General features: G+C 73.4%; 45 protein-coding genes and 2 riboswitches (1 of these 47 running past the window's edge). Of the genes, 9 read left to right on the top strand and 36 right to left on the bottom strand.

Features of this window, described 5'->3' with window-relative positions; translation table 11 throughout:
• Positions 1 to 165: 165 nt before the first annotated feature.
• From AC24HA_RS06635 to AC24HA_RS06570, 14 genes are all read right to left on the bottom strand, one after another.
• Positions 166 to 1,476 carry an ABC transporter permease gene (locus tag AC24HA_RS06635; protein ID WP_425708235.1) on the bottom strand — a complete coding sequence of 437 codons (1,311 nt, stop codon included), beginning with the start codon at positions 1,474 to 1,476 and terminating at the stop codon, positions 166 to 168.
• A complete protein-coding gene (locus AC24HA_RS06630) occupies positions 1,473 to 2,930 on the bottom strand; it encodes an ABC transporter permease (RefSeq protein ID WP_425708236.1) in 1,458 nt (485 codons plus the stop codon). The genes AC24HA_RS06635 and AC24HA_RS06630 overlap by 4 nt, the downstream gene beginning before the upstream one ends.
• A complete protein-coding gene (locus tag AC24HA_RS06625; RefSeq protein ID WP_425708237.1) occupies positions 2,927 to 4,495 on the bottom strand; it encodes an ABC transporter ATP-binding protein in 1,569 nt (522 codons plus the stop codon). The genes AC24HA_RS06630 and AC24HA_RS06625 overlap by 4 nt, the downstream gene beginning before the upstream one ends.
• A gap of 181 nt (positions 4,496 to 4,676) precedes the next feature.
• Positions 4,677 to 5,891 (bottom strand): BMP family lipoprotein, encoded by a 1,215-nt coding sequence (locus AC24HA_RS06620; protein WP_425708238.1) that lies wholly within the window; start codon positions 5,889 to 5,891, stop codon positions 4,677 to 4,679.
• A 200-nt stretch (positions 5,892 to 6,091) separates the two neighbouring features.
• A complete protein-coding gene (locus AC24HA_RS06615) occupies positions 6,092 to 7,375 on the bottom strand; it encodes an amidohydrolase (RefSeq protein ID WP_425708239.1) in 1,284 nt (427 codons plus the stop codon).
• An 82-nt stretch (positions 7,376 to 7,457) separates the two neighbouring features.
• On the bottom strand, positions 7,458 to 8,576 hold the full coding sequence (locus tag AC24HA_RS06610) for a mannose-1-phosphate guanylyltransferase (RefSeq protein ID WP_425708240.1): 1,119 nt from the start codon (positions 8,574 to 8,576) through the stop codon (positions 7,458 to 7,460).
• Positions 8,573 to 9,814, bottom strand: a complete 1,242-nt coding sequence (locus tag AC24HA_RS06605) for a YihY/virulence factor BrkB family protein (protein WP_425708241.1) — start codon at positions 9,812 to 9,814, stop codon at positions 8,573 to 8,575. The genes AC24HA_RS06610 and AC24HA_RS06605 overlap by 4 nt, the downstream gene beginning before the upstream one ends.
• Positions 9,815 to 9,865: 51 nt before the next feature.
• The gene (locus tag AC24HA_RS06600; protein WP_425708242.1) at positions 9,866 to 10,681 is read right to left on the bottom strand and encodes an exodeoxyribonuclease III; all 816 of its coding nucleotides are present in this window, start codon (positions 10,679 to 10,681) and stop codon (positions 9,866 to 9,868) included.
• 43 nt (positions 10,682 to 10,724) lie between these two features.
• Entirely contained in the window at positions 10,725 to 12,797 is a 2,073-nt protein-coding gene (locus tag AC24HA_RS06595) for a xanthine dehydrogenase family protein molybdopterin-binding subunit (protein ID WP_425708243.1), read from the bottom strand.
• Complete coding sequence (locus tag AC24HA_RS06590) at positions 12,790 to 13,803, bottom strand: FAD binding domain-containing protein (RefSeq protein ID WP_425708244.1); 1,014 nt, start codon at positions 13,801 to 13,803, stop codon at positions 12,790 to 12,792. Before AC24HA_RS06590 ends, AC24HA_RS06595 begins: the two co-directional genes overlap by 8 nt.
• The gene (locus tag AC24HA_RS06585; protein ID WP_425708245.1) at positions 13,800 to 14,312 is read right to left on the bottom strand and encodes a 2Fe-2S iron-sulfur cluster-binding protein; all 513 of its coding nucleotides are present in this window, start codon (positions 14,310 to 14,312) and stop codon (positions 13,800 to 13,802) included. The genes AC24HA_RS06590 and AC24HA_RS06585 overlap by 4 nt, the downstream gene beginning before the upstream one ends.
• A 113-nt stretch (positions 14,313 to 14,425) precedes the next feature.
• Positions 14,426 to 15,310 carry a bifunctional 5,10-methylenetetrahydrofolate dehydrogenase/5,10-methenyltetrahydrofolate cyclohydrolase gene (locus tag AC24HA_RS06580; RefSeq protein ID WP_425708246.1) on the bottom strand — a complete coding sequence of 295 codons (885 nt, stop codon included), beginning with the start codon at positions 15,308 to 15,310 and terminating at the stop codon, positions 14,426 to 14,428.
• On the bottom strand, positions 15,307 to 16,608 hold the full coding sequence (gene glyA / locus AC24HA_RS06575; protein WP_425708247.1) for a serine hydroxymethyltransferase: 1,302 nt from the start codon (positions 16,606 to 16,608) through the stop codon (positions 15,307 to 15,309). The genes AC24HA_RS06580 and glyA overlap by 4 nt, the downstream gene beginning before the upstream one ends.
• A 49-nt stretch (positions 16,609 to 16,657) precedes the next feature.
• Positions 16,658 to 16,758: riboswitch (ZMP/ZTP riboswitch) on the bottom strand.
• A gap of 101 nt (positions 16,759 to 16,859) precedes the next feature.
• Positions 16,860 to 17,366 (bottom strand): GNAT family N-acetyltransferase, encoded by a 507-nt coding sequence (locus tag AC24HA_RS06570; protein ID WP_425708248.1) that lies wholly within the window; start codon positions 17,364 to 17,366, stop codon positions 16,860 to 16,862.
• An 89-nt stretch (positions 17,367 to 17,455) separates the two neighbouring features.
• Between AC24HA_RS06570 and purU the strand changes: the two genes are divergently transcribed.
• Entirely contained in the window at positions 17,456 to 18,328 is an 873-nt protein-coding gene (gene purU, locus AC24HA_RS06565) for a formyltetrahydrofolate deformylase (RefSeq protein ID WP_463648288.1), read from the top strand.
• A gap of 166 nt (positions 18,329 to 18,494) precedes the next feature.
• On the opposite strand, the gene AC24HA_RS06560 is transcribed toward purU, so the two are convergent.
• The 5 genes from AC24HA_RS06560 to AC24HA_RS06540 form a co-directional block, all read right to left on the bottom strand.
• Complete coding sequence (locus AC24HA_RS06560) at positions 18,495 to 23,579, bottom strand: ExeM/NucH family extracellular endonuclease (RefSeq protein ID WP_425708250.1); 5,085 nt, start codon at positions 23,577 to 23,579, stop codon at positions 18,495 to 18,497.
• A 252-nt stretch (positions 23,580 to 23,831) separates the two neighbouring features.
• Positions 23,832 to 24,926: a CE1 family esterase gene (locus AC24HA_RS06555; protein WP_425708251.1), complete on the bottom strand. Its 1,095-nt coding sequence runs from the start codon at positions 24,924 to 24,926 to the stop codon at positions 23,832 to 23,834.
• A gap of 267 nt (positions 24,927 to 25,193) precedes the next feature.
• Positions 25,194 to 26,183, bottom strand: coding sequence for a malate dehydrogenase (locus tag AC24HA_RS06550; RefSeq protein WP_425708252.1), 990 nt, complete (start codon positions 26,181 to 26,183; stop codon positions 25,194 to 25,196).
• Between the two features lie 96 nt (positions 26,184 to 26,279).
• A complete protein-coding gene (locus AC24HA_RS06545) occupies positions 26,280 to 27,671 on the bottom strand; it encodes a hemolysin family protein (RefSeq protein WP_425708253.1) in 1,392 nt (463 codons plus the stop codon).
• A gap of 93 nt (positions 27,672 to 27,764) precedes the next feature.
• Positions 27,765 to 28,031, bottom strand: a complete 267-nt coding sequence (locus AC24HA_RS06540) for a hypothetical protein (RefSeq protein ID WP_425708254.1) — start codon at positions 28,029 to 28,031, stop codon at positions 27,765 to 27,767.
• Positions 28,032 to 28,053: 22 nt separating this feature from the next.
• Here AC24HA_RS06540 and AC24HA_RS06535 point away from each other — a divergent pair, with 22 nt between their 5' ends.
• Complete coding sequence (locus tag AC24HA_RS06535) at positions 28,054 to 29,484, top strand: FAD-dependent oxidoreductase (protein ID WP_425708255.1); 1,431 nt, start codon at positions 28,054 to 28,056, stop codon at positions 29,482 to 29,484.
• A 23-nt stretch (positions 29,485 to 29,507) separates the two neighbouring features.
• Here AC24HA_RS06535 and purH read toward each other — a convergent pair whose 3' ends face one another.
• Entirely contained in the window at positions 29,508 to 31,268 is a 1,761-nt protein-coding gene (purH, locus tag AC24HA_RS06530; RefSeq protein ID WP_487563590.1) for a bifunctional phosphoribosylaminoimidazolecarboxamide formyltransferase/IMP cyclohydrolase, read from the bottom strand.
• 45 nt (positions 31,269 to 31,313) lie between these two features.
• A riboswitch (ZMP/ZTP riboswitch) is annotated at positions 31,314 to 31,402 on the bottom strand.
• A gap of 37 nt (positions 31,403 to 31,439) precedes the next feature.
• Positions 31,440 to 32,051, bottom strand: a complete 612-nt coding sequence (purN, locus tag AC24HA_RS06525; protein WP_425708256.1) for a phosphoribosylglycinamide formyltransferase — start codon at positions 32,049 to 32,051, stop codon at positions 31,440 to 31,442.
• 40 nt (positions 32,052 to 32,091) lie between these two features.
• On the opposite strand from purN, the gene AC24HA_RS06520 reads away from it, so the two are divergent.
• Together AC24HA_RS06520 and AC24HA_RS06515 are read left to right on the top strand one after the other, a co-directional pair.
• Positions 32,092 to 32,652, top strand: coding sequence for a hypothetical protein (locus AC24HA_RS06520; protein WP_425708257.1), 561 nt, complete (start codon positions 32,092 to 32,094; stop codon positions 32,650 to 32,652).
• A 101-nt stretch (positions 32,653 to 32,753) separates the two neighbouring features.
• The gene (locus AC24HA_RS06515; protein ID WP_425708258.1) at positions 32,754 to 33,932 is read left to right on the top strand and encodes a cystathionine gamma-synthase; all 1,179 of its coding nucleotides are present in this window, start codon (positions 32,754 to 32,756) and stop codon (positions 33,930 to 33,932) included.
• 60 nt (positions 33,933 to 33,992) lie between these two features.
• Here AC24HA_RS06515 and AC24HA_RS06510 read toward each other — a convergent pair whose 3' ends face one another.
• The 9 genes from AC24HA_RS06510 to AC24HA_RS06470 form a co-directional block, all read right to left on the bottom strand.
• Positions 33,993 to 35,630 carry a cell division protein PerM gene (locus tag AC24HA_RS06510; RefSeq protein ID WP_425708259.1) on the bottom strand — a complete coding sequence of 546 codons (1,638 nt, stop codon included), beginning with the start codon at positions 35,628 to 35,630 and terminating at the stop codon, positions 33,993 to 33,995.
• Between the two features lie 209 nt (positions 35,631 to 35,839).
• Entirely contained in the window at positions 35,840 to 36,766 is a 927-nt protein-coding gene (gene sucD / locus AC24HA_RS06505; RefSeq protein ID WP_425708260.1) for a succinate--CoA ligase subunit alpha, read from the bottom strand.
• A gap of 18 nt (positions 36,767 to 36,784) precedes the next feature.
• Positions 36,785 to 37,951, bottom strand: coding sequence for an ADP-forming succinate--CoA ligase subunit beta (sucC, locus tag AC24HA_RS06500; protein ID WP_425708261.1), 1,167 nt, complete (start codon positions 37,949 to 37,951; stop codon positions 36,785 to 36,787).
• Between the two features lie 183 nt (positions 37,952 to 38,134).
• Positions 38,135 to 40,222, bottom strand: a complete 2,088-nt coding sequence (locus AC24HA_RS06495) for an acyltransferase family protein (RefSeq protein WP_425708262.1) — start codon at positions 40,220 to 40,222, stop codon at positions 38,135 to 38,137.
• A gap of 260 nt (positions 40,223 to 40,482) precedes the next feature.
• A complete protein-coding gene (locus AC24HA_RS06490) occupies positions 40,483 to 43,197 on the bottom strand; it encodes a UvrD-helicase domain-containing protein (protein WP_425708263.1) in 2,715 nt (904 codons plus the stop codon).
• A 107-nt stretch (positions 43,198 to 43,304) separates the two neighbouring features.
• On the bottom strand, positions 43,305 to 43,826 hold the full coding sequence (locus tag AC24HA_RS06485) for an NYN domain-containing protein (RefSeq protein ID WP_425708264.1): 522 nt from the start codon (positions 43,824 to 43,826) through the stop codon (positions 43,305 to 43,307).
• 136 nt (positions 43,827 to 43,962) lie between these two features.
• Positions 43,963 to 44,553, bottom strand: coding sequence for a hypothetical protein (locus AC24HA_RS06480; protein ID WP_425708265.1), 591 nt, complete (start codon positions 44,551 to 44,553; stop codon positions 43,963 to 43,965).
• 32 nt (positions 44,554 to 44,585) lie between these two features.
• Positions 44,586 to 45,212, bottom strand: a complete 627-nt coding sequence (locus tag AC24HA_RS06475) for a hypothetical protein (RefSeq protein ID WP_425708266.1) — start codon at positions 45,210 to 45,212, stop codon at positions 44,586 to 44,588.
• 289 nt (positions 45,213 to 45,501) lie between these two features.
• Positions 45,502 to 46,278 carry a DUF4352 domain-containing protein gene (locus tag AC24HA_RS06470; protein WP_425708267.1) on the bottom strand — a complete coding sequence of 259 codons (777 nt, stop codon included), beginning with the start codon at positions 46,276 to 46,278 and terminating at the stop codon, positions 45,502 to 45,504.
• A gap of 160 nt (positions 46,279 to 46,438) precedes the next feature.
• On the opposite strand from AC24HA_RS06470, the gene AC24HA_RS06465 reads away from it, so the two are divergent.
• Together AC24HA_RS06465 and AC24HA_RS06460 are read left to right on the top strand one after the other, a co-directional pair.
• Positions 46,439 to 47,974 carry a sensor histidine kinase gene (locus tag AC24HA_RS06465; RefSeq protein ID WP_425708268.1) on the top strand — a complete coding sequence of 512 codons (1,536 nt, stop codon included), beginning with the start codon at positions 46,439 to 46,441 and terminating at the stop codon, positions 47,972 to 47,974.
• Between the two features lie 9 nt (positions 47,975 to 47,983).
• The gene (locus tag AC24HA_RS06460; protein WP_425708269.1) at positions 47,984 to 48,643 is read left to right on the top strand and encodes a response regulator; all 660 of its coding nucleotides are present in this window, start codon (positions 47,984 to 47,986) and stop codon (positions 48,641 to 48,643) included.
• 15 nt (positions 48,644 to 48,658) lie between these two features.
• Here the strand turns inward: AC24HA_RS06460 and AC24HA_RS06455 are convergent, their stop codons facing one another.
• The 5 genes from AC24HA_RS06455 to AC24HA_RS06435 all read right to left on the bottom strand — a co-directional run bounded on the left by AC24HA_RS06455 (position 48,659) and on the right by AC24HA_RS06435 (position 52,624).
• Complete coding sequence (locus AC24HA_RS06455; protein WP_425708270.1) at positions 48,659 to 49,486, bottom strand: hypothetical protein; 828 nt, start codon at positions 49,484 to 49,486, stop codon at positions 48,659 to 48,661.
• The gene (locus tag AC24HA_RS06450) at positions 49,483 to 49,956 is read right to left on the bottom strand and encodes a DUF456 domain-containing protein (protein ID WP_425708271.1); all 474 of its coding nucleotides are present in this window, start codon (positions 49,954 to 49,956) and stop codon (positions 49,483 to 49,485) included. Before AC24HA_RS06450 ends, AC24HA_RS06455 begins: the two co-directional genes overlap by 4 nt.
• A gap of 128 nt (positions 49,957 to 50,084) precedes the next feature.
• Complete coding sequence (locus tag AC24HA_RS06445) at positions 50,085 to 50,432, bottom strand: hypothetical protein (protein WP_425708272.1); 348 nt, start codon at positions 50,430 to 50,432, stop codon at positions 50,085 to 50,087.
• A gap of 117 nt (positions 50,433 to 50,549) precedes the next feature.
• Positions 50,550 to 52,154 (bottom strand): glutamine-hydrolyzing GMP synthase, encoded by a 1,605-nt coding sequence (guaA, locus tag AC24HA_RS06440; protein WP_425708273.1) that lies wholly within the window; start codon positions 52,152 to 52,154, stop codon positions 50,550 to 50,552.
• Positions 52,151 to 52,624, bottom strand: a complete 474-nt coding sequence (locus AC24HA_RS06435) for a DUF3817 domain-containing protein (RefSeq protein ID WP_425708274.1) — start codon at positions 52,622 to 52,624, stop codon at positions 52,151 to 52,153. The genes guaA and AC24HA_RS06435 overlap by 4 nt, the downstream gene beginning before the upstream one ends.
• A 106-nt stretch (positions 52,625 to 52,730) precedes the next feature.
• Between AC24HA_RS06435 and AC24HA_RS06430 the strand changes: the two genes are divergently transcribed.
• Together AC24HA_RS06430 and AC24HA_RS06425 are read left to right on the top strand one after the other, a co-directional pair.
• Positions 52,731 to 54,587: an ABC transporter transmembrane domain-containing protein gene (locus AC24HA_RS06430; RefSeq protein WP_425708275.1), complete on the top strand. Its 1,857-nt coding sequence runs from the start codon at positions 52,731 to 52,733 to the stop codon at positions 54,585 to 54,587.
• A complete protein-coding gene (locus AC24HA_RS06425; RefSeq protein WP_425708276.1) occupies positions 54,584 to 56,317 on the top strand; it encodes an ABC transporter ATP-binding protein in 1,734 nt (577 codons plus the stop codon). Before AC24HA_RS06430 ends, AC24HA_RS06425 begins: the two co-directional genes overlap by 4 nt.
• 14 nt (positions 56,318 to 56,331) lie before the next feature.
• Here AC24HA_RS06425 and AC24HA_RS06420 read toward each other — a convergent pair whose 3' ends face one another.
• Complete coding sequence (locus AC24HA_RS06420) at positions 56,332 to 57,534, bottom strand: SURF1 family protein (RefSeq protein WP_425708277.1); 1,203 nt, start codon at positions 57,532 to 57,534, stop codon at positions 56,332 to 56,334.
• Between the two features lie 136 nt (positions 57,535 to 57,670).
• Between AC24HA_RS06420 and pta the strand changes: the two genes are divergently transcribed.
• A protein-coding gene (gene pta, locus AC24HA_RS06415) for a phosphate acetyltransferase (RefSeq protein ID WP_425708278.1) crosses the window boundary here: on the top strand, position 57,671 shows a 1-nt sliver of it. 2,072 nt of this gene lie beyond the right edge of the window; only 1 of the gene's 2,073 nt is visible here; its start codon straddles the right edge of the window (only 1 of its three bases is visible, at position 57,671); its stop codon lies beyond the right edge, outside the window.

Raw genomic sequence — 57,671 nt, 5'->3', positions numbered from 1 at the left:
GCGGGCGAGCGCCGTCAGGCGCTGCCACACGTCCGGACCGGGCGCGTCCGCGCCGAGCACGTCCGCGTCGCCCGCGTCCGCACCGCCCGTGTCCGGGCCGGCCGTACCCGAGCCGTTCGGATGGGGACGGGACATCGGTCTCCTCCTTCGTCGTCGGGCGGGGCGTCAGTCCTTGATGTAGGGGGTGTTGATCGACGCGGGCGCTCGCGACCGTCCGACGAGCCCCGCGACGGCGACGATCGTCACGGCGTAGGGGAGCATGAGCAGGATCTCCGACGGTACGGGCGAGTTGATCGACGACAGGACGTTGCCGACGTTGCGCGCGAACCCGAACAGCAGGGCGGCCGCCACCGCGCCCACCGGGTTCCACCTGCCGAGGATCATGGCCGCCAGCGCGATGTACCCCTGTCCGGCGGACATGTCCTTGCCGAACGCGAGGCCGGAGCCCACGGTGAGGAACGCCCCGCCCAGCCCGGCGACGGCGCCGCCGAGGACCACCGAGCGCACGCGGGTGCGGACGACGTCGATGCCGACCGTGTCCGCCGCCTTGGGGTGCTCGCCCACCGACCGGAGCCGCAGGCCCCAGCGGGAGCGGAAGAGGTAGATCTGCAGCAGGACGACGCCGGCGAACATGAGGTAGACGAGGATCGACTGGTTGAACAGCACCGGGCCGACGATCGGCAGGTCCGACAGCAACGGGATCGGGAGGTCCGGCAGTCGGAGCCGCTGGTTGAGGTCGGCACCGTCGCCCGAGAGCACGGTCGAGAAGAGGAAGCCCGTCAGGCCGAGGACGAGCACGTTGAGCACGACGCCGACGATGATCTGGTCGACGTGGTACTTCACCGTGAACAGCGCGAGCAGGCCGCCGACGAGCGCGCCGGCGACCGGTGCCGCGAGCATCCCGACGTAGGCCGAGGCCGTCATGGACGCGACGATCGCCGCGAGGAAGGCACCGAACAGCAGCTGCCCCTCGATCGCGATGTTGATGATTCCGGACCGTTCGCACAGGATGCCCGACATCGCGCCGAACACGAGCGGCACCGACAGGGCCAGCCCGCCCGCGATGAGCGACGTGACCGGGATGATCGTCGGCCGTCCGGCCCCCACCCAGGTGAGGAAGGCGACGACGAGCGCGATGACGCTGACCACGTGCAGCCACACCGTGATGTGCCTGCGCGACCAGGCGAGGAACGTGACGGCGCCGAGGATCGCGACGACGAGCAGGCCCAGGATCAGGACGGTGGTGAATCCCGGGAGCTCGGCGTTGGGGACCTGCACGATGTCGCTGCGCAGCGAGAACTGGAAGGTCGTGGCTCCCTCCGGTGTGCGGGGCAGGAACCAGCCGAGCACGATCAGGGCGAGGAGTGCGTGGATGATCGGCCAGCGCCAGCTCCGCGCGGCGAGCTCGGTACGGACCTGCTGCTGGACCGGGCCGGCGCCGGGCGTGGCGAGCGGATCGGCGACGGCGGCGCTCATGAGTCCTCCCGGGTGCTCGTGTTCGTGCTCGTGCTCGTGGTGGTGCTCGAGCCGGTGGTGGCGCCGCCGGTACCGGTGCCACGTCCCGTGCCGACGGCGCCGGCCGGGGCGAGGTCGTCGCCCTCGGTCGTGCTCGACCGCTGGGCCGAGGCCGCGGCCGGCTTCTTCCGCCGCGCGGGGTCGGGCAGCCGGAAGATCCAGCGCACGAGCGGCGGGGCGGCGATGAAGAGCACGATGACGGACTGCAGGACGAGGATGAACTCGATCGGCATGGAGGCGGGCGCTCCCTCCAGCGGCGTCGTGTTGGTCGTCGACATCAGCGTGCCGCCGGACCTGAGCGCGCCGAACAGGAGGCCGGCGAAGAAGGTCCCCCACGGGCGCGACCGGCCCAGCAGGGCGACCGTGATCGCGTCGAACCCGTACGTGCCGGCGACCCCGAGGGAGAGGTACTGCTCGGTGCCGAGCACGGGCGCGGTACCGGCCAGCCCGCACAGAGCGCCGGAGACGGCCATCGCGACGAAGATGGCCTTGGGGACGGAGATCCCGGCCGTGCGCGCGGCCTCCGGGTTCGCCCCGACGGCACGCAGCTCGAAGCCCCAGGTGGACCGCTCGAGGAACCACCAGGTGAACATCGCGGCGAGGATCGCCAGGAGGAATCCGGCGTGGAGGCGGAAGTCGGCCCCGAGGAGCAGCGGGTAGGTGGCGTCGGGGTCGACCCGGAAGGAGGTCTGGCCGTTGGGCCGCTCGCCGCCGAAGACCGTGGTCTTGAGGACGTAGAGGATGAGGAACCCGGCGATCGAGTTGAGCATGATCGTCACGATCACCTCGTTCGCCCCGGTCCTTGCCTTGAGGAGGCCGGCGATCGATGCCCAGGCCGCTCCGCCGAGTGCGCCGCCGAGGACCGCGATCAGCAGGTGCACGAGGAAGGGCAGCTCCCAGCTGAACCCGATGTAGGTCGCCACGATGGCGCCGAGGATGATCTGCCCCTGGCCGCCGATGTTGAACAGGCCAGCCCGGAAGCCGATGGCGAGGCCGAGCCCGGCCAGGATCAGCGGCACCGCGTTGACGAGGGTGTTGGACAGGGGTTGCAGGGCGCCGGTGAGCGTGTCGGCCCGGAAGTCCCAGATGGATCCGCGGAACATGGCCTGGTAGGCGCCGTAGACCGCGTCGATCGACGCGTAGATCGTGTCCCACGGCCGCGCGAAGAAGTAGGTCGACGTCTCGGCCACCCGCGGCGAGGACACGATGACGAGCAGCGAGCCCACGACCAGGGCGACGACGATGGCCAGCAGCGTGACGAGCCAGCCCTTGGTCGAGATGTCACGCACCGTGCCCGGCCAGTCACGGCGCCGTCCGGCCGTGGTGGCTTCCGGCTCGCCGGGGTCGGGCACCGGGGCGGTGGGCGCGGGCGGGTCGCCGGGCGTGCGTCCCGCGGCGTCGTTCGACTCGCTCACGAGGCCTCCTCCTGGTCCGCGGCACCGAGTGTCGTGTGGTGCGTGGCAGCCTGCGCGGCCGCCTCGTCGGCGGGCACGCCCGCCATCATCAGGCCGAGCGTGTCGCGATCGGTGTCGCCCGGCACGACGCCCACCACTCGGCCGCGATACATGACCGCGATGCGGTCGGCGAGGGCGACGACCTCGTCGAGCTCGGTGGAGACGATGAGGACGGGCGTGCCGGCGTCGCGCTCGGCGACGATCCGCTGGTGCATGAACTCGATCGATCCGACGTCGACCCCGCGCGTGGGCTGCGAGGCGACGAAGAGGCGCAGGGACTTCGACATCTCCCGTGCCATGACGACCTTCTGCTGGTTGCCGCCCGACAGGGTGGAGATCGGGTCGTCGACCGACGTCAGCCGCACGTCGAACTCCTCCGTGCGCTCCTGCGCGTTCCGGGCGATCTCGCGGGGCTTCATCGAGGGTCCGGACGCGTACGGCCTGGTGTCGTAGAGATCGAGGATGAAGTTCTCGGCGATGGTGAACGAGGAGATGATGCCGTCCTGCGAGCGGTCCTCGGGGACGAACCCGAGGCCGCTGTGCAGGCGCTGCTTGACGCGCTGCCTGGTGACGTCCTTCCCGCCGAGGGTCAGCCGGCCGCGGACGGGCCTGGTCAGCCCGAGGATCATCTCGGTCAGCTCGGTCTGGCCGTTGCCCTGCACTCCCGCGACGACGAGGATCTCGCCGGTGCGCACGTCGAGGGACACGTCGTCGAGGACGACCCGGTTGCGGTCGTCGAGCACCGTGACGTTCTCGACGGCGAACCCCTCCTCGCCCGGGCTGGCCGGTTCCTTGGCGACCTGCATCTCGACCGGCCGGCCGACCATGAGCGAGGCGAGCTCGGCCTCGGGAGTGCTCGGGTCGACGGTGTCGACGACCTTGCCGCGGTGGAGCACGGTGATCGTGTCGGCGACCGCACGGACCTCGCGCAGCTTGTGGGTGATGAAGACGATCGAGGTGCCGGAGGCCTTGAGCTCCCGCATGATCTCGATGAGCTCGTCGGTCTCCTGCGGCGTGAGCACGGCGGTGGGCTCGTCGAGGATGAGGACCGAGGCCTTGCGGGACAGCGCCTTGACGATCTCGACGCGCTGCTGGGTGCCGACCGGGAGGTCGCCGATGCGCGCGTCCGGGTCGAGGTCGAAACCGAACCTGGCGGAGATCTCGCGGACCGACGCGGCGGCGTCGCGCTTCTTGATCAGGCCGGACGGGCCGGTCGTCTCCTGGCCGAGGATGACCGACTCGGCCACCGTGAACACGGGGACGAGCATGAAGTGCTGGTGGACCATCCCGATACCGGCGGCGACGGCGTCGCCCGGGCCGTCGAGCTCGACGGGCTCGTCGTCGATGAGGATCTGCCCGCCGTCGGGCCGGTAGAGGCCGTACAGGACGTTCATGAGCGTCGACTTGCCGGCGCCGTTCTCGCCCAGGAGGGCGTGGATCTCGCCGGGCTGGACGACGAGGTCGACGGAATCGTTGGCGACGAGCGGTCCGAAGACCTTGGTGATGCCGCGCAGCTCGAGCTTCACGGGACTTGAGCTCCTTCGCTCGGTCGGTTGGTCCGACGGTCGTGCGGGTGGTGGGCGACGGTGGGCGGACCCGGCCGTGACGGGCAGACTATCGCCGCCCGGTGGACGCTACGGCGGCCCGGCCGTGAGGGCCGGGCCGCCGCGCACCTGGCGACCGGTCAGCGCCGCCGCCTCTCGGTCGTTACTGGGGGCTGGAGACCGACTCGACGACGAGCTCGCCCGAGATGATCTGCTCCTCGATCTCGGCGAGCCTGTCGACGAGCTCGCTCGGCACGTCGGCCTCGAAGTCGTGGAACGGGGCGATGGAGACACCACCGTTCTCGAGCGTGCCGACGTAGGGCTCGTTGTCGAACTCGTCGTTCACGTAGTCCCCGACCGTGTCCTGGACGGACTGGCCGATCTCCTTGAGGACCGAGGTGAGGATGATCGACCCGTAGTCCGTGGACTCGTACCAGTCGGAGTCGACCCCGACGATCATGACGTCGCCCGCCGCCTCGGCCGCCGCGGCGGCGCCCAGGCCCACGGGGCCGGCGACCGGCATGATGACGTCCGCGCCCTGGGCGATGAACTGGTCGGCGAGGGTCTGACCCTGCCCCTGGTCCTCGAAGTCACCCGTGAAGGAGCCCTGCTGGGCCTCTTCGTCCCAGCCGAGGACGGCGACCTCGGTGCCGTTGTCCTCGTTGTAGGCGTCGACGCCCATGGCGAAGCCGTCCATGAAGATCGTCACCGAGGGCAGCTGGATGCCGCCGAAGGTGGCGACGACGCCGGTCTCGGACATGCCGGCCGACGCGTAGCCGGCCAGGTACGCGGCCTGCACCGTGTCGAAGATGAGCGGACGCCCGTTCTCGAGCTCGACCGGCTCGAAGTCGTCCGTCTCGAACGCGGAGTCGATGAGAGCGAAGCTGACGTCCGGGTTCTCGTTCGCGGCCTGCTCGATCGCGTTCTCCAGGAGGAACCCGACGCCGAAGACGAGGTTGCAGCCCTGCGAGATGAGCGAGTTGACGTTGGTCGTGTAGTCGGCGTCGGTCTGGGACTCGACGAGGATGGTCTGGACGCCGAACTCCTCGACCGCGGCCTCCAGGCCCTCGGCGCCGGACTGGTTGAAGGACTGGTCGTCGTAGCCGCCCTGGTCGGAGACCATGCAGGCAGTGGTGTCGGCGCCGTCGCCGGAACCGCCGCCCGGGGCGGCCTCGCTGCCGCTCTCCGAGCCTGCCTCCGAGCCTGCCTCCGAGCCGGCCTCCGAGCCGGCCTCGCCGGTGTCCTCGCCGGTGTCTCCGCCGGTGTCGGCAGGAGCTTCGCTGTCCGCGTCGGTCTCCTCGTCGGGGGCCTCGCCGCAGGCGGCGAGCACGAGGGCGGCGGCAAGGGTGATGCCGCTGAGTGTGAGGGTCTTCTTCACGGGGTCTCCGATCCATCCGGCGACGGCTCCGATTGCCGTCGCCCCGGGGTGAGTGCGGCTCACACTAGTGGCCCGAAGGACCGTTCCCGACCACTTGATGCGCATCCGTGACCGGCCCGGATGTCGCGTCGGTCACCGCTCCGTCGCCCCGTCGTCACGAGGCGTTCACCTGCTGGATCGCGGGTCCGGCAGGTGGGACGTCAGGGGGTCGGCGCCGGGACGTCCGACTCGGTGAGCGCGACCCCGGCGAGCACCTTCGCGCCCGCGGCGATCGCCCGCTCGTCGAACTCGGCGTCGCCCCGGTGCAGGTCGTACGTGGTACCGCCGGGCGTCCGGGTGCCGAGCCGGGCGAGCGCGCCGGGGACCCGCCGCAGGTACCACGCGAAGTCCTCCCCGCCGAGGGACTGCTCGGTCAGCTCGGTGGCGGACTCCCCGAGGACGGCCTTGGCCGCGCGGTCCAGCGCACGGGTGGCGCGCTCGTCGTTGACGACCGGCGGGATGCCCTGCAGCACCTCGACGTCGACCTCGACGCCGAACGGCTCGAGCATGGCGCGCACCGCCGGCTCGACGAGAGCTCCGGCCTCCTGCCACGCGTCGGCGTCCAGGCAGCGCAGGGTGCCGCGCAGCACGCCGGTGGACGGCATGGCGTTGGGCGCGCTCCCGGCCTGCACGGACCCGAAGGTGAGGTCCACGCCGATGCGCGGGTCGAGGCGGCGGCGGAGCACGGCGGGCAGGCCGGTGACCACCGTGGCGAGGGCGTTGACGACGTCACCGGTCAGGTGCGGCCGGGACGTGTGCCCGCCGTCGGCGCGGACGTGGACGGTCACGGCGTCGGACGCGGCCGTGATGGCGCCGATGCGGGTGCCAAGCCGGCCGACGTCGAGCTTGGGGTCGCAGTGCAGCGCGAAGATGCCGCCGACCCCCTCGAGCACGCCGTGCTCGACGAGCGTGCGCGCGCCGGAGGGCTGGGCCTCCTCGGCGGGCTGGAAGATCGCTCGCACGCCGCGCGGGAGCCTCCCTCTCGCGTCGAGCTCCGCGAGGGCGAGGGTGGCCCCGAGCAGGGCCGTGGTGTGGATGTCGTGCCCGCAGGCGTGGGCCACCCCCCGGCGCTTCGACGCGAACGACAGCCGGGTCGTCTCGGGGACGGGCAGGGCGTCCATGTCGGCCCGCAGCGCCAAGCGTCCGCCCGGGACGTGCCGGCCGCCGGAGCGGCGCGAGCGGTCGGCCGGGGTGCTCGCCCCCTCCGGCGGGGCGGGTCGCTCCCGCCGCGGGTCGGGCCCGAGGTCGACGACGACCCCGGTGCCGGCCACCCGCCGCGGGCTCAGCCCGGCGCCGGTGAGCACCTCGGTGACGAACGCGGCGGTCTCGTGCTCGGTGTAGGCGGTCTCGGGGTGGGCGTGGATCCGGCGTCGCCACGCGACGAGGTCGGCGGTGCGTGCGTCGATCGAGGCGACGACGGCGGACAGCAGGTCGGGAGCGGGCACCGGCCCACGGTACTCGGGCCCATGACCGGCGCCCGCGCTCAGCCGAGGTGACCCGGTCCGCGCACCGGCCCGGCGCCCGCGCTCAGCCGAGGTGACCCAGCCCGCGCCCGTCGAGCGACTCGACGATGCCCTTGACGTCCTGGGCCCGCTCCCTGGTCGTCACCAGGAGGGCGTCACCCGTGTCGACGACGACGACGCCCGGCACGCCGAGCAGTGCGACGGTCCGGCCGGCGGCGTGGACGAACGCTCCGTCGGAGTCCTCGGCGACGACCCGGGTGCCCGTCCCGACGGCCACGCCCCGGTCGTCGGGGACGAGCACGGAGGCCAGGGCGTCGGCGTCGCCCACGTCGGTCCAGCCCAGGTCCGCGGGGACGACGGCGACGCGTCCCGCCGCCGCGAGCGGCTCGGCGAGCGCGTGGTCGATCGCGATGCGGGTGAGGGTCGGCCAGGTCTCGTCGAGCACGGCGTCGCGCTCGGGGGTGTCCCATGCACGGCCGATCGCGCCGAGGCCGATCGCGAGCTCCGGGTGCAGCTCGGCGAGCGCGTCGGTCAGGGCGCCGACGCGGGCGACGAACATGCCGGCGTTCCACAGGTGCGCGCCGCCGGCGAGGTAGCGGGCGGCCGTCGCGGCGTCGGGCTTCTCGACGAAGCTGCCCACCCGGCGGGCGTCGGGGGCCCGCCCCTCCCCCAGCGGCGCGCCGACGGCGATGTACCCGAACCCGGTGGCGGCGTGGTCGGGGGTCAGCCCGATCGTCACGAGGGAGACGTCGTCGCGCCCGGCGGCCGCCGCCGCCTGGGCGAGGGCGGACGCGAACGCCGCGTCGTCGGAGACGATGTGGTCGGCCGCGAAGGAGCCGACGAGCGCGCCCGGCCCGTGCCGCTCCCCGATGATCGCCGCGGCGAGCCCGATCGCGGCCATCGAGTCCCTGGGGCTCGGCTCGGCGAGGACGTCGACGCCGTCGCCGACCTGCTCGGCCACGGCGACCTCGTGGGCGACACCCGTGACGACCGTGACCGTCTCCGCGAGCGGCGCGAGCCTGTCGACGGTCGCCTGCAGGAGCGTGCGACCCGACCCGGTGAGATCGAGCAGGAACTTCGGACGGTCGCGACGGGAGAGCGGCCACAGGCGGGTGCCCGCACCGCCGGCGGGGACGACGGCGTGGATCGGAGGTGACCGGTCGCCACCGGGCTCGGCGGTCATCGCTCCGACCGCGGCCCGTACCTGCGGTAGGTCCGGCGGGTGTCGGCGTCGAGCTCGGCGCGGGCCCGCTCGGCCTTCTCCTCGAGGCGGCGCACGCGACGCTCGCGCAGGGAGCCGAGGACACCGCCGGGGTTGGTCCCCATCTCCTCCGCGAGGCGCTCCTCGCGCTCGCGCGCGGCGACGGCGTCGGGGTGCAGCGAGGGGTCGACGTCGATGACCCCGGTGATCTGCTGGTGCGGCCACTCCTTGGTCTCCGGGACCGACTCGGTGATGTAGTTCGGCCGCTCGGTGAAGTGGACCTCCTCCGGCTCCTCGGCGCGCTGCGGCAGCGGGGGGTTCGCGATGAACGCGCTGACGTAGAGCATGAGGCGGGCGAGGAGATTGACCCAGAGCAGGAGCGTGGCGATGGCCGCGAAACCGGCGAGCAGCGGGTTGTCGACGGCGCCGACCGCGGTGGTGCCGAGCGCTCGCAGGACGCCCGAGCCGACCGCGCCGATCGCGGCGCCGAGCAGCAGGTCCTTACGGGGTGCTCGCACGGACGCGGTGAACGAGATGAGCATGATGAACACGGCCGCGTCGACGACGAACGAGGCCGCGAGCGTGCCGATGCGCAGGAGCCACTGCCCGGTGGAGCCCTCGACCCCGATGGCCGACAGGAGCGTCTCGCCGATCGTGTTGACGGCGATCGAGGCGATCGCGGTGGCCAGGACGGCGAGCGCGAGGACGAAGAACCCGGCGATCGGACGCGCGAGGCGACCGACGAGGAAGTTCTCCGGCGGTGCGTTGATGCCGAACATCGCCTGGATGCACAGGCGGAGGTTGCTCATCACGGAGCTCGCGGTCCACAGCAGCACGAGGAACGCGATGATCGACGCGGGGTTGAGCGCCGTCGAGACGACGAGCTGGTCGGGGCTGATGAGCCCCCCGTTGGACCCGTCGTCGATGATGCCCGGCAGGGCGTCGTTGACGGCGTCGATGACGGTCTGCTGCAGCTCGGCGTTCCCGCCCATGATCCGGGAGAAGATCGTCCACCCGATGGCGAGGGCCGCGAAGATCGAGAACAGCGCGGAGTAGGCGATACCGCCCGCGAGCATCGCGCCGCGCGCGGTGCCGTAGCGCTGGTTGGCGCGCCACAGCCTGCTCTGCTGGATCCACCCCCAGGCCGCCAGCGCGCGGTCCTTCATGGTGCGTGGCTCGTCGGCGGTCGATGCCGCCCGTTCGTCCGTCGTCTCGCTCACACCGAGCAGGCTAACGACACCGGCGCTGTTCGGCGCCCTGTGACGTGCAGGTCAGCGGTAGGTGACCACGAGCGGGGCGTGGTCGGACCAGCGGGTGTCCCAGCTCGGTGCCCGGTCGACGCGCGCGGACTCGGCCCGCCCGGCGAGGCCGGGGGTGACGAGCTGGTAGTCGATGCGCCAGCCGGCGTCGTTGTCGAACGCCTTGCCACGGTTCGACCACCACGTGTACGGGCCCTGGACGTCGCCGGAGAGCTCGCGGTGGACGTCGACGAGGCCGAGCTCGTCGATCCACGTGGTGACGTAGGCGATCTCGTCGTCCAGGACGCCGGAGGTCTTGTTGTGGTTGCCCTTCCAGTTCTTGATGTCCTGCTCGCTGCGGACGATGTTGAGGTCGCCGGCCAGCAGGACCTCGCGCTCGCCGGAGCTGTGCTGCTCGGTGAGCTCGGACAGTCGGGCGGTCGTGCGTCGCAGGTGGGCGTACTTGTTGTCCATCTTCTGCTGGTCGGTGACCGTCCCGGAGTGGATGTAGGCCGAGACCAGCGTGAGCGGGACCTCCAGGCCGGGGGCGACGACGTCGGCCTCGACCCACCGTCCGGTGTCGACCGGCGCCTCCTGCTCCGTGCCGAGCCCGATGCGGACGGCCGAGACGTCGAGCGTCGTGGCGATGGCGACTCCGGCTCGGCCCTTGAGGTCGCTGGCCTGCTGGACGATCGTCCATCCCTCGCCGAGGAGGTCGGCGAGGATCGTCTCGTCGGCGCGGACCTCCTGGAGGAGGACGACGTCGGGGGCGGCCTCCTCCAGCCATTCCCCCATGCCCTTGCGGTAGGCGGCCCGGACTCCGTTGACGTTGACGGTCGCGATCCTCATGGGGCCAGGGTGCCACGCCCGGCTCACGGTGGCAGCGGCGGGCTCAGGCGGACAGGAAGGCGTCCCCGAACAGCGGCAGGTCGCGTACCCGCACACCGGTGGCGTGGTAGGCGGCGTTGGCGATCGCGGCCGGGGCGCCGACGATGCCGATCTCGCCGATCCCCCGCGCTCCCAACGGCCCCGCGGCGGGGTCCTCCTCGTCCAGCCAGCTCACGTCGATCTCGGGGATGTCGGCGTTCACCGGCACGTGGTACTCGGCGAGGTCGTGGTTGACGACGTGGCCGAACCGCGGGTCGAGCTCGCTCTTCTCGTGCAGCGCCATGCCCACGCCCATCGTCATGCCGCCGACGAGCTGCGAGCGGGCCGTGCGCGGGTTGACGATCCGGCCGGCGGAGAAGACGCCGAGCATGCGGTCGAGCCGGATCTCGCCGGTGGACTCGTTGATGCGTACCTGGGCGAAGTGCGCCCCGAACGAGTTGAGCGACATCTCCTTCGACGCCGGGTTGGGACCCGCCTCCCCCTCCGACTCGGCCCCGGGGGCGGGGTCGGCGCCGTGCTCGCGGCGGAAGCTCTCCGCGGCGCTCAGCACGGCGGCGCTCCAGCTGGACAGGCCGCTGGAGCCGCCCGCGACCGTGGCGTTCGGCAGGTCCGTGTCGCCGATCCGCAGCTCGATCTGCTCCAGCGGCACGCCCAGCGCGTCCGCGGCGACCTGGCTCAGCGCGGTCCAGGTGCCGGTTCCGAGGTCGGCCGCGCCGATCTCGACCCGGTAGCCGGCGGCGGTGCGGCGGATCCTCGCGGCCGAGCCGGGCTGACGGAAGGAGGGGTAGAGCGCCGACGCGACGCCGGTGCCGATCAGCCAGTCGTTCTCGCGCCGCGAGCGCGGCGCCGGGTCACGGTCGGCCCAGCCGAACCTGGCCGCTCCCTCGTGCAGGCAGTCGATCAGCCGGCGCCGGTTGAAGGGCAGGCCGTTGGTCGGGTTGACGTCCGGCTCGTTGCGCTCGCGCAGGACGATCGGGTCCACGCCGCAACGGACGGCGAGCTCGTCCAGCGCGATCTCGAGCCCCACCATGCCGGGGGCCTCGCCCGGGGCGCGCATCCACGACGGCACGGGGACGTCGAGCGGCACCACGCGCTGGGTGATCCTCCGGTTCGGTCCGGCGTACATCATGCGCGCCGGCTTGGACGCCAGCTCCGTGAACTCCTTGGTGCGCGAGGACATCGCGACCGCGTCGAACCCGAGCGCGGTGAGGGTGCCGTCGGCACGGGCTCCGAGGCGCACGTGCTGGTGCGTCGGTGCGCGGTAGCCGGTCAGCGCGAACATCTGCTGCCGGGAGACGGCGTACTTCACCGCGCGTCCGGGCACGGCGCGCGCGGCCAGCGCCGCGAGCACGGCGTCGGCGTGCGGCAGCCCCTTGGACCCGAAGCCGCCGCCGATGTGCGGGGCCACGATCCGCAGCTGCTCCGGTGCGATCCCGAGGACGGGGGCGAGCGCCTTCCGCGCCGGGTGTGCACCCTGGGTCGACATCCACAGGGTGAGCCGGTCGCCGTCCCATCGCGCGACGGTCGTGTGCGGCTCCATCGGGTTGTTGTGCTCCATCGGCGTGGAGTAGACCTCGTCGACGACGACCTCCGACTCGGCCAGGGCCACGTCCAGGTCGCCGTCCTCGACGTCGTCCGCGCCGCCCTCCGGCTCGCGCTCCGCGGGATGGTCGGCCCGGAAGTCGGCATCGTGATCCTGGTGCTCGTATCGGACCTCGACCAGGCCGGCCGCGTACCGCGCGACCTCCGGCGTCGTCGCGACCACGGCACCCAGGTACTGGCCGCGGAAGCCGATCTCGTCGCCCTGCAGGATGGCGAGCTCACCGTCGGAGGTGTCACCGAGCGGCGGAGCGTCGCGAGGGGTGAGGACGTGCACGACCCCCTCGGCCGCCTCCGCCGCGGCGGTGTCGATCTCGGCCGCCCGCCCGCGCGCGACGCCGGACTGCAGCGGGTGGAGGTACAACGCGGCACCGACGTCGTGCTCGTAGGCGTACGGCACGCGGCCGCGGACCTTGTCGGCGCCCTCGAGCCGCGCCGGGTCGGTGCCGATCGCCGAGGCGGCCAGGAGCTCACTCATCGCCGGTCGCCTCGATGCCGGTGAGCTCGGCCAGCACGGTGACGAGGGTGCCGCGCGCCATCGGGACCTTGAACGCATTGCCGTCGAGGGGCTGCGCCGCCGCGAGCTCGGCGTCGGCGGCGCGGCGGAACACGTCGACCGTGGGCTCGGCGCCGCGCAGCACCTCCTCGGCCAGGCGCGCCCGCCAGGGCTTGTGGGCCACGCCGCCGAGGGCGATCCGCGCGCCGGCGATCCTCTGCCCGGGGCCCGTGTCGTCCACGTCCACGACCGCCGCGACGGAGACGAGCGCGAAGGCGTAGGACGCGCGGTCGCGGATCTTCCGGTAGGTCGAGCGGTTCGAGGGTGACGGCGGGGGCAGCTCCACCGCCGTGATCAGCTCGCCGTGGGCGAGGACGGTGTCCACCTCGGGCCGGTCGCCCGGGAGCCGGTGGAGATCGACGAGCGGGAGGCGGCGCTCACCGTCGGGTCCGAGGACGACGACGGTGGCGTCCAGCGCCGCCAGGGCGACGGCCATGTCCGAGGGGTGGGTGGCGACGCAGTGCTCGGACGCTCCGAGGACGGCGTGGTACCGGGTGTAGCCACCGATCGCCGAGCAGCCGGAGCCGGGCTCGCGCTTGTTGCACGGGGTGGTGACGTCCTGGAAGTACACGCAGCGGGTCCGCTGCAGCAGGTTCCCGCCGGTGCTCGCCGCGTTGCGCAGCTGTCCGGAGGCGCCGGAGAGCAGGGCGCGCGAGAGCACCGGGTAGTGCCGTCGGATCCGCGGGTGCGCGGCGAGGTCGCTGTTGCGCACCATCGCGCCGATACGCAGGCCGCCGCCATCCAGGTCCTCGACCTTCGCCAGGTCGAGCCGGTTGATGTCGACCAGCAGCTCCGGCGAGCGCACGCCGAGCTTGAGGTGGTCGACGAGGTTGGTGCCGCCGGCGAGGAACGCTGCGTCCGGGCGGTCCGCGACGGCGGTGACGGCACCGCGCGGGTCGGTCGCCCGCTCGTAGTCGAACGGTCTCATCGCTGCTCCTGGGCCACGTCGCGGACGGCCGCGACGATGTTGACGTAGGCGCCGCAGCGGCACAGGTTGCCGCTCATCCGCTCGCGGATCTCCGCGTCGGTCAGCTCCGAGGGCCCGTCGAGGTCCTCGGTGGCGGCGCTCGGCGCACCGCCGGCCGCCTCCCGCAGCATGCCGGCGGCGGAGCAGACCTGCCCCGGCGTGCAGTAGCCGCACTGGAACGCATCGTGCTCGAGGAAGGCGCGGTGCAGTGCGCCGGGCTCGTCGCCGTCGGCGAGGCCGTCCGACGTCGTGATCTCCGCGCCGTCATGGACGAGGGCGAGCGCGAGGCACGAGTTGAGGCGCCGGCCCTCGACGAGGACGGTGCACGCCCCGCACTGGCCGTGGTCGCAGCCCTTCTTCGGCGACATCACACCCAGCCGGTCACGAAGCGCGTCGAGCAGGGTGGTGCGCGGGTCGACCGACAGGGCGCGCTCCGCGCCGTCGACGACGAGGTGCAGCGGCTGGTCCATGACGTGCCTCCACGGGATCGTGTGCAGCGTCACTCGAACGTAACCGGGGTCGCGTGCCCCGGCAACTTCGGACGCCGCCCGGTCGGTCTACCCGCGGGCCCGGGCTCCCGGGATCAGCGCTGCGCCCCCGCGGCCGTGCCCGCCCCGGCGGCCCGCTCGGCCGCCTCGACCGCGTTGCGGAACAGCAGCGCGATCGTCGTCGGGCCCACGCCGCCGATCCGCGGGGTGATGGCGCCCGCGACCTCGGCGCACGATTCGTCGACGTCGGGCAGCAGCTTCCTGCCCTCGTAGCGCACTCCCCCGCCGACCACGGTGACACCCGGCGAGAGGTGCTCGGGCCTGAGGATGCCGGGGACGCCCGCGGCGGCGATGACGATCTCGGCCCTGCGCGTGTAGCGGTCCCAGTCCGGCACGCCCGTGTGGACGACCGTCACGGCGGCGTCCGCGGTGGCCCGCTTCTGGGACAGCAGGAGGCCGAGCGGCCGGCCGAGGGTGGTGCCGCGGCCGAGGATGACCACCTCGCGGCCCGAGACCGGGATCTCGTGGTGCGCGAGGAGCGCCTCGATGCCGGCCGGCGTGCAGGGCACGGGTCCGGGCATGCCCAGGGCGAGGCGGCCCATGTTCACCGGGTGCAGGCCGTCGACGTCCTTGTCCGGGTCGAGCGCGAGCAGCGCGGCGTCGAAGTCGATCTGCGGCGGGGTGGGGTGCTGGAGGAGCACGCCGTGGACGTCGTCCGCCTCGTTCATCTCGCGCACGGCAGCCAGGACGTCGGCCTGCGTCGCGTCGTCGCCGAGGTGGATGTGCGGAGAGGTGAAGCCGAGCTCGGCGGCCTTGGCCTGCTTCATCCGGATGTAGCCGGCGGAGGCGGAGTCGGAGCCGACGAGGATGGTCCCCAGTCCCGGGGTGGTGCCGGCAGCGACGAGCCGGGCGGCGCGGTCGGCGACGTCCGCCAGCACGGCGTCGGCGACCGGACCGCCGGGGAGCAGCCGCGCAGTCACTGGGTCAGGCCCTCGTAGAGGGGGAAGTCGGCGGTGAGCGCGTCGACTCGGGCGTGCAGGGCCGCGACGTCGGCCGCCTGGCCGTCGCGCAGGGCGATCGCGATGATGTCGGCGACCTCCCGGAACTCTCTCTCGCCGAACCCGCGGGTGGCGAGCGCGGGAGTGCCGATGCGCAGGCCGGAGGTCACGCGCGGGGGCCGCGGGTCGAACGGCACCGCGTTGCGGTTGACGGTGATGCCGGCCGAGTGCAGGAGGTCCTCGGCCTGCTGGCCGTCGAGCGCGTGGTCGCGCAGGTCGACGAGGACGAGGTGGACGTCGGTGCCGCCCGTGACCAGCGAGACCCCGGTCGAGGCGACGTCGTCGGCGAGGAGCCGCTCGGCGAGGATCTGGGCGCCCTGCACGGTCCGGCGCTGACGGTCCTTGAACTCTTCGCCGTGCGCCAGCTTGAGTGCGACCGCCTTCGCGGCGATGACGTGCATGAGCGGCCCGCCCTGCTGGCCGGGGAAGACCGCGGAGTTGAGCTTCTTGCCCAGCGGCTCGGGGTCCCGCGCGAGGATCATCCCGGAGCGGGGCCCGCCGATCGTCTTGTGGATCGTGGTCGAGACGACGTCCGAGTGCGGGACCGGGTTCGGGTGCAGCCCGGCGGCCACGAGACCGGCGAAGTGCGCCATGTCGGTCCACAGGTAGGCACCGACCTCGTCGGCGATCTCCCGGAAGGCCGCGAGATCGAGCTGGCGGGGGTAGGCGGACCACCCGGCGATGATGACCTTCGGGCGGTGGGCCAGCGCGGCCTCCCGGACGGCGTCCATCTCGATGCGGTGCGTCTGCTCGTCCACCCCGTAGGCGGCGACGTCGTAGAGCTTGCCGGAGAAGTTGATCCGCATGCCGTGCGTGAGGTGGCCGCCGTGGGCGAGGTCGAGCCCGAGGATCGGGTCGCCGGGCGAGGCGAGTGCGTGCAGCACGGCCGCGTTGGCCTGCGCGCCCGAGTGCGGCTGGACGTTGGCCCAGCCGGCGCCGAACAGCGACTTCGCACGATCGATCGCGAGGTTCTCCGCGATGTCGACCTGCTCGCAGCCGCCGTAGTACCGGCGGCCCGGGTAGCCCTCGGCGTACTTGTTCGTCAGGACGGAGCCGGCGGCCTGGAGGACGGCGCGCGGCACGAAGTTCTCGGACGCGATCATCTCGAGGGTCTCGCGCTGGCGGGTCAGCTCGCCGTCGAGGACGGCGGCGATCTCGGGGTCCACCTCCGCGAGCGGTGCGGTGAGTGCGCGGTCGGTCGGGCTGGTCTCGGTGGTCATCTCTCTCCTCGGTCGGTCACGCCACGGCGTGAGGACTCACGACTGTGGTGACCCCGACCCAGGCGGACGGCCGAAGACTGCCTCCGTGGCGGGCCACGGTTCGTCGCTCCCCGGTGGTGGATCCACCTCGCGCCAGTCACGACGCGGCCAGCCTACCGGTCCGACGGGGGTGGAGTGCCAGCGCGCGGGCTGCGGCTGCTCGGCGCCGTGCAGGCTGCTCGACGCTGCCTGCGCCGCCGGCGCCGTGCCGGCTACTCGGGACTGCCGGCGCTGGCCCCGACCGGCTCCCCCTCGCCGAGGATGCGCCGCAGGTAGGCGTACGTGAGGTCGCCGGTGTGCTGGTCGAACTGGTGCTCGAACCCGTTCTTCTGGTACATCGCGAGGTTCTGCATGGAGTCCTGGCCCGTGGAGATCCACACCTCGGAGGTCTCCTCCGGGAGGTACTCGAGCACCGACATCAGCAGCTCGGTCCCGATGCCCTGGTTCTGCAGGTCGGGGACGACCGCGAGCCTGCTCAGGGTGGCCCGGTCCCCACCGAGCTCGACCCGGACCGAGCCGACGAGCCGGTGCCCGAGCCATCCGCCGATCGTCACGACGTCCTCGCGCGCCAGGTCGGCCCGCAGCTCGGTGAGCGACTGCGTGAGCGCCGGCAGGTGCGGGTCCTGGTAGATCTGGGCCTCGGTGACGAACGCGGCACGACGGACCGTCAGCAGGTCGCCCGCGTGCTCGTCGTCGACCACGTCGATCGTTACGTCCATGGCGACATTCTTCCACCCTCGGCGCCGCCGTGACGGACGTCGGCGCGAGGCGTGGTCATCCCGGCCGCGGCTGCGCGGGGAGGGCTAGGGTGCGGCCGGTGACCCCCACCGTCGTCGATCCGCAGCACCTCGTCCTCGCCCTGTCCTGCCCGGACCGGCCCGGCATCGTGCACGCCGTGTCCGGCGTGCTGTCCGAGCACGGCGGCAACATCACCGAATCCCAGCAGTACGGGGACCCGGAGACGGGCCTGTTCTTCATGCGGGTCCAGGTCCGCACCGAGCACGACGTCGAGGACGTGCGGGCCGCGGTCGAGGGGCTCGCCGAGCGGTTCGACATGACGTACACGCTCGACGTCGTCGGCCGGCCCCTGCGCACGATCGTGCTCGTGTCCAAGGAGGCCCACTGCCTCACCGACCTGCTCTTCCGGCAGCGCTCGGACCGCCTGCAGGTCGACATCCAGGCCGTGGTCTCGAACCACCCGGACCTCGAGCCGCTGGCGCAGTTCTACGGGGTGCCGTTCCTCCACGTCCCGGTGACGAAGGAGACGAAGCCCGAGGCCGAGGCCCGGCTGATGAACCTCGTCGACGAGCTCGACGTCGAGCTGGTGGTGCTGGCCCGCTACATGCAGATCCTCTCCGACGACCTGTGCCGCAAGCTCGAGGGGCGGGCCATCAACATCCACCACTCGTTCCTGCCGAGCTTCAAGGGCGCGCGCCCCTACGCCCAGGCCCACGCGCGGGGCGTCAAGCTCATCGGGGCGAGCGCCCACTACGTGACGGCGGACCTCGACGAGGGGCCGATCATCGAGCAGGACGTCGAGCGCGTGAACCACGCCGACGAGGTCGCCGAGCTCGTGGCGCGCGGCCAGGACGTCGAACGGCGCGTGCTGGCCCGCGCGGTGCGCTGGCACGCGGAGCACCGCGTGCTGCTCAACGGACACCGCACGGTCGTCCTGCCCTGACCCCTGGCGAGTGAGCGGACTTCCTCCTCACGAGTGATCGGACTTCCGCCCGGCGAGCGAGCACATCGCCCACCGCTCGGCTGAGCACGATCCCCTCGATACGACGAAGCGGGCCCCGCACCCGATCTGGGTGCGGGGCCCGCTCACGCGTGACCGTGTGTGCGGGTCAGCGGCGCACACCGAGGGTGTCGGAGCCGTCGCCGTCCCAGTCACCGACGAACACCTCGTCGGAGACCCGGCCGTAGCGGACCTCGCGGTCGGCCCATCCGCCGGTCAGCGAGTTCGACACCAGGTACTGGTTACCGCGACGCACCGCGAACGAATCCACGCCGTTGCCGTCCCAGTCACCCACCAGCACCGTGTCGCTCGCCCGGCCGTAGGTCAGCTGCACGTCCGCGTTCCCACCGGCCAGCGAGTTCGCCAGGAAGTAGGCGTTCCCGCGACGCACACCGAAGGTGTCCGTCCCGTTGCCGTCCCAGTCACCCACCAGGACCGTGTCGGTGCTAAGGCCGTACGTCAGCTCCGTGTCCGCGTTGCCGCCCGCGAGCGAGTTCGACACGAAGTAGGCGTTGCCACGACGCACGGCCAGGGTGTCCACGCCGTCGCCGTCCCAGTCACCCACGAGCACGGTGTCGCTCGCGCGGCCGTAGGTCAGCTCCACGTCCGCGTTGCCCCCGTACAGGGTGTTGGACAGGAAGTAGCTGTTGCCCCGACGCACAGCAAGCGTGTCGGAGCCGTCGCCGTCCCAGTCACCGACCAGGACGTCGTCACCGGGGCGGCCGAAGGAGAACTCGTGGTCCGCCCAGATGTCCCAGCCGTCGTTGAGGTAGAACCCACGACCCGGCGTCGGCGGGACCGGCTCCGGCTCCGGCTCCGGCTCGACCGGCGCCTCGGTGAGCTCGAAGGCCCGGCCGATGGATCCGACGTAGGAGCTGCGCGTGAGCGTGACCTCGCGGACGTCCTCGGCGTCGAACTCGTAGCCCTCCGGGGCCGCGACCACCTGGACCGAGTACGTACCGAACTCCAGCTCCGAGAGCCGCACGACACCGTCGTTCGGGTTGGTGTCCAGCTCACCGCCGTCGACCACCTCGATCGCCGTACCGTCCGGCGCGGTGAACAGGAACGTCGCACCGGCGAGCAGCGCACCGTCCTCGTCCCGAGCCATCGCGGTCACCGTCCCGTTCCCGGGCAGCACCCACGGCTCGAACGCCTGCTCCTCACCGGTCACCTCGATGGTGAACGGCTCCGGCGCACGCCAGGCGTCGGGCACCCGCAGCGCCTCGACCTCGTACTCACCGGCCGGCAGGCCCGTGAACGTCGTGACACCGAACTCGTCGTCGGTGTCCTGCAGGTTGGCGATGTCCTGGCTGTAGTAGTTGTTGTCGTTGACGACGAACACCGACTCCGGGTCGTTGACGTCCGTGAACTGCCACGTCGTGAAGTTCACCCACTGTCCGTCCACGTCGTCGACATCGATCGTCACCGGACCCGGAACGGCCTGGGTCAGGGTGAAGCCGCCGGCGAACCTGTTCGGGGTACCGGAGTCGATCGTGACCTCGAGGGTCTCCTCCGGGTCGAACGCGTAGCCCGGGGCGTCGACGATCGAGACCTGGTACGTGCCCAGCTCCAGCTCACCGGCACGGACCGTGCCCACGGCCGGCGCCAGGTCCTCCTCGGACCCGTCGACGACGTCGATCTCCGTTCCGTCGGCAGCCGTGAATCGGAACGTCACGCCCTCGATCGGCTCCTCGTCCTGGTCCTGCACCCACACCGCGATGCGGCCGTTACCGGGCATGAGGAACTCGCCGAGGTCCTGCTCGTCGCCGGTGACCGTCACCGAGAACGGCTCCGGTGCACGCCACGGCGAGGCCACAGAGGTGTTCTCCACCGTGTACTCACCGGCCGAGATCCCGGACACGGTGACCTGACTGCGCTCGTCGTCGATGTCCTCCAGGTCCGCAGCCCGAGCGTTGTTGTCCGCCACCGTGAACGTGGCGCCTTCGGCGTCCGTGAACTGCCACACCGTGTTGGAGATCGTGTACCCCGAGGAGTCCGCCACCGAGAAGCTCACCGGGCCCGGCACCACCGGGGCGGCCGCGAGCGTGAACGAACCGGCCATACGGTGCGGCGTGCCCGGCGACAGCGGAACCGTCAGGGACGCCTCCTCGTCGAGTTCGAAGCCGTCCGGCACCTCGACGAGCTCGATCGTCCAGTCCACCAGCTCCAGGCCGCCCACGCTCACGCGGCCCTCGACGTCGGAGGTGTCCTGCTCGGACCCGTCCGCGATCTCGAAGGTCTCGCCCTCGGCACTGGTGAAGCGGTAGGTGACACCCGGGACGAGCTCGCCGTCCTCGTCGTACGCGAACACCGAGGTCGAACCGTTGCCGAGCATGACGAACGGCTCCAGCGACTGCTCCTCGCCCGTGATCGTCACCGAGATCGGCTCCGGCGCGCGGTAGCCCGAGGAACCGGGCGACTGGTTGGTCACCGTGTAGTCGCCGGCCGGCAGACCGTTGACCACGATCGACCCGAACGCGGAGTCCTCGTCGACAAGCGTCTCGACGCCGTCCTCACCGGTGGACCGGTTGTTGTCCGCGACGTAGAACGACGCGCCGTCCTCCGACTCGAACAACCAGCCCGTCGAACCCACCACACCGTCCTGCCGGTTGACCACCGTGAGCGACAGCGGACCCGGGTCGGCCGGAGGCTCGGCGTCGAGGGGGATGTCGAGGCCGACGATGCCCGGGTTGTGGTCGGAGGACCGGAACGGGGAGACCTCGTGGAAGTTCGTCACGTTGTAGTTGTGCCGGCTGTACTCGAGCGCGAGCGGCTCGTTGGCGTTGATCTCCCAGATCGTCGAGCCCGTGAAGAGCTCGAGCGCAGCCTCGTTGGCGAGGATGTGGTCGAGCGACCCGTCCATGCCGTCGAAGTTGTAGCTGTGCGCGCCCGAGCGGTCGAACTCCGTGAGGTTCGTGTACCCCGCGTCGTAGAAGACCTGCATGGGGTCCTCGGCCGAGTAGGCGTTGAAGTCACCGGCCTGCAGGACGGGCTGGTCGGCGCCCCAGTTCCCCTCGGTCCACTCGACGAGGGCCTCGGCCTGCGCGATGCGGTCCGGGTTGGCGTTGCCCTGGCCCGTGCCGTCGTCGGTGCCGGAGCCCTTGGACTTGAAGTGGTTCGCGGTGACGACGAAGGTCGTCTCCGAGAGCTCCTCGTCCGCGCCGACCGCGGCGAACTCCTGCGCGAGCGGCTCGCGCGCGTTGCCGAACGCGTCGCTGTCGGTGAGGATCAGCGACTCGCCGACGGGCGAGATCGTGTCGACCCGGTAGATGAAGGCCGTACGGATGACGTCCTCGTCCGCGGGGAGCTCGGCGGGCGACTCGACGTAGCCCCACGTGCCGGCGCCGGCGTCCTCGTTGAGCGCCTCGGTCAGCGTGGCGAGGGCCGCGTCGCGGTCCTGACCGAACTCGGCCGAGTTCTCGATCTCCTCGAGCGCGACGACGTCGGCGTCGAGGGTGTTGATCGCGTCGACGATCTTCTCCTCCTGGCGGGCGAACGCCTCGCTGGACCAGGCCCCGCGGACGTCGCACCAGTCGGCCGTGGTCGGGTTGCCCTCACGGTCGGGGTAGAAGTCGCAGTTCTCCTCGTCCTCGCCGAGGGTGGAGAAGTAGTTGAGGACGTTGAACGAGGCGACCTGGATGTTGCCGCCGACCTCCGCCGGGGCGGCGTGCTCGGCGCGGTCGTTCTCGAACTCGAGCCAGTCGGTGTAGTTCTCGCCGCTGGCGCGGGTGGTGGGCTGGAAGCTCCATGCGCTGTCGCCGTTCTGGACGCGGCGGAAGTCGACGATCACCGGGGCCTCGAACGTCGCGGCTGCGCCGGTCCGCAGGGGCGCGTCGGGCGTGACGTACGGCAGCGGGATCTCGTGGTCGTCGAAGTCGAAGTTGATGAGGTTAAAGCTCGACCCGTCGTTGAGCACGACGCCGCGGGCGGCGTTGTCGGCCTCGACGGCGGCGACGCCCTCGGGGTCCGTGACCGGGTTGGCGACGTCGGTCGGGGTGATGAGCGGGCTGTCGCCGGTGGCGAGGCCGACCTCGCCGTACTGGAGCGTCCAGTAGGTGTTGGTGACGGTGAACTCGTCGGTCGGCAGCATGAGCATGGACTCGTAGAGCTCGCGCTCCGCGTCGGTCTCGGGCCAGGCGATCTCGACCGGCTCGACGTCGGTGAACTCCTCCTCCAGAGGCGTCACGGTCGGCCCGGAGATCTGGGTGAGGCCGAAGTACTCGCCGGCGGTGCCGGAGACCTCGACGAAGTCGCCGATCTCCACGTCGCCGACGACGTCGGGTCCGTAGACGAAGATGCCCGACGAGGCGGTGTGCTCGCTCAGGTCGCCTCCGGTGCCCTCGGTCTGGATGGTGAAGCCGTCGAACCCGCCGGCCGGGTAGACGGCGGTGACGACGCCGCGTGTGGTGACGGCGTCGCCGTCGTACGGGGTCGCGTCGCCGATGCCCTGGATCTGCTCGATCGTCAGGGGCTCGCCCGGCTCGGGGTCCGGATCCGGGTCGGGGTCGGGGTCCGTGCCACCGCCCTCGATCTCCGGGGTCGGGGCGGCCATCTCGAAGTCGGCCGCGTTGTCGTCGGTGTCCGCGTGGCCGTCGCGCTGCCAGGACAGCGGGTCAGTGGTACCACCCTGGTTGGCAGCAGCCCCCGTGCCCTCGAACGTCGTCGCGGTGCCCGTCCCGACGAGGTCGACGATCGCGCCGTCGAGGTCACCGGTCGCCACGCTGCCCTGCGGCAGCGTGACGTTGTCCGTGCCGTCGACGAGGACGATCACCCCGTTGCTCCCGCCCGGGTTGAGCGAGCCGCCGACGTGAAGGTCAGACAGCTCGGAGAGGTCCTGACCGGTCGATCCGTTCGAACCGCCGGAGACCACGAAGTACTCACCGGGCTCGATCGTGCCCTCGAGCGCGGCGTTGCCGCTCGTGGCACCGGTGCCGGTCGCGGACCGGTACTGCAGCGACATGCCCGACAGGTCGATCGGCTCGCTCGTCGGGTTGTACAGCTCGACGAACTTCTGCTGGTACGGCGCGTTCGCGGACCCACCGCGCGCGTAGTACTCGTTGATGATGACGTCGGAGTCGTCGGGTGCGGCCACCGCGGGCGCCGCGGCGACGGGAACGACGGCGGAGGTCAGACCGAGAGCGACGACAGCGCCCAGCCCCACCCCCCGTCGTCCGGTGATGGGGCGAACAGTCACGTCGTGTTGCTCCTTGCCGGGTGGGGACATGGGCAGGGTGGGCGACCGTCACCGGTGCCCGGACCATCCTCGCCCCGGGCGACCGCCCTGCAGGACCGGTCAGCACACTCGTCGTCGACTGTGCATCTCCCGTTCACCGCGCCTTCGGACGGGAGTGTCGCACACCCTCACGACCCTGACCACCGTCACGTGCGGCGGTCGCTGCGGACGTCGTCGGACGTCCACAGCGCCCGCCGACCCACGTCCGACGCCTCAGCGCCCTGCGTCGGCAGTCGGGTTCTCGCCCAGGAACTGCTCGAAGAAGTCCCAGATGAGCTCGTTCGCATCGATCGCGTCCGTGGGCGTCCCGGCCCAGTCGGTCTCCTCCTCGAACGCCGGCGATCCGGGCCAGACGTGTCCGGCCCCGTCGATGGACCACGAGCGGATCTCGTCGGGGCCCTCGCCGTCGCCGATGGAGGTGAGGGTGACGCCGTCCCCCTGGTCCGTGTCCTCCCGGACCTCGTAGCCGCCGATCTCGGCCCACCGGTCGAGGGCGGCCTCGTGCCCGTAACGCCAGTAGTCGGCGCCGCCCCCGTCGAGCGGGTTCACCGGGTCGTCGGTGCCGACGAACGTGACGATCGGCGTGACCTCGTCCGGCTCGCAGGTGGCGGGGTCGGGCACCCAGCCGTCCTCGCCCTCGACGGGCGCCCCGGAGCGAAGTCCCGTCACGGGCGCGATGGCACGGAACAGGTCCGGGTCGTCGCACGCGGCCTGCGAGATCATCCGGCCCCCGCCGGAGTAGCCGGTCGCGAAGACGTCCTGGGTCGAGGTCCCGTACTCCTCGGCGGACCAGTCGACCAGAGCCTGGAGGAAGGCGATGTCGTCCGGGGCGTCGTCAGGCGCGTCGGTCACGCCGGGGACGTTCCACAGCCGACCGCCGTCCGGGTCCTCGAACCCTCCGTCGGGGAGCACGACGACGTAGCCCTCCGCGTCCGCCGTGCCGGTAGCGGCGGACCACAGGACCTGCTCGGCGCCGTCCGAGCCGGATCCGTGCAGGTTGACCACGAGCGGGAGATCGGCGTCGGGCGTCCAGCCGGACGGCAGGAGCACGACTCCGCTCCTGTCGTGACCGTCGATCTCGGCCGCGAACTCGTGCTGCCCGGGCGCGAGCTCCTCGTCGTCGACGGCGTCTCCCGAGCCGCCGGCCCCGTCCGTCCCGGACTCGCTCTCTCCGGCGTCGTCGTCCGTCGCGGACTCGTCCGTCGCGGTGTCGTCGTCGTTCGCAGCATCGTCGGCACCGCAGGCGGCCACCGTCAGGAGCAGCGTGCCGAGCGCAGCGCCACCGATCACGCGTCGAGGGGTCCTCATGGTTCTCCTTGATCTCGAGGGGAACCGTGACGCTATCCCCGCCGCGACCTGGGAATCTCGGACGATGCCGAGGTCCCACATCGCGAGAACCAGCGGGCGCACCGCACCTTTGACGAGCACGAACGACGACGGGGCCGCCACCCGTAGGTGGCGGCCCCGTGAGGTCCGCTCCGGCGATCTACCGGGGTCCGCTCCGGCAACGTGCCGTGGTCCCCACCCGCTCGCAAGCCACGGACGACCCGCCGGCTCACCCGCCGGCGGGACGGATCAGATCAGGCCTAGCTCCGCGACGGCGTCGCGCTCCTCGACGAGCTCCGCAGCGGTGGCGTCCATCCGGCCGCGGGAGAACTCGTCGACGTCGAGGCCCTCGACGACCTTCCACTCGCCGTTCTCCGACGTCACGGGGAAGGAGTAGACGATGCCCTCGGGCACGCCGTAGTGGGAGCCGTCGGAGTAGATGGCCGCCGACGTCCACGAGCCCGTCACGCCGTTCACCCAGTCGTGCACGTGGTCGATCGCGGCCGACGCGGCCGAGGCCGCCGACGACGCGCCGCGCGCCTCGATGATGGCCGCCCCGCGCTTGGCGACGGTCGGGATGAAGTCGTTCTCGACCCACTCGCGGTCGGCGAGCAGGTCGGTGACGGGCTTGCCGGCGATCGTCGTCTGCGTGAGGTCCGGGTACTGGGTCGAGGAGTGGTTGCCCCAGATCGTCAGCCGGTCGATGTCGCTCACGGCGGCGCCGGTCTTCGAGGCGAGCTGGCTGACGGCCCGGTTGTGGTCCAGGCGGGTCATCGCGGTGAAGCGAGAGGCCGGGACGTCGGGGGCGTTCTTGGCCGCGATGAGCGCGTTGGTGTTGGCCGGGTTACCGACGACGAGGACCCGGACGTCGTCCGCGGCGCCGGCGTTGATCGCCTTGCCCTGGGGGCCGAAGATGCCGCCGTTGGCCGCGAGCAGGTCGCCGCGCTCCATGCCGGCGCCCCGCGGGCGTGCGCCCACGAGCAGGCCGACGTTGGTGCCGTCGAAGGCCTTGACCGGGTCGTCGAAGATGTCGACGCCGGCCAGGAGCGGGAACGCGCCGTCCGCCAGCTCCATCGCGGTGCCCTCGGCCGCCTTGACGGCCTGCGGGATCTCGAGCAGACGCAGGCGCACGGGCGTGTCGGCGCCCAGCAGCTGGCCCGAGGCGATGCGGAAGAGCAGGGCGTAGCCGATCTGGCCGGCGGCGCCCGTGACGGTGACGTTCACGGGGGTGGCGGACATGCAGGACTCCTTCGTCGGGGATGTGCGGACGTGGGCCGGTGGGGCGCCGCCAGGTCGGGTCGCGGCCTGCCGGTGGGTGCCCCGCGCGCCTCCAGGTTAGTGGGCGTGCGGCCGGTCCGGGCCGGGTCGTCCGTCGTCGGCCGCACCGGCGCGGGCCTGCTCCCCGTCGGCACCGGCGACGGACGCGTCCGCCCCGTCCGCACGGGTGTCCTCGGGCTCCGGCTCGGGCCGCGTGACGGTGACGCGGTCGATGCGGCGTCCGTCGAGGGTCCGCACGGTGAGCGTCGCGTCGCCCCAGGCCACGGCGTCGCCCTCGGCCGGCAGACGACCGAGCTCGGACATGATGTAGCCCGCGAGCGTGTCGTAGGGGCCCTCCGGCAGCTCGACATCGAACAGCCGCTGGATCTCTGCGCGGCTGAGCAGCCCGGAGACGTCGTCGGCGCCGGCTCCCTCCACGACCTCCGGCTCCTCACGGTCGTACTCGTCGTGGATCTCGCCGACGAACTCCTCGACGACGTCCTCCATCGTCACGATGCCGTCGGTGCCGCCGTACTCGTCGACGATGACGGCGAAGTGCGCGTGCGTGCGGCGCATCTCGGTGAGCGTCGAGAGGACCTCCTTGCCCGTCGGGAAGTACAGGGTCTCGCGCACGAGGTCCCGCACGAACCGGATCTCGGGGCCGGGGTTGATGAAGTCGCGGACGTGGACGAAGCCGAGGATGTCGTCGTCGTTCTCGCCGCGGACCGGGTAGCGCGAGTGCTCCATCGACCCCACCGTCGCGCGCGCGTCCTCGATCGGGGTGTCGGCGTCGAGGAACTCGACCTCCGTGCGCGGCGTCATCACCTCCTGGACGGACCGCTCCCCCACCGCGAGCAGGTCGGTGACGATCTGGCGCTCCTCGGCGCCGAGCCCCTCGTGGCCGGCGACGATCTGGCGCAGCTCCTCGGCGTCCATCTCCTCCGCGCGGGCGTGCGGGTCGCGGCCCAGGACACGGAGCACGAGGTTGGTGGAGACGTCGAGCAGCCAGATGACGGGGCGCAGGACGAGGGCGATGACGTTGAGCGGCCGGGCCACGATCATCGAGAACTTCTCGGCGCCCTGCATCGCGAGCCGCTTGGGCACCATCTCGCCGAAGACGAGCGACATGTAGGACACGATGAGCGTGATGCCGATGAACGCCGCTGTGCCGGCGACCCGCTCGGAGAGTCCCCAGTCCACGAGGTAGGGGGAGACGTAGGGGGCGATCGTCGACGCGCCGTAGGAGGCCGAGAAGAAGCCCGCGAGCGTGACGCCGACCTGCACCGCGGACAGGAAGGTGTTGGGGTTCTCGGTCAGCTTCGCGACGGTGGCGCCGCTTCCGCCGCGGGCGGCCATCGATCGGACCTGCGACTCACGCAGCGAGACGAGCGCGAACTCCGAGGCCGCGAACACCCCGCCGATGAGGACGAAGACGAGGACGAGCAAGGAGTCCTGAAGTAGCGGGTGCACCCGTCCATTATCGGGTCGGTCGACCGGGCGTGGTGGCGGGCCGCGTGTGGCGCTCCGCTCCGGCGATGGCGGCCGTCGCGCCCGGCCCGGCCGTCAGACCGCGACGGCGTTCCCCCACGGGGCGAGGAAGGCCAGGACGGCCGCCGCACCGAGCAGCGTGGCGAGGTCGATCGCGAGCGCGCGGCCCCCGATGATCTCGCGCGCGCCGAACGCGGCCCGGACCACGGCCATGACGACGAGCATGCCGGCGAGCAGGTAGCAGGCGGTCGGCACGCCGACGACGACGCCGACGAGCACGACGACCGCGACCCAGCCGAGGATCGCGAGTCCGGGGAGGACGGGTGCCCGGTTCGTCGTCACGCGGCGAGGCTACCGTGGGCGGATGCGTCCGCCGGCAGCCCGTCCCGAGCAGGTCGACGTCCTCGTGGCGGGCGGCGGCCTGGCGGGCCTGCGGACGGCGGCCGCCCTGCGGGAGGCGGGCCTGGCCGGGACGGTGCTCCTCGTCGGCGCCGAGGAGGGCGACCCGTACGACCGCACCACCCTGTCGACCCACCTCTTCACACAGGAGGCACCCCCGCTGCTGTCCGCGGGCGGCCTCGGCGACCTCGACGCGCTCGGTGTCCCCCATCGCCGGGCGGCCGTCCGGTCGGTGCGAGACCTGGCGGGCGATGACGCGGCCGGCGATTACACCACCGGAGAGGACGCGGCCGGGAGCACCCCCGGCACGACGCCACGACCGGCGGTCCGCACGACGACCGGTCCCGGGGCGCCCGCCGGCGCCAGGGCCGAGGTCACGCTCGACGACGGCACGGTCGTGCGCGCCCGCGTCGTCGTCGCCGCGACCGGTGCGCGCGCCGTCGCCGCTCCGTGGCCGGGCGCGCGGACCCTGCGGTCGGCCGCCGACGCCACGGGTCTGCGGGCCGCGCTCGCACCCGGAGCGCGGCTCGTCGTCGTCGGCGCGGGCTGGATCGGCGCGGAAGTAGCGGGGGCGGCCGCCGCGGCGGGGGTCCGGGTGACGGTCGTCGAGACCGCCGACGAGCCGCTCGGTCGTGCGCCCCGCGTGCTCGGGCGCCACGTCCGCGGCTGGTTCGAGTCCGCGGGGGTCGAGCTGCTCACCGGGACCGGCGTGTCCACCGTCGCCCTGACGCGCGAGGCCGCCGGACCGGCCGACCCGGCCGCAGCCTCCGACGCCGGACCGGCCGAGGGCCCCGACGCCGGACCGGCCGACCCGGGCGAGCGCGTCGTCACCCTGACGGACGGCCGCGAGGTGCGTGCCGACGTCGTGCTCGCGGCACTCGGGGCCGTGCCGGAGACGGACTGGCTGGCCGGCGCCGCCCCGCTCGCCCCGACCGGTCACGTGCGGGTCGACGCCCTGGGACGGGCCCTGGACGGGCCGACGTGGCTGTGGGCGGTCGGGGACGCCGCGGCGACCGTCCGTCCCGACGGCCGCACGGAGCCGGGTGCCCACTGGGAGGGAGCGCTGCACCACCCGACGGCGCTCGCGGCGGGCGTCCTCGGCCTCGATGCCCCACCACCGCCGGCGTCCTACGTCTTCTCGGAGATGTTCGGGCACGACGTCGCGGTCCTCGGCGACCCGACCGGACCGCCCACCGTGGAACGGTCGGACGACGCCGGGATCACCTGGCTGTGGACCGACGACGCCGGCCGGCTCGTCGGTGCCGCCACGGCCGACCACCCCCGCGACGTGCCGCCGCTGCGCCGCGCGCTGGCGGGCGGGGGCCGGCCCAACCTCGACGCCGCCGTCGCGGCGGACCCGTCCCGGCGGCTGCGCGACGCGATCGCGCGCCGCTGACCGCGCACCGGGCCGGGCCCGGCTCAGTGGGCGAAGTGGCGGGTGCCCGTGAGGTACATCGTCACGCCGGCGGCCTGCGCGGCCGCGGTGACCTCGTCGTCGCGGATCGAGCCACCCGGGTGCACGACGGCGCGGACGCCGGCGTCGAGGAGCACCTGCAGCCCGTCGGCGAACGGGAAGAACGCGTCGGACGCGGCGACCGCGCCGCGCGCACGCTCGGGCCGCGCGGCCGCACCGGTGGCCTGCGCGCCGCCCGCGGAGTCGACGTCCGAGCTCACCTCGACCCCGAGCGTGTTCGCGCGCTCGACGGCGAGCCGGCAGGAGTCCACGCGGTTGACCTGGCCCATGCCCACGCCCACGGTCGCGCCGGCGTGCGCGAGCAGCACCGCGTTCGAGCGCACGGACCGCACGGACCGCCACGCGAACTCCAGGTCCGCGAGCGTGGCCGCGTCGGCCGGCTCGCCCGCCACGTGGGTCCAGGCCTCCACGGCGTCGCCGGGGGCGTCGACCGCGTCGCGGGCCTGGACGAGCGCACCGCCGGTGACGGGTCGGATCTCCGTGCCGTCGCGCGGCGCCGGGGTCACCGTGAGGACGCGGAGGTTCTTCCGCGTGGACAGCACCTCGACGGCCTCCGGCTCGATCTCCGGTGCGACGAGCACCTCGGTGAACACGCCCTTCATGGCCCGGGCCATCGCGGCGGTCACGGGCCGGTTCACGGCGATGACGCCGCCGTAGGCCGAGACCGGGTCGCAGGCGTGCGCGGCGCGGTAGGCCTCCTCGACGTCCTGACCGACCGCGATTCCGCACGGGTTGGCGTGCTTGATGATCGCCACCGCGGGCCGCTCGTGGTCGAGTGCGGCACGCAGGGCGGCGTCGGCGTCGACGTAGTTGTTGTAGCTCATCGCCTTGCCCTGCAGCTGAGTCGCTCCCGCGATACCGTCGACGGCACCCGCGGGGGCGTACAGGGCGGCGGCCTGGTGCGGGTTCTCGCCGTAGCGCAGGGTGGCGCGCCGCTCGAGCGCCAGCCCCACGAAGGCCGGTGCCTGCGCGACGGGGGCGTCGGCGTCATAGCCGGTCGACGCGGTCTCGGCCTTCCCGACCTGCTCGGCGAACCATGAGGCGACGGCCGAGTCGTAGGAGGCGGTGTGGGCGAAGGCGTCGGCGGCGAGCGCCCGCCGCTCGGCGAACGTGAACCCGCCGGCGTCCAGCGCGGCGACGACCTCGCCGTACCGGCCCGGGTCGACGACGACCGCGACCGAGGGGTGGTTCTTCGCCGCGGCGCGCACCATCGTGGGTCCGCCGATGTCGATCTGCTCGACCGCGGCGTCGTACCCGGCACCGGAGGCGACGGTCTGCGCGAACGGGTAGAGGTTGACGACGACGAGGTCGAACGGCTCGATGCCGAGCTCGTCGAGCTGCTCGCGGTGCGCGGGCAGCCGACGGTCGGCCAGGACTCCGGCGTGGACGTTCGGGTGCAGCGTCTTGACCCGTCCGTCGAGGCACTCGGGGAACCCGGTGACGGCCTCGACGGGGGTGACGGGGATACCGGCGTCGGCGATGAGGGCGGCGGTCGAGCCCGTGGAGACGATCTCCACGCGCGCCTCCGCGAGCGCCCGGGCGAGGTCCTCCAGGCCGGTCTTGTCGTAGACGGAGACGAGCGCGCGACGGACCTGGTGGCGGTCCGCGGCGGCCCGGACGGAGCGCTCGGGGCCCGTCCCGGGTGCGGTGCTCGTGGACGGGGCGTCGGCGTCGGGCGCGGCGTCGGTGTTCGGCTGGACGGTCACGGGGTCCTCCTCGGGTCGGCGGTCCCGGGCGCGGCGGGCGCCCGGCCCCGGCGCCCAGGCGAGCGGCGCGGTGAGGGGTGCGTCGGTCGCTCCCCGGTGGTCACCCACCTCGTTCGCCAGTCGCGACCGGTGGCCAGTCTACGGCTCGCTCCCGCGGCGCACGGCGCGCCGTCAGGACGTGGGACGCGTCTCCGGGAGCGCGAGCTCGCCCCGGGCGAGCCGGGTGAGGACGTCGACGAGCATGTCCCGCTCCTCGATCTTGATGCGCTCGTGGAGCGTCGCCTCCGTGTCGTCCTGCTCGATCCGCACGGCCCGTTGGTCGACGATCGGTCCGGTGTCGACCCCGGCGTCGACCACGTGGCAGGTACAGCCGGTGACGCGCACCCCATGGGCGAGGGCGTCCCGCACCCCGTGGGCGCCGGGAAAGGCGGGCAGGAGCGCGGGGTGCGTGTTGAGCACGGTGCCGGCGGCCAGCACGGCCGGGCCGAGGATCTTCATGAACCCCGCGCTCACGACCACGTCCGGCGACCAGGTGGTGATCTCTTCCGCGAGCCGGGCGTCCCAGGCCCCGCGGTCCGGGTGGTCCCCGAGGGCGACGACGAACGTCGGCACGCCCGCCCGCCGGGCGCGCTGCTCGCCGAGCGTTCCCGGCCGGTCCGCGCCGACGGCGACCACATCGATCGGCGCCCCGCCCGCAGCGGCGTCGAGGACGGCCTGGAGGAGCGTCCCCGATCCGGAGACGAGCACGACGAGGCGCAGCCGCTGCGCGGCGGAGGTGGTCACGACGACCAACGGTAGACGTCGAAGAGGTGACAATGGGTCGGTGACGACGCCACCGACCGGACGGACGCCCGCCCCGACGAGCGACCCGGGGCCGTCCGGGTCCGCGGAGGAGGAGCGTGCCACGCAGCTGGCCCGCTGGTCGACGGCGGCCAGCGTCCTGGTCATCGGCAGCGCCCTGGGCACCCTGGTCGTCACCCGCTTCCCGCAGAGCATCGGGCTGGGGGTGCTCGCGCTCATGGGCCTCGCCGCCGCGGTCTACGCGCGTCGGTTCCGCGCACCGACGGCGGGTGCGGGACCGGCCGGGCCAGTCGGCGGCCAGGGCAGCCGCGGTGCAAAGGGCGGCAGTGGTGGCCGGGCCGGCGCCGCTGACGCACCCGAGGACCGCCCGGGACCCACCCTCGAGCAGCGCCGTGCGCGCTCGACCGTCGTGACGATCGTCATCGGCTCGATCGTCGCGGCGCTCCACCTGCTGCCCGCGCTCGCCTGGAACATCCAGCTCGACCACCAGGAGTGCCTCGACGGCGCCGTGACGAACCAGGGGCGGGAAGCCTGCGCCAACGAGCTCGACGACCGGCTGCGGGACATGCTCCCCATCGGCTGAGGGACGCTCCGGAGCCACCGACCCCGGTCCCGCCGTCCCACGTCCCGGACACCGCTCCTCGCCGTCAGCGCCCGCTCCGCCGCGCCGTTAGCGTCGCGGGCATGACGCAGCCGAGCACCAGGACCATCCACGCGGGCCAGTCCCCCGACCCGGCGACGGGCGCGGTGAGCAGGCCGCTCCACCTCTCCTCGACCTTCCGCCACGACTCCGTGGGTGTCCTGCGGGCGGGCTACGAGTACACCCGCACCGGCAACCCGACGCGGGACGCGCTGCAGGAGACGCTCACCGAGCTCGAGGGCGGCGCGGGGGCGTTCACGTTCGCCAGCGGGATGGCCGCCGAGGACGCCGTGCTGCGGACGCTGACGGGCCCCGGGGCGCACGTCCTGCTCGGCGACGACGCGTACGCCGGGACGCACCGGCTCATCGAGTCGACCTTCGGCCCGTGGGGCGTCACGCTGTCCACGGTCGACCTGTCCGACGTCGACGCCGTGCGGGCGGCCGTCGCGCACACCCCGCCGCGGGTCGTCTGGATCGAGACCCCGAGCAACCCGCTGCTGCGGATCGTCGACGTCGCCGCGGTCGCCGAGATCGCCCACGCGGCCGGGGCGGTCGTCGTCGTCGACAACACCTTCGCCACGCCCTACCTCCAGCAGCCGATCGCCCTGGGGGCCGACCTCGTCGTGCACTCGCTGACCAAGTACCTGGGCGGGCACTCCGACGTCGTGGGCGGCGCGGTGGTCCTCGCCGACGACACGTGGCGCGAGGCCCTGGCCGACCTGCAGAACGGGGCGGGCACCGGCCTGTCCCCGTTCGACTCCTGGCTGGTCAGCCGCGGGATCAAGACGCTCGCCGTGCGGATGGACCGGCACTGTACGAACGCCGCGAGGGTCGCCGAGGCCCTCGCGGACCACGCGCTCGTCACCGAGGTCGCCTACCCCGGCCTCACCACCCATCCCGGGCACGACGTCGCCGCCCGCCAGATGTCCGGGTTCGGCGGCATGGTCTCGGTCCGCCTGACCGACGCCGAGGCGGCGCGCACCTTCGTCGAGTCCACCGAGCTGTTCACGCTCGCCGAGTCGCTCGGCGGGGTGGAGTCGCTCATCGAGCACCCGGCGACGATGACGCACCTCGCCGCCGTCGGCACGCCCCTGCAGGTGCCGGACGACCTCGTGCGGATCTCCGTCGGCATCGAGGACGCCGGGGACCTGGTCGAGGACCTCCTCCGGGCGCTCGACCGCGCACGCACCTCGGCCGACCGGCAGGTCACCGCCACCGCCTGACTACGCCGCCTGACCGACGCCGGGGGCGGTCAGCCCCACGGGTCCGAGGCCGCGGCGCCGTCAGCGCGTCGAGCCCGAGGCCGCGGCGCCGTGCGCTCGACCGCCGCGGGACCGCGAGGAGCTCGCCATGGAGCCCGTCACCGACCAGCGGCCGGCGCTCGCCGACGACGTGGTGCGGGTCGTGGATGTGGCGCTCGTCGACGAGGTGGTGCGCGTCGACGACGTCCGCGACCGGTTCGAGCGGGCCGAGGAGGACTGCGTCGAGGTCGTGCCGGCGCCGCTCCCGGCACCGGTCGACCTCGCCACGCTCTCCCCCGCCGCACCCGCGCTCGCCGAGTCCGTCGTGCTCGCTGCGCCCTGCGTAGCGGCCGCGCCCTTCTCACCCCGCGGACCCTTCTCGCTCCGCGGACCCTTCGTAGACGTCCCTGCTGTGGCGGCCCCGGACCCCGCGTCAGCGTCGTCCGTGCCCTCCGTACCTCCCGTGCGCCCCCGCACGGAGCGGACACCGCCGGCGATCCCGGCGCGGACGAGGGGGTGGAGAAGGACCGTGGTGAGGAGGGCGCCGAGCGCGACCCCTGCGGTCACGAGGCCGGCGAGCACGAGGGCGTCGGGGCCGAGGTCGGCCATCCGCCCCGAGCCGATGCCGCCCGACGACGCCAGTGCGGCCACGAGGGTCGCGCTTCCCACGATCAGGGCGGCGCCGAGCGCGCCGGCGACGGCGTCGACGAGGCGGTGGGCGTGGCCGGGCCGGCTCGTCCACCAGGCCCCGACGGCGCCCGCGACGACGACCAGCAGCACGGGCCAGGCGCCCAGCGGTGACGGCGACTCCGGCAGCGCGCCGAGGAGCGGGATGCCCGGGACGGCGCCGAGCTCGACACCGCCGGGCGCGACCGAGGTCCCGGCGCCGACGGCGAAGCCCGGACCCGCGATGTAGGACAGCGCCCACACCCCCAGGGTCGGCAGGTACGCGAGCTGGCCGAGCACGAGCACGGTGGCCCCGACGACCCCGGCGTCGAAGGACTCGTGGAGGGCGAGGACCCGGTCGGCGTGCAGCGCGAGCGCGGCCACCGACGCGAGCAGGCCGAGGCAGACGAGCACGGCGAGCGTCGCGGCCGCACCGCGCAGGGCGCGGACACCGACCAGGAGGCTGCGGTACCCGAACCGGTCGCTCGGGGCGGCCGCGGCGTCGTCGGCGATGACGTCCCTGGTCCGAGCCCCGGTGCGCCACCACGACCACAGGCCACCGGCCGCGGCCACGAGGGCGGACCCGAGCGCGAGGCGCAGGTGGTCGACGTCGAACGGCGAGAGGAGGCTGACGCCCTGCACGAGGACGACGTAGCCGACGCCGACGACGACGTGGGTCGCGCCGACCAGGACGTGGCGCCGGGCGGTGGCCATGACGAGCGCGGCGAGGACCGCGCTGAGGCCGAGCGGCACGAGCGAGAGCGTCCCGGCCGGCGCGCCGTGGCCGAGCAGCCAGGCGGCCGAGCCCACGCCGAGCGCGGACTGCCACGTCGTCTCCCCCAGCGCCGGCGAGGCGGCCGTGGCCACGTAGGCGGCGATCGCGGGGACCACGCAGACCAGCCAGCCCAGCAGCGCCGCCTCGAGGGCGGCGACGAGCGCGCGCAGCCAGCCCTCGGGCAGGAGCAACCGGCGGCCGGTGCCGGTCGCCGCGGGTCGGGTCGTCGTGGCGGTCATCGGGGACATGGTCGCGCCGATCGTCGCCCGAGAGCGGGAGCCACGCCCGGGTGTCGGTGCTCACCGCGGGCCGCGGCCCGCGCCCCTCGGCACCCGGCACCCGACACTGCGCAAGCCCGACGACGACATACGCCCCCGGGCGACCATCTGGTCGCCCGGGGGCGTACGTCCGTGCAGCACCGGGCCGCGGGTGCGGGCCCGACGTCGGGTCAGGCCTTCGCCGCGAGGATCTCCTTGGCGAGGTTCGCCGTCTCCGTGGGGGTCTTGCCCACGCGGACGCCGGCGGCCTCGAGGGCCTCCTGCTTGGCCGCGGCCGTGCCGGCGGAGCCGGAGACGATGGCGCCGGCGTGGCCCATCGTCTTGCCCTCGGGGGCGGTGAAGCCGGCGACGTATCCGACGACCGGCTTGGTGACGTTGTCCTTGATGAACGCCGCCGCCCGCTCCTCGGCGTCGCCGCCGATCTCGCCGATCATGACGATGAGGTCGGTGTCCGGGTCGGCCTCGAACTCGCGCAGGGCGTCGATGTGCGTGGTGCCGACGACCGGGTCACCGCCGATGCCGATGGCCGTGGAGAAGCCGATGTCGGACAGCTCGTACATCATCTGGTAGGTCAGCGTGCCCGACTTCGAGACCAGGCCGATGCGGCCGGGACCGGTGATGTCCGGCGGGGTGATGCCCACGTTGGACTGGCCGGGCGTGATGATCCCGGGGCAGTTCGGGCCGATGAGGCGCACGCCCTTGGTCTGCGCGTAGGTGAAGAACTCGGCGGAGTCCTTGACCGGGATGCCCTCGGTGATGATGACGACCAGCTCGACCCCGGCGTCGACGGCCTCGACGACGGCGCCCTTGGCGAACGCCGGCGGGACGAAGATGACCGACACGTTCGCGCCGGTGGCCTCCCTGGCCTCGGCGACCGTGCCGAACACGGGGACGGACACCGCCCCGCCGGTGCGCTCCTCGGCGCCCGGGCCGATCGGCGTCACGTCGAAGTCGACGGTGGTGCCGGCCTTGCGCGGGTTGGTTCCGCCGACGACGTTCGTGCCGGCGGCGAGCATGCGGCCGGTGTGCTTGGTGCCCTCGGAGCCCGTGATGCCCTGGACGATGACCTTGGAGTCGCGGTTGAGAAAGATCGACATGGTGGTGGGTCCCGTTCCTTACTTCGCTGCCGCGAGCTCGGCGGCCTTGGCCGCGCCGCCGTCCATGGTGTCCGCCTGGGTGACCAGGGGGTGGTTCGCCTCGGCGAGGATCGCCCGGCCCTGCTCGACGTTGTTGCCGTCGAGCCGCACGACGAGCGGCTTGGTGGCCTGGTCGCCGATGATCTCGAGCGCCTGGACGATGCCGCGGGCGACCTCGTCGCAGGCGGTGATGCCGCCGAAGACGTTGACGAAGACCGAGCGGACCTGCGTATCGCCGAGGATGACGTCGAGGCCGTCGGCCATGATCTGGGCCGAGGCGCCGCCGCCGATGTCGAGGAAGTTCGCCGGTCCGACCCCGTGCGTCTCGCCCGCGTAGGCCACGACGTCGAGCGTGGACATCACGAGGCCCGCGCCGTTGCCGATGATGCCGACCGAGCCGTCGAGCTTGACGTAGTTGAGCCCCTTGGCCTTGGCCTTGGCCTCGAGCGGGTCCTCCGACGCCGCGTCGACCAGCGCCTCGTGGTCCTCGTGGCGGAAGGAGGCGTTGTCGTCGAGGGAGACCTTGCCGTCGAGGGCGATGATGTCGCCGTCGGGGGTGCGCACGAGGGGGTTGACCTCCACGAGCGTGGCGTCCTCCTCGCGGTAGACGGTCCACAGCCGCTGGATCGCGTCGGCGACCTTCGGGGCGACGTCGTCGGAGAACCCGGCGGCGGCGACGATCTCGTCGGCCTTGGCCTTGTCGATGCCGACGACCGGGTCGACGGGGACGCGGGCGAGGGCCTCGGGACGCTCGACGGCGAGCTGCTCGATCTCCATGCCGCCCTCGACGGACGCCATGGCGAGGTAGCGGCGCTCGGAGCGGTCGAGGAGAACGGAGAAGTAGTACTCGGTGTCGATGTCCGCGCCGGCGGCGACGAGCACCTTGCGGGCGGTGTGGCCCTTGATGTCCATGCCGAGGATGGCCTGGGCGTGCTGCTCGGCCTCGTCGGCGGAGCGGGCGAGCTTGACGCCGCCGGCCTTGCCGCGACCGCCGATCTTCACCTGTGCCTTGATGACCGCGAGCTCGCCACCGAGCTCCTCGTAGGCGGCGCGCGCCTCGGCCGGGGTCGAGGCGACGATGCCCGGCAGCACGGGGACGCCGTGCTTCTCGAACATGTCGCGCGCCTGATACTCGAAGAGGTCCACCCGATGGTTCCTTCCCTCGCTCGTTGGCGGTGTCTCGACTCCGGGACACCGCTGGGAGCGTAGCGCGGGACCTAGGTCCCGGCCGGACCGTCTCAGGGTGTGCCAGACCACGTTCCACGGCGGATCTCCGCGGTTTCCGGCAATCGTGGCCAAGTCTTGGGACGACCGTGGCGGGGCGTTGTCCTATCCCTGGCCGTGGCGCTCGGCGATCTCCTCGAACGCAGCCGTCAGCGTGTGCGTGTACTCGTGGGCACCGTCGATGTCGGGGTGGATGTTGTCCGCCTGCAGCGCGCCGGGGTTCGCCGTCGCGGTGGCGTTCCAGTCCGCGATCGCCACGTTGTCCCGGCCCTCGGCGAGGCGCTCGAGCTCCTCGTTCGCGGCGGGGATCCACGACGACGCGCCGTAGAGGTTGACGAGCACGACGGGCCGGTCGGGGCCCAGCGCATCGAGGATCCGCTCGGGGATGCTCGGGTCGGGCACGCCGCCGTTGGTCCCGTAGTGGACGACGACGGCGCGGCGCACCGTGCCGGCCTCGATCGCGGCGTCGACGACGGCCTCCCCCGCCGGCCACTGGTCGTTCGACAGGGCGCTGACGTGCACGCCCGGGTAGTAGTACTCCAGGGCGTCGAGCGTCGTGACGACCATCGAGTCGCCGAACACGGACAGCTCGTCGCCCGTGGGCACGGAGAAGTCGGCGTCGGAGTCGATCGGGTCCGTCTCCTCCGCAGGCTCCTCGTCCGACGGGGCCGCCTCGCCGGACCCCTCCTCACCAGGGCTCTCCGAACCGGAGTTCTCCTCGCCGGCCCCCTCCTCGGCCTCCGGCGGCTGCTCCCCCGGCACGGCGTCCTCGCCGCCCGACGGCGCCTCTCCCGCGGCCCCCTGCGCCTCCTCGGCGGCGGCGAGCTCCTCGGCGCGCTGCTGGGCCAGGCGGTCCTCGTTGGTCTCGATCTGGGCGGCCGTGTCGGTCTGGTCGGGCGCGGTGGCGACGGCCACCCCGGTCCCGGCCACGAGCAGGAGCCCGAGCGCGCCGGCCATGCGGGCGGGCGCTGCGGCGGCGGGGCGGAAACCCGTGATGGCGGCGAGCCAGGAGCGCAGCGTGGCGCGGATGCCGTTGCGGCGCACGGGCTGCTCGAGCCACTCGTAGGAAGCGGCGGACACCCCGAGGGTGACGACGAGCGCGGCGAGCCGCAGGACGGTCCGTGCGGCGGAGCCCTCGGCAGTCGGCACGAGCGCGTCGAGGACGATGACGACCGGCCAGTGCCAGAGGTAGATGCCGTACGAGCGCTCGCCCAGCCAGCGCAGCGGCGCGAGCTCCATGACGGCGGTGAACCAGGTGCGCGGGCCGAGGAGCGCGGCCACGAGCAGCGCCGCGGCGAGCGAGGCGGCGAACAGGCCGCCGCGGAACGTCCACACGGAGTCGAACGCCATGAATGTCGAGAGCAGGAGCAGCACCGCGAGGCCGACGAACGGCACGACCGGTCGCGCTCGCTGCCACGCGGGCGCGGTGAGCGGCCCGCGGGAGTCCTGCGCGACGAACGCCAGCGCGATCCCGAGCATGAGGCCGAACAGGTGGGTGTCGGTGCCGTAGTAGACGCGCGTCGGGTCGGCGCCGGGGGTCACGAGGACGGCCATGAGGATGCCCGAGACCACGGCGACGACGATCGCGACGGCGGCGAGCGCCCGGGGGGCGCGGACGAGCTTGACGAGCGGTAGCGCGAGCAGCGGCCAGAGGAGGTAGAACTGCTCCTCGACGGCGAGGGACCAGAAGTTGACGAACAGCTGGGGCGCGGTCTGGTCGGCGTAGGAGGAGCCCGCCGCGATCTCCAGCCAGTTCGAGGAGAACGTCAGGGCGCCGAGCACCTGCCGCCCGATGTTGACCATGAGGTCGCGCTCGACGAGGGCCGCCACCGGCACCGTGACGACGACGACGAGCGCGAGGGCGGGCAGCAGGCGTCTGGCACGCCGCCGCCAGAAACCGGGCAGGTCGATCCGGCCCGAGCGCCCGATCTCGCGCAGCAGCAGGGTCGTGATGAGGAAGCCGGACAGGACGAAGAACAGGTCGACGCCGATGAACCCACCGCGCGAGAACGCCGGGAAGAGGTGGAACACGAGCACGGCGCCCACGGCGAGCGCACGGATGCCGTCCAGGCCCGGGATGCGTCCCGAGCGGACGATGTCGCGGGCCGAGGAGCCCCCGCGGGGCGGGCCGGTTCGTGCGGTCGGGCCGCGCAGCGCACCGACCGAACCGTCTGGTCGCTGACGGTCGTCCATCGCCTCACCACCTGTTGCTCGCTGCACCGGCGCTCGCCGCTACCACGTCGTCCGGCCACACGCTATGACTCGGTTCTGCCCTGCGGGAGGTCGACGCGCGGGCAGACATCCCCGCACTTCGCCCGCCCATTCCCGCAGGTCACACCAGCCACAGACGCACCACGAGCACCGTGGTCAGGGCCTCTCGGAGCAGCATCCGGGCACGGGCTCACCCGTTCACGCCGGGTGTCCTCGCGAGGTCCCCGGCCGTGCCGGACACGTCAGAGCTTGGTCACCGGCGCGTAGCGCAGGAGCAGCCGCTTGACCTGGCCGCCGCCGAAGTCGACCTTGGCGACCGCGGACGGGCCGGGATTCTCCAGCGAGACGACGGTCCCGAGCCCGTAGGCGTCGTGCGTGACGCGATCGCCCGGGCTCAGGGACGGGACCTCGACGTCGGGCCGCGGGGTCGCGGACCCGAAGCGCGCCTCGCCGTCCTTGCGGACGTTCTCGCCGGGCTTCCACGGCCCCGGGGAGGCACCTCCCCGGGGCGGCCGCGCCGGGCGTGGGGGCTCGGCGCGGGAGATCCGCACGCCCGAGGCCCAGGTGCGGCCGTCGGCGCCGCGGCCGGAGCCACGGATCGCGTCGGTCGAGGACTGCTCGCGGCGCCACTCGACGAGCTCGGGCGGGATGTCGGAGACGAACCGCGACTCCGGCATCTCCTGGGGCAGGCCGAACGCCGTGCGCACCGCCGCCCGGGAGAGGTAGAGGCGCTCGCGCGCGCGGGTGAGCGCGACGTAGGCGAGGCGGCGCTCCTCGGCGATCTGGTCGGACTCCCCCAGGGAGCGCTGGTGCGGGAACGTGCCGTCCTCGAGACCGGTGACGAACACGACCGGGAACTCCAGGCCCTTGGCGGTGTGGACGGTCATGAGGGTGACGACGCCCTCGTCCCCCGCGCGGCCGGGGATCTGGTCGGCGTCGGCGACGAGGGCGACCCGCTCGAGGAAGTCCCCCAGGGTGGCCTCGGGGTCGGCCTCGGCGAACTCCTGGGCCACGGCGTGCAGCTCGGCGAGGTTCTCCACCCGGCCGGCGTCCTGCGGGTCCTCCGAGGCGCGCAGCTCGGCGAGGTAGCCGGACCGGTCCAGGGCGGCGTCGAGGATCTCTGCGGGGGTCGAGCCGGCGTCGAGCATCTCGCGCAGGCCGCTCATCAGCTCGTGGAAGCCGCCCACGGCGGTGCGGCTGCGGGTGGCCAGGCCGAGCACCTCGGGGGTCGTCCGGCCGTCGACGCTCGCCCCCGGCGTGCCGGCGGCGTCGGCGATCGCCTGGCCGAACGAGACGCGCTCCCGCGCCGCGTGCCGCTCGAGCATCTGCTCGGCCCTGTCGCCGAGCCCTCGCCGGGGGACGTTGATGATGCGCCGCAGGTTCGCCTCGTCGTCGGGGTTGGCGACGGCCCGCAGGTAGGCGACGGCGTCCTTGATCTCGCGCCGCTCGTAGAAGCGCGTCCCCCCGACGACGACGTACGGGACGCCCGCCCGCACCAGCATCTCCTCCAGCGCCCGGGACTGGGCGTTGGTCCGGTAGAAGATCGCCATGTCGCCGTAGCGCAGCGCGCGCTCGCCCGGCCCAGGCCCACCGGTGGTGGCGCCCTCGTCGTCCCGCAGCCGGTCGACCTCCTCGACGACGAACCGCGCCTCCTCGTGCTCGCTGTCCGCGACGTAGCCGACGATGCGCGGGCCCGAGCCGGAGTCGGTCCACAGGTTCTTCGGGCGCCGCCCCGGGTTGGGGGTGATAACCGCGTTGGCCGCGGTGAGGATGTTCTGGGTCGAGCGGTAGTTCTGCTCGAGCAGGATCGTGCGGGCGTCCGGGTAGTCGGCCTCGAACTCGAGGATGTTGCGGATCGTGGCGCCGCGGAAGGCGTAGATCGACTGGTCGGCGTCGCCGACGACGGTGAGCTCGGCGTGCGGCACCGCCTGCCCGGGGCCCGTCGGCGCGCCGGCGTCCTCGGTGCCGCCGGACAGCTCGCGGACGAGGACGTACTGGGCGTGGTTCGTGTCCTGGTACTCGTCGACCAGGACGTGCCGGAACCGGCGGTGGTAGTGCTCCGCGATCGCCGGGAACGCCTGGAGCAGGTGGACCGTGCGCATGATGAGGTCGTCGAAGTCCATCGCGCTGGCCTGGCGCAGCCGCGCGTCGTAGCCGCGGTAGACCTGGGAGACGACCTCGTCGAGCTCCTGGCCCGAGCCCATGACCGAGGACGCGTGGTCGTCGGGGTCGATCAGCTCGTTCTTGAGGTCGGAGATCTTGCGGGCGAGGAGCTTGGCAGGGAAGCGCTTGAGGTCGACGTCGAGCTCGCGCCCGACCAGCGTGATGAGCCGCTGGCTGTCCGCCGAGTCGTAGATGGAGAACGAGGAGCGCATCCCGAGGGCCTCGTGCTCGCGGCGCAGGATCCGCACGCAGGCGGAGTGGAAGGTGGAGACCCACATGCGCTGGGCGGAGGCGCCGACGAGGTCCTCGACGCGTTCGCGCATCTCGGCGGCGGCCTTGTTCGTGAACGTGATCGCGAGGATCTCGCCCGGGCGTGCGCGGCCGGTGGCGAGCAGGTGGGCGACGCGGTGCGTGAGCACCCGGGTCTTGCCCGAGCCGGCGCCCGCGACGATGAGCAGCGGACCGCCGGCGTGCGCCACGGCCTCGCGCTGCTGCGGATTGAGCCCGACGAGCAGGGACTCGGCGCGCTCGTCGTCGCTCGCCCCGGCCGCCGCGGCACGGGCCGCGTCGCGCTCCGCCCGGCTCGGGAGCTGCGCCCCCGAGCCCGCCGTGGGCAGGCCGGCGAACGGGTCGGCCTGCGCCGGCAAGGAGTCCGACGGGCCCGGGTCCTCCTCGGGGGGCGCCTCGGGCGGCACCCAGTCGTCCTCGTCCGGGCGGGGGGCGAGGGTCGCGGGCAGCGCCGTGGTGCGGCCCGGGCGCGCGGGGAGGTCGAGTCCGTCGAACAGGGTGCTCATCGTCGGTCCAGGTTAGTCGCGCCCGCCGACACCCTGGCGCCGGCCTGTGGACGGGGACGCGCGCAGGTGGGGCATCGGCACGAGACACGTGCCGACGCCCCGTCTGATCAGGCGAGTGTCGGCACGCCAGGCGCGTCCGTGACGAACCACGGGTCGAGGAGGATCGTCTCCGACGCCGCCCTCCTCAGCCGGCGCGACAGCGACCAGCTCCACGCCGCGACCCGCACCGGAAGGCCTCGCCGCACGAGGCGCCCGACGGGGTCGGCGAAGATGCCGTCACCGGAGACCAGGACGAGCTCGTCGAACCGCTCGGGCAGGCCCTCGTCGAGCACCTCGAGGAGTGCTCGGTCGGCGCCGTCGGGACCGGTCCCGATCCGGAGGCGAGCGCCCGACCATGCGGTACGGGCGTTGAAGACGCCGGTCACGTCGGTCGCGACGACGACCTGCTCATGCTCACCGACGCCCACCTGGGACTCGATGATCGCGCGCCCGGTACGGGCGAGCTGCGGGGTGGAGACGCCGCCGCGTACGACGTTCTCGAGGTCGACGAGAACGAGGCGGCGACGATCGGCGCGGACGCCGGACCGTGCGGGGCTGGGGGTGGACGGGGCCATGAGTGTCGTTGTCATGGGCCAAGATTCGCCTCGAGACCGCCTTCTGAGGGACCTCTGATCGGCCTGGAGCCACACCGCCGATTGGCCCGTCCAGCCGGACCGATCGACGGGCCTCGTCCGGGCCGTTCACCGACCGGGCCGGACGGCGCACCTACTCCTCCAACCGGACCACGTGCTCACCCGTGGTGGGCTCGAACCGTTCCGTGCCGCCGACGAGACGGACGTGGTCCGGCATCCTCTCCTCGGACGCGTCGAAGACGAGGTCCCGGAATACCGTCTGCCCTGGATTGACGTGCTGGGTGCGCGGCATGGCTCGCCCCTCGCCGGCGATCTCGGCCAGCGCCTCGTCGCCCAGCCAGTCGGGTTCGACCGTGCCGTACCAACCGCCCACGCGGTCCACCAGCACGCTGTTGACGAGACCGATCTCCTGCGGGCCGTCGGTGGGGTTGGAGATCGCGACGGTGACGACCGTGACCTTGCGCGCGTAGCCCGGCCCGTCCTCCTCGTCGGCGTAGTCGCGCATGACGACCTGGGTCCCCAGGAGGACGTCGTCGACATCCGTCACCCGCACCTCGAGCTCCCCGATCTCGACGGTGTCGTCGAGGCCAGGGGCGTCGTCGTCGGCCGTGCCCAGCCGTCCGGGCACGTCGTTGGTGCTGGCGAACCCGACGATCACCTGGACGAGGAACACGGCGAGCAGCACCGCGGCCGCGATCGCGAGGACCTTCTGAGGACGCGTCATGGACCTGCGACCCACGCTCTCCTCCGCGCCGCTCATCGCAGCTCCACGAGGACGTCACCGGTCGCGCCCGACGTGAGGTGCGCCGGGACCCAGAGTGCGTCCGGGACGGCGTCGGCGGGCAGGTCGACGACCAGCCGCCCGGACGTCCGTCCTCCGGCGTCGACCGTCACGTCGCCGCCCATCAGCCACGCGTGCTCGCTCAGCTGCTCGTCGGAGGCGACCGCCGCGTACCGGCGCCCCTCCTCATCGACGACGCGGAGCCGGCCCGAGTCGAGGTGGAGCGGGATCTGGTCCGAGTCCGACTCGACGACGACCCGGGGGACGACGTACCGACCGTCGGTCTCGCGGAAACCGCGCGGCGCGGGGGCGCCGACCTCGACCTCGTCGACGCGCAGCGTCCCGGCGGAGCCGGGCGTCGCCGAGGTTCCGCCCCGCAACTGCGCACCGACCGGAACCGGCTCTCCGAGGCCGACGGTCCCGGCGTCACCGTCGGGGCCGCCGCCCTGGCCGAAGGCCGGCCAGCCGTCGAACCACAGGTAGACGTTGGCGGCGACGAGCGCGACGACGAGCACCACGAGCAGCCGCGTCCGTCCCGGGTGCCGGTCGCGGTCACCGGTGGCCCCGTTCCTCGGTCTCTCCTGGTCGGCGGCGCCCGACATGCCCCTCACCCTCCGTCCCTCGCACCCGCGTCGGCGCGCCGTCCGCCCGAGGGTCTCAGCCGACCGGTCACGCGCACACCGGTCCCGACGGGGCCTTCTGCCCGGTCGCAGGTCGCGGCGGCGCGCCGACGAGCAGCGGGGAACCATGAGGGACGGCGGCCCGACGGCGGAGGGTGAGCTCCGCCGTCGGGCCGCCGTCGTGGCACCGGGATCGTGCGCCGGGGGTCGCGCGATCCCGGACCGGGGGCCCGGCCCGCGCCGGGGAGGTCGCGGGCCGGGCGGTCGATGGTCAGCGCAACCGGACGTCCTCGGGGCTGGAGAACAGGCCGGACGAGACCTGGAGGAGGTCGACCTCGGCGTCGGCCGGGATGTCGAAGAGCAGTGCGCCGGAGGCGGTGTTGCCGGGGTTGATGTCGGTGACCAGCCACGAGGTGGTCCCGTCGAGGTAGATGGATGCCGACGACGTGTCGTGCTGGCGGCCTGCCGTGTCCACGAGCACCGCGTTCGACTCGACGAAGGTCTCGGCGCGGTCGCCGGTGTTGGTCATGCTCAGCTGCACGAGGACGAACTGGCCCTGGGCCTGCTCGCCGAAGTACTGGTCGCCGACCGACGCGATGCCGGTCTCGACCTCGGTCACCGTGACCTCGAGGTCGCCGACCTGGACCGGGACGCCGATCTGCGGGTCGGCCGGCTCCTCGGCCGGCGCGTCGGCCGCCGGCGCGTCGTCCGCCGGGGCCCCGTCGGCCACCTCGACGCCGTCGGTCGCCTCGGCAGAGGCGTCGCCATCCGGCGCGGTCGCCTCGGCGGAGGCGGTGGGCGCCGAGGTCACGCTCGGCGTCGCGGCCTCGGAGGCGTCCTCGTCCCCACCGAGCTGGGAGCCGACGACCCCGACGCCGGCGAGGACGAGCACGCCGGTGAGCACCTTGTGGCGGGCGAGCCAGCCGCGGCTCGCCTTCTGCATGCGCTTCTGCGCCTTGAGCTCCTTCTTGCTCATCGGCACGGCGGGCGCGCCGTAGGGGGTGGGGGCGGCAGGGCCGCCGTTCTCGGGCGTGGGCTGCGTGGTCATCGGATCCTCCGGTGGGGGCTGGTCGGTACGGGGGAAGACTCGCCCGCCGGGCCCGCACGGCGGCTCCCCCGACCGGTCCGCCCCGCCCCCTCCGATCGGTCCGACCGGCCGGGCCGTACGGAGGGCGCCGGAGGCCGCGGGAGCGGACACAATGTGCGCCATGACCATCCCGAGCGCCGGCCGTCCCGGCGAGCACCACGCCGATCCGGCGTCCGTGCTCCCTCCGGGCGCCTACGGCACCGCCTGGGAGAGCGAGGCGATGCAGCCCGCAGGGGTCAGGGCGCCCGGGCGAGCGCCCCGGGACTCCGGCACGAACAGAGCCACCTCCACGGCTCCTCGACTCGGGGTGGTCCGCCGCGAGCTGCGGCGGACGCGGACGATCGCGCTCTGCGTGGTGATCGGGGTCTTCGCCCTGATGGACCTCATCTACTCCCCCTGGGTGCGGGCATGGATGGAGGAGGACCCCGACACGACCGCCATCTGGAAGGTCGTGCTCGTCCTGGTCCTCACCCTCGCCGGCGCGCTGCACGGACTGGTGGTCCTCCCGCGCGCTCGGTGGCCGCGGGTGACCCTGGCGATCGCTTCGGCAAGCGCCCTCGTCCTGCCGTTCTCCCCCGTCGCCGCGCTCGTCGTGCTCTCGAGCCACCTCACGCACCGCCGGCTCGACCGTCCGGTGCTCGCCTGCGCCGTGGTCGCCGTCGCGACGGCTGTGTGCACGTGGCGGGACCTGCTCGGCACCACGACATGGACGTCGTGGATGCGGGTCCTGCTGTCCAACGCGCCGTCCGACCACGCGCCCGCACCCGTGCCGTGGGCAGGCGTCGTCGTCCTCGTCGGCCTCACGTTCGGTGCGTCGATCGGCATCGGCCAGCTGCGGCGCGCGCGGCTCGAGGCGCGGGCTGCCCGCGACGCCGCCGACCGCGCCCGCAGCGTGGCCGAGGAGGCGCGTACCGCCGAGATGGACGCCCGCCGGGAACGCGACGACGCCGTGACGACCGCGTCCCGCAGAGCCGAGCGCGAGCAGGTCGCCCGCGAGATCCACGACGGCATCGGGCACCGCCTCTCCCTGCTCTCCCTCGAGGCCGGGGCACTACAGCTCGAGGCGCGCGGGGACGGCCGGCTCGAGGAATCGGCGGCACGCCTGCGCTCGCAGGCCGCCGAGGCCACCCAGGAGCTCCGGACGCTGGTGGGGATGCTGCGCGAGCCCACGCCCGAGCCGGTCGTCACGCTCGACCACCTGCAGACCGTGCTCGACGAGTCGGCGGACGCCGGCCAGCTCCTGTCGGCGACGGTGCGGATCGACGACGGTGCCGCCGCGCCGGCCACGCTCACCCGGGCGGTCCACCGCATCACGACCGAGATCATGACGAACGCGCGCAAGCACGCTCCCCGCGAGACACTCCGCCTGCGGGTGACGGGCGGCCCCGGGACCGGTATCGACGTCGAGGCCGCGAACCGCGTGCCCGCACCACCGGAGCCCGACGAGTCCGGTGGTCCGGCTGGCGAACCCGGTCTCGGTCCGGTCGGTGCCACTGGCCGCGGCCCCGGCGCCGCGCCCGGCGGCGCCGGGCTCGTCGGCATCGTCGAGCGTGCCGAGCTGCTCGGCGGGACCGCGCGGTACGGCGTCGACGGCGACCGGTTCCGCGTGGACGTCCACCTCCCCTGGCAGGACGGGGACGGCAGCACCTCCTCCTAGACTGCTCGGGTGCCCCCGCCCACTCGCGTGCTCGTCGTCGACGACGACCCGATGGTGCGCGCGTTCGTGCGACGGATCATCGACACCGACGACGCCCTCGAGGTCGTCGGCGAGGCCGCCGACGGCGCCGCGGCGCTCGAGGCGGTCATCGCCCACCACCCGGACGTCGTCCTCATGGACCTGACGATGCCGGGCACCGACGGCGTGGCCGCGACCCGGGCCATCCGCGCGCGCCCGTCGCCGCCGGCGGTGCTCGTCCTCACCACGTGGGACGTCGACAGCAGCGTCGACGCCGCCCTGCAGGCCGGGGCGGTCGGCTACCAGCTGAAGACCGCCGAGCCGGCCGAGCTCCTCGCCTCGATCCACGCGGTGGCGGCGGGGCACGGCGCGATCTCACCGCAGGTCCAGCCCGGGCTGCTGCGGCGGATGGCGGGAGCCGGCTCCACGCGTCGGACGGCAGCGCGCGAGGCGCTGGCCGGCCTGACCGAGCGCGAGATGGACGTCGCCCGCCTCGTCGCTCAGGGGCTGTCGAACGGCCAGATCGCGGGTCGCCTGCACCTCGGCGAGACAACGGTGAAGACCTACCTCGCGGGCGTCCAGGCCAAGCTGGCGGCGGAGAACCGCACGCAGGTCGCCGTCATCGTCGACCGGGCGGCATTCGGCGACTGAGCGACGAGCAGCCGCCTACCGCGCCCGGAGGAACACAGCCGTGTCCTCGTCCACGAACCCGAGGTCCAGGCGCACGGGCCCGACCTGCTCGCCGCCGGACTCGTCGAGGTCGAGCTCGTCGAGCGGGGCGTCGGTGACCTCGATACGGGGCTCGTCGCACGCGGGCGGTTCCGTCTCAGTGACCTCGTCGCAGAGGTAGGCCGAGCCGTCCGGAGCATCCGTGGTGACTAGGACAGAGTCGACGACGAGCCCGAGGTTCGGCACCGCGATCTCTAGGGCGTCCGCCACGGTCCACGACTCTCGCCCCTCGGACACGGGCCACCCGGACGGGGTCTCGTTCTGCTCGACCACGTCGAGATAGGCCACCGTGTCCGCGTCGACGACCTCGGCGACGATGACGACGCTTCCCCACCGGGCGCCGGACGCCTCGAGCAGGTTGAGATCGTCGAGGGGAGCGCCGGTCAGCTCGAGGATCGCGGGCGCACAGACGGGCGGGTGCGTCTCACCGACGACGTCGCACAGCTCGGCCCGCTCGTACGCGATGAGAGCGGCGTCGATGACCACCACGTCACCGGGCGAAGCGGTGTCGGCCACCGTGCGCGCGGTCACGGCCGGACCGGTCGGCTCGTCCGGTCCGTCGGACGCGGACGCGTCGGGCGGCCCCTCCGACGCCGCGTCGGAGGGTGCGTCGGTGGACGACTCCCCCGTCGCCTCGTCGTCCGACGGCCCGCACGCGACGAGCGCGCCGGCGAGCGCGAGGAACGAGGCGAGTCCGACCGGCGCACGCGCACGTGCCCGGCGTTCCTGAGCCGGCGACAGCGGTCGCCCCGGGTGCGCGCTCACCGCACGATCCAGGCGACGACGAACGTACCGACGGCGACCATCGCCCCGGCGAGCTCGATGAGGATCGTCAGCCCGGCGGCCTTGAGCGCGCGGACCGTGGCCGGCCAGGCGCTCCGGACATCCCGCAGCCGCGCGAGCTCGACGAGGAACACGGTGCCGACGAAGAACAGGACCAGTCCGACGACCGGCACGACGAAGAATCCGACGACACCGGCGAGGGCGGCGACGACGAGCGTGGACGTGCGCACGCCACCGCGCTGCATGTACCGCCCGGCGAGGACGTAGCCGAGCACCATCGCGAGGAGGAAGGACGCGATCGCGATGATCGCGACGGTGAGGCCGAGCGTGCCGCCCTGGTACCAGCCCCAGATCGCGACGGCTGCCGCGACGAGACCGCCGCCGGGGAAGATCATCGTCACCGTGCCGAACAGCCCGACGACGATCGCCAGGATCGTGAGCAGCTCGGCCACGGTCGCGCTCCTGCCTCGTCGGTGCGCGCCGGTCGGCGGCGCGGCTCAGATCGTACGCGCGGGAGCCGCCCCGCACGCGCGAGGGGCCGGGACCCCGTCAGGTCCCGGCCCCTCGGTGCGGCGTCGGATCAGGTCCAGAGCACCGCGACGGCCACGTTGACGACGATGAGCCCGATCAGGGTCGGGATCATCGGGGAACCCTTCTTCCCGTCCCTGCGGTCGCGGTCGCCGAGGAAGGCCACGACGGTCGCGCCGAGGGCGATGACGAGCTTGACACCGATCTTGATGTGGTTGACCTCGCCGTCGCCCATCTCCGCCATGCCGACGAGCAGGATGCCGGCGACGAGGGCCGTGAGCACGCCGTGGGTCGCACCCTTGGGGAGCTCGCCGCCGCGCAGCCCGGCGATCGCCATGCCGAGGGCCATCGCCCAGCCGAGGAGGTGGATGACGAGGAGGATGCCGGTGACGATGTCCATGCCTCCAGGTTATCTGTCACCGTGTCAGCACAGTTGCCACGCGCCGATGAGGTCGCTCACCGCACGGGGCGCGGGCCCGGCCCGCTCGCGCACGGGCCGCTCACCCGTGGCGCGACGTCACTCCCACTCGATGGTGCCCGGTGGCTTCGACGTCACGTCGAGGACCACCCGGTTGACCTCCGGGACGGAATTGGTGATGCGGGTCGAGATGCGGGCGAGCACGTCGTAGGGCACGCGCGACCAGTCGGCGGTCATCGCGTCCTCGCTCGTGACCGGTCGGAGCACGATCGGGTGTCCGTACGTGCGGCCGTCGCCCTGGACGCCGACCGATCGGACGTCGGCGAGCAGCACGACCGGGCACTGCCAGATCGCCTCGTCGAGGCCGGCGGCCGTCAGCTCCTCCCGGGCGACGAGGTCGGCCGCGCGGAGGATCTCCAGTCGCTCGCGCGTGACCTCGCCGACGATGCGGATGCCGAGGCCGGGCCCCGGGAAGGGCTGGCGGGCCACGATCACCTCGGGGACGCCGAGCTCGCGACCCACGGCGCGGACCTCGTCCTTGAACAGCAGGCGCAGCGGCTCGACGAGCTCGAACGTCATGTCCTCGGGCAGGCCGCCCACGTTGTGGTGCGACTTGATGGTCGCCGCGCCCTCGCCGCCGCCGGACTCGACGACGTCGGGGTAGAGGGTGCCCTGGACGAGGAACCGCACCTGCTCGCCCTGCTGCCCCGCCTCGGCCACGATGCCCGCCGCGGCCTCCTCGAAGGTGCGGATGAACTCCCGGCCGATGATCTTGCGCTTCTCCTCGGGGTCGGTCACCCCGGCGAGCGCGTCGAGGAACGTCTCCGAGGCGTCGATGACCCGCAGGTCGACGCCGGTCGCTGCCACGAAGTCCCGCTCGACCTGCTCGGCCTCGCCGGCGCGCATCAGCCCGTGGTCGACGAACACGCAGGTCAGCTGGTCGCCGACGGCCCGCTGGACGAGCGCGGCTGCGACGGAGGAGTCGACGCCGCCGGACAGGCCGCAGATCACGCGGGCGTCGCCGATCTGGCTGCGGATGGCCTCGACCTGCTCGGCGACCACCGAGCGGGCCGTCCAGTCGGCGTCGACCCGGGCCCCCTCGCGCAGGAAGCGGGTGAGCAGGGTCTGGCCGTGCTCGGTGTGGTGGACCTCGGGGTGCCACTGGACGCCGTAGAGCCGCCGGTCGGTGTCCTCGAACGCCGCGACGGGCGCGCCGGTCGAGGTCGCCAGGACCTCGAACCCGTCGGGCGCCGCGGAGACGGCGTCGCCGTGGGACATCCACACGGTCTGCACGTCGGGCGAGCCGGCCAGCAGGGTCGAGCCCTCGCGCTCCTCGCCGACGCGCACGACCGTGCCGCCGTACTCGCGCTCGCCGGTGCGGTCGACGGTCCCGCCGAGGGCCTTGGCCATCGCCTGGAAGCCGTAGCAGATCCCGAGGACCGGCACCCCGGCGTCGAACAGGGCCGGGTCGACCCCCGGGGCGCCCTCGGCGTAGACCGAGGACGGCCCGCCCGAGAGGATGATCGCCGCGGGCTCCCTGGCGAGCATGTCGTCGACCGAGGCGGTGTGGGGCACCACCTCGGAGAGGACGTTGGCCTCACGCACGCGCCGCGCGATGAGCTGGGCGTACTGGGCCCCGTAGTCGACGACGAGGACGGGGCGGTGGTTCGTGGTGCCGGCGGTGTCCGGCGCGTCCGTGGTCACCGGCCCAGGGTAGTCCGGCGCTCGGCGACGACCCGCGCACGGCCGGTGACGGCGGGCAGGTCGGCCTCGACCCAGTGGTGGGCCTTCCGCTCGAGGACGAACGACAGGACGGGCACGACGCCGGCGGCGACGAGCGCGACCATCCGGCCCAGCCCCCAGCGCATGACCGACCACAGGTTGAGGACGGTGGCGGCGTAGACCACGTAGATCCAGCCGTGCAGGATCGCGACCCATGCGCCCATGACGGGACGCGCCGTCCACCACTTCGACTCGTCCTCGTACCCGGCGGCGCCGAACACGTACTTCAGCACCATCTCGGCGGTGAGGACGAGCAGCATCACGCCCGTGACGAACGCCATCGCGCGGTACCAGCCGAACGCGCGGTGCGCCCTGGTCTCGGCCACCTCGGCGGCGGCCTGGCCGGCCGCGCGCGCCTCGGCCGACGTGGTGGTGGGCCCTGTCTCCGACATGCCTCCATTGTCCCTCCTCGACGAGGTGGGGAGGGTGAGTCGGCGGTCACCCCAAATGCCGTGGCCGGTGTCGGGGCCGCGGCGTAGCGTCCGGACGGTGCTGACCATGCCCACCGACCACCCCGGGTCGCCGCCGCTCACGGGTGCGAACGCCTTTCTCGCCTGGCTGGCCCGCAGGCAGCGGCTCACGCTGCTGGTGGCCGTCCTGTTCGGCGTCGCGCGCAACGTCGCGACGGCCGGGATCCCGCTCGTGCTCGGCCGGGCGCTCGACACGGGCCTGACCGACGGACTGTCGGCGGCCACCTGGTGGGGCGCGGGTGCCGTCCTGCTCGTCGGCGTCGCCGCCGCGCTCACCTCGGCGTACGGGCACCTCTTCGAGACGATGAGCTGGGTCTACGGCACCTTCCACACCGGCCGCCTCGTGGGTCACCACGTCACGCGGATCGGGCCGAACGTCACGCGCAACGCCGCGACCGGGGAGGTCGTCGCGAGCGTCACGAACGACACGTTCCACATCGGCAACGTCTTCGAGATGGCCCAGCGGTTCGTCGGGTCGCTGGCCGGCGTGCTCTTCGTCGCGGTCGTGCTCCTGCAGACCTCGGTGCAGCTCGGGCTCGCCGTGCTCATCGGCATGCCCGTCGTCTCCGCGGCCGTGGCGCTCCTCGTCCGGCCCATGCAGCGGCGCCAGTGGGCCCAGCGCGAGGCCCAGGGCCGCCTCGGCGCGCTCGCGACCGACACCGTGGCCGGCCTGCGGGTGCTTCGCGGCATCGGTGGCGAGGACGTGTTCACCGACCGGTACGCGACCCGGTCGCAGGAGGTACGCGCCGCCGGGGTCTCCGTTGCGACGATCGCCGCGCTCATGCGGGGTCTGCAGGTCCTGCTGCCCGGCCTCTTCGTCGCCTTCGTCGTCTGGTTCGGGGCGCACCTGGCCCTGAGCGGCGACATGTCGCCGGGCGACCTCGTGGCCCTGTTCGGCTACACCACCTACCTCGCGGCCCCGCTCCAGGCCTTCACCCAGTTCGTCCAGCTCCTCGTCCGCGCCCGCGTCGGCGCCGACAAGGTCATCCGGGTGGTCGGCACCGGACCGTCCGCCGGCACGCTCGCCGAGTCCGAGGCGGCCGACGACCGCCCGTGGCCCGGACCCGCACGATCCGGGGCGGGCCTCACCGACCCCACGTCCGGTTTCGCCGCCGAGCCCGGGACGTTCGTCGCCGTGGTCTCCGACCCGCCGGAGGACGCGAGCGCGCTCGCCGCCCGCCTCGGCCGGCTCCTCGACCCGGACCGCTCGGACCTCGGGCTCGTGGACCCCACCCTCGTCCCCGACGCCACCGACCCGCTGCCGGGCACGGACCGCGCCACCGCGCCCCCCTCCCCCGTGCTGCTCGACGGCACGCCGGTCGACGAGCTCGCCGTGGCCGAGGTGCGCGAGCGCGTCGTCGTGGCCGGCTCGAGCCCCGAGCTGTTCGCGGGCACGCTGCGCGAGACCCTCGACGTGCGCGACCGCGGGGACGACACCGCGCTGCTGGACGCCCTCGCCGCGGCCGACGGCCAGGACGTCCTGGACTCCGTCGGCGGCGCGCTCGACGGCGAGATAGCGGAGAAGGGCCGCTCCCTGTCGGGCGGTCAGCGCCAGCGCGTGGCACTGGCCCGGGCCCTGCTCACGGAGGCCCCGGCGCTCGTGCTCGTCGAGCCGACGTCAGCCGTGGACGCCCACACCGAGGCGCGGATCGCCGCGACGCTGGTGCGACGTCGCGCCGGCCGCACGACCGTCGTCGTCACCTCCTCCCCGCTCGTCCTCGAGCACGCCGACGACGTGGCGTTCCTCGACGGCGGTCGGGTGACCGTGCAGGCCCCGCACGCCGAGCTCGCCCGCCGCGCCCGTGAGGGCGACGCCGCGGCGCGCCGCTACCGCGCCGTCGTCACCAGGTCCACCGCCGACGACGAGCAGGAGGCCGTGCGATGAGGCTCCCCGTCGCCGACACGCGCACGACCGCCCGGCAGGGCCTGCGCTTCCTGCGCGCCCACGCGGGCCAGCTCGCCGTCGTCGTCCTCGTCCAGTCGCTCGCCGCCGTCGCGGCGCTCGCGATGCCCTGGCTGCTCGGCCGGCTCGTGGACTCGGTGGCCGCCGGGACCGTCGCCGCCGAGGTCGACGAGACGGCGCTGTGGCTCGTGGCCGCCGTCGTCGCGCAGACCCTGCTCGCGGCCTGGGCGCACCGTGCGTCGCTCGTCCTCGGCGAGCAGCTGTTCGCCGAGCTGCGGGAGGACTTCCTGCGCACCGTCACCCACCTGCCGCTGTCCACGGTCGAGCGCGCCGGCACGGGCGACCTGCTCGGCCGGACGACGAACGACATCGACCGCGTGCAGTGGGTGCTGAGGTTCGGGATCCCGGCGCTGCTCGTCGGGGCCACGACCGTGGTCCTCACCTACGGGGCCGCGTTCCTCGTGGACTGGCGGGTCGCGCTCGGCATGCTCGTCGGCCTGCCGCTGCTGTGGTGGAGCGCCCGTCGCTACCTGCGCCGCGCCATGCCCGCCTACCTCGCCGACTCTGCCGCGTTCGCGGACATCAACGGCGTCGTCACCGAGAACGTCGAGCAGGCCGGGACGGTCGACGCCCTCTCGCTCGGACGGCAGCGCCGCCGACGCTCGGACGGCGCGATGGCCGAGGCCTGGCACTGGGAGGTCGTCACCATCTGGCTCCGGGTCCACCTGTTCCGCAGCCTCGAGCTGAGCTTCGTGCTGCCGCTGGCCGCGGTCGTCGTGTGGGGTGCGCTGCTCATCGAGCAGGACGTCGTCACCATCGGCGCGGTGACCACCGTGGCGCTGTACGCCATGCAGGTGCGGGCACCGTTCACCGAGCTGCTCATGTGGATCGACGAGCTGCAGGTGGCCGCCGCGTCCCTGGCCCGCATCTTCGGGATCTCGCTCGTCGAGCCCGACCGGACCGTCGGCGAGCAGCGCCCCCGCGGCGCCGAGATCAGCGCGCGCTCCGTGCGCTACGCGTACGTCGAGGGCAAGGACGTCCTGCACGGCATCGACCTCGACCTGCGGCCCGGCGAGCGCCTGGCGATCGTGGGCCCCTCGGGCGCGGGCAAGTCGACGTTCGGCCGCATGCTCGCCGGCATCCACCCGCCCACCGGCGGTGCGGTGACCGTCGGCGGGGTCCGGCTCGTCGACCTGCCCGAGGAGGAGCTGCGGCGGCAGGTCGCGCTGGTCACCCAGGAGCACCACGTGTTCGTCGGCACGCTCGCCGACAACCTGCGGCTCGCGGACGCCGGCGTGGACGAGGCCGGGATGCGCCGCGCGCTGGACGCCGTCGACGCCCTCGACTGGGTCGACCGGCTCGAGCTCGGGCTGGAGACCGAGGTGGGCTCCGGGGCGCTCGAGCTCACACCCGCGCAGGCCCAGCAGCTCGCGCTGGCGCGGCTCGTGCTCCTCGACCCGCACACGCTCGTCCTCGACGAGGCCACCTCGCTGCTCGACCCGCGCGCCGCGCGGCACCTCGAACGGTCCCTGGGCAACGTGCTCACCGGGCGCACGGTCGTCGCCATCGCGCACCGACTGCACACTGCGCACGACGCCGACCGGGTCGCCGTCGTCGAGGACGGCCGGATCGTCGAGCTCGGCCCGCACGACGAGCTGGTCGCCGCCGGCGGCGAGTACGCGGCCCTGTGGGCGAGCTGGCAGCAGGACTGAGCGCAGGCCGGCAGTCAGTCGGCGGTCGCTCGGCCGACTGATCCGTCGCCCGCCGACACGAGCCGGGCGTCGGCGTCTGCCTCGGCGTCGGGCCCGACCGGCTCCGCGTCGAGCAGCTCCTCGTCGCGGCGGTCGAGCGCGTCGTCGCGGACGAGGCGCCACCAGAGCCACAGCGCGAAGCCGCCGAAGACGAGCCACTCGATCGCGTACGCGAGGTTCTGGATGTTGAGCCCGGTCTCGACCGCGATGGTCGGGTCCGGCGCCTGCTCGAGCGCGTCGTCGGCGCCATGGAGCGGGACCCAGCCCTCACCGTCGTGCGCGCCCTGGACGAGGTAGCCCGAGAAGGTCGGACCGCCCCACTCGCCGGCGAGGCCGGGCGTGGAGATGGACAGGGCGGTGCCGGGCGCCGCGTCGCCCGTGCGCTGCGCCTCGGAGTTCGACAGGTGGCCGGTCACCGTGACCTCCCCGTCCGGGACGTCGAGCGCCGCCGGGTCGGCAGGTTGCGCCCCGGCGTCGGTCACCGAGACGTCGTCGGCGGGGAGCCATCCGCGCAGGACAGGGATCATCGCGCCGGCGTCGGGACCGTCGGTCAGCCGCAGCGCCGTGACGACGAGGACCGCGGGCTCCCCCTCGACGGCACGGTCGACGACGAGGACCTGGTTCTCGGGCTCCCACCGCCCGATGACACTCACTCCGGTGGCGTAGACGTCGGAGGAGAAGCTCGACTGCGCCCGCAGGGCGTCGTCCAGCGGCACCGGGTCGGCCTCGAGCGTGGCGGCGTGCTCGGCGATCGCGCGCTCGGCCCCCCGCAGCGAGGCCCGGTCGAGCTGCCAGGCGGCGAGCTGCACGCACACGACGGCGGCCGCCAGGAGCAGCACGAGGAGCCCGACCATCCGCAGCGAGAAGGCCGAGCGCCACAGCTCGCGGGCCGAGACCTTCGGGCGAGGCGCCCGGCGACGACGTGTGCGGCCGGCGGAGGCGTCGGGCGCGGGGGCGGTGTCCGCGGCGATGGCGGCGGGGTCCCGGTCCGGCGCGATCCCGCGGGCGGGAGGCGGAACGGGGTCGTCCCCGTCGCCGCCGGTCGCGGCGTCCTCCGCCGCCTCGTCGTCGCCACGGCCGGGCAGGGCCGTCGCCAGGCCGCCACGGGCGCCGGTGCGCCCCGGCTCACCGCCGGTACGCCCCGACCCGCCGGGTAAGCGCTCGGCGACAGGGTCCATCGTCCCAGGGTAGGCGAGCACAGGCACTGTTGACTGAGCCGGCCGACGCGCGGACGCCGCCGATCTGGAAGCATCGAGGCTGCGTCCCGTCCTCCCCAGGACTGCGTCCCGTCCTCTCCCGTAAGGAGCCCGGAGCA

The sequence above is a fragment of the Georgenia sp. Z1491 genome, from assembly GCF_057652395.1.
This window is presented reverse-complemented; position numbering and strand designations above follow the sequence as displayed.

What these genes read in the sequence shown, in the direction of transcription:
- AC24HA_RS06635 (WP_425708235.1), bottom strand. Translation starts at nt 1,476, where the DNA reads ATGAGCGCCGCCGTCGCCGATCCGCTCGCCACGCCCGGCGCCGGCCCG.
- AC24HA_RS06610 (WP_425708240.1), bottom strand. Translation starts at nt 8,576, where the DNA reads ATGACCGCCGAGCCCGGTGGCGACCGGTCACCTCCGATCCACGCCGTC.
- AC24HA_RS06600 (WP_425708242.1), bottom strand. Translation starts at nt 10,681, where the DNA reads ATGAGGATCGCGACCGTCAACGTCAACGGAGTCCGGGCCGCCTACCGC.
- AC24HA_RS06595 (WP_425708243.1), bottom strand. Translation starts at nt 12,797, where the DNA reads ATGAGTGAGCTCCTGGCCGCCTCGGCGATCGGCACCGACCCGGCGCGG.
- AC24HA_RS06590 (WP_425708244.1), bottom strand. Translation starts at nt 13,803, where the DNA reads ATGAGACCGTTCGACTACGAGCGGGCGACCGACCCGCGCGGTGCCGTC.
- AC24HA_RS06585 (WP_425708245.1), bottom strand. Translation starts at nt 14,312, where the DNA reads ATGGACCAGCCGCTGCACCTCGTCGTCGACGGCGCGGAGCGCGCCCTG.
- glyA (WP_425708247.1), bottom strand. Translation starts at nt 16,608, where the DNA reads ATGACCACCGAGACCAGCCCGACCGACCGCGCACTCACCGCACCGCTC.
- AC24HA_RS06570 (WP_425708248.1), bottom strand. Translation starts at nt 17,366, where the DNA reads ATGGACGTAACGATCGACGTGGTCGACGACGAGCACGCGGGCGACCTG.
- AC24HA_RS06555 (WP_425708251.1), bottom strand. Translation starts at nt 24,926, where the DNA reads ATGAGGACCCCTCGACGCGTGATCGGTGGCGCTGCGCTCGGCACGCTG.
- AC24HA_RS06550 (WP_425708252.1), bottom strand. Translation starts at nt 26,183, where the DNA reads ATGTCCGCCACCCCCGTGAACGTCACCGTCACGGGCGCCGCCGGCCAG.
- AC24HA_RS06535 (WP_425708255.1), top strand. Translation starts at nt 28,054, where the DNA reads ATGCGTCCGCCGGCAGCCCGTCCCGAGCAGGTCGACGTCCTCGTGGCG.
- AC24HA_RS06515 (WP_425708258.1), top strand. Translation starts at nt 32,754, where the DNA reads ATGACGCAGCCGAGCACCAGGACCATCCACGCGGGCCAGTCCCCCGAC.
- AC24HA_RS06510 (WP_425708259.1), bottom strand. Translation starts at nt 35,630, where the DNA reads ATGACCGCCACGACGACCCGACCCGCGGCGACCGGCACCGGCCGCCGG.
- sucD (WP_425708260.1), bottom strand. Translation starts at nt 36,766, where the DNA reads ATGTCGATCTTTCTCAACCGCGACTCCAAGGTCATCGTCCAGGGCATC.
- AC24HA_RS06495 (WP_425708262.1), bottom strand. Translation starts at nt 40,222, where the DNA reads ATGGACGACCGTCAGCGACCAGACGGTTCGGTCGGTGCGCTGCGCGGC.
- AC24HA_RS06490 (WP_425708263.1), bottom strand. Translation starts at nt 43,197, where the DNA reads ATGAGCACCCTGTTCGACGGACTCGACCTCCCCGCGCGCCCGGGCCGC.
- AC24HA_RS06485 (WP_425708264.1), bottom strand. Translation starts at nt 43,826, where the DNA reads ATGACAACGACACTCATGGCCCCGTCCACCCCCAGCCCCGCACGGTCC.
- AC24HA_RS06480 (WP_425708265.1), bottom strand. Translation starts at nt 44,553, where the DNA reads ATGACGCGTCCTCAGAAGGTCCTCGCGATCGCGGCCGCGGTGCTGCTC.
- AC24HA_RS06475 (WP_425708266.1), bottom strand. Translation starts at nt 45,212, where the DNA reads ATGTCGGGCGCCGCCGACCAGGAGAGACCGAGGAACGGGGCCACCGGT.
- AC24HA_RS06470 (WP_425708267.1), bottom strand. Translation starts at nt 46,278, where the DNA reads ATGACCACGCAGCCCACGCCCGAGAACGGCGGCCCTGCCGCCCCCACC.
- AC24HA_RS06465 (WP_425708268.1), top strand. Translation starts at nt 46,439, where the DNA reads ATGACCATCCCGAGCGCCGGCCGTCCCGGCGAGCACCACGCCGATCCG.
- AC24HA_RS06445 (WP_425708272.1), bottom strand. Translation starts at nt 50,432, where the DNA reads ATGGACATCGTCACCGGCATCCTCCTCGTCATCCACCTCCTCGGCTGG.
- AC24HA_RS06435 (WP_425708274.1), bottom strand. Translation starts at nt 52,624, where the DNA reads ATGTCGGAGACAGGGCCCACCACCACGTCGGCCGAGGCGCGCGCGGCC.
- AC24HA_RS06430 (WP_425708275.1), top strand. Translation starts at nt 52,731, where the DNA reads ATGCCCACCGACCACCCCGGGTCGCCGCCGCTCACGGGTGCGAACGCC.
- AC24HA_RS06425 (WP_425708276.1), top strand. Translation starts at nt 54,584, where the DNA reads ATGAGGCTCCCCGTCGCCGACACGCGCACGACCGCCCGGCAGGGCCTG.
- AC24HA_RS06420 (WP_425708277.1), bottom strand. Translation starts at nt 57,534, where the DNA reads ATGGACCCTGTCGCCGAGCGCTTACCCGGCGGGTCGGGGCGTACCGGC.